The sequence below is a fragment of the Vibrio sp. VGrn 2 genome (genome assembly GCF_009361695.1).
Lineage (GTDB): Bacteria > Pseudomonadota > Gammaproteobacteria > Enterobacterales > Vibrionaceae > Vibrio > Vibrio diabolicus.
This window is the reverse complement of the sequence record NZ_RBWD01000004.1, coordinates 1-57671: the sequence shown is the minus strand read 5'-3', so window position 1 is coordinate 57671 and position 57671 is coordinate 1. Positions and strand designations below refer to the sequence as shown.

45 protein-coding genes and 3 pseudogenes (1 of these 48 running past the window's edge) are annotated in these 57671 nt (G+C 44.9%); 24 read left to right on the top strand and 24 right to left on the bottom strand.

Annotated elements, in window-relative coordinates:
* Positions 1-399, top strand: the 3' portion of a protein-coding gene (gene folA, locus D8S93_RS08770) for a type 3 dihydrofolate reductase (protein WP_005392293.1). Its footprint begins 81 nt before the window's first position; only the last 399 of its 480 coding nucleotides appear in the window; the start codon falls outside the window, past its left edge; the stop codon is at positions 397-399.
* 268 nt (positions 400-667) lie between these two features.
* On the opposite strand, the gene D8S93_RS08765 is transcribed toward folA, so the two are convergent.
* The 6 genes from D8S93_RS08765 to lptD all read right to left on the bottom strand — a co-directional run bounded on the left by D8S93_RS08765 (position 668) and on the right by lptD (position 7429).
* Positions 668-1474, bottom strand: coding sequence for a symmetrical bis(5'-nucleosyl)-tetraphosphatase (locus D8S93_RS08765; RefSeq protein WP_319802973.1), 807 nt, complete (start codon positions 1472-1474; stop codon positions 668-670).
* Between the two features lie 15 nt (positions 1475-1489).
* On the bottom strand, positions 1490-1870 hold the full coding sequence (gene apaG / locus D8S93_RS08760; RefSeq protein WP_005379668.1) for a Co2+/Mg2+ efflux protein ApaG: 381 nt from the start codon (positions 1868-1870) through the stop codon (positions 1490-1492).
* A 75-nt stretch (positions 1871-1945) separates the two neighbouring features.
* Positions 1946-2755 (bottom strand): 16S rRNA (adenine(1518)-N(6)/adenine(1519)-N(6))-dimethyltransferase RsmA, encoded by an 810-nt coding sequence (gene rsmA / locus D8S93_RS08755; RefSeq protein WP_005379669.1) that lies wholly within the window; start codon positions 2753-2755, stop codon positions 1946-1948.
* The gene (pdxA, locus tag D8S93_RS08750; protein WP_005383085.1) at positions 2752-3750 is read right to left on the bottom strand and encodes a 4-hydroxythreonine-4-phosphate dehydrogenase PdxA; all 999 of its coding nucleotides are present in this window, start codon (positions 3748-3750) and stop codon (positions 2752-2754) included. The genes rsmA and pdxA overlap by 4 nt, the downstream gene beginning before the upstream one ends.
* Positions 3740-5023 (bottom strand): peptidylprolyl isomerase SurA, encoded by a 1284-nt coding sequence (gene surA / locus D8S93_RS08745; RefSeq protein ID WP_006742728.1) that lies wholly within the window; start codon positions 5021-5023, stop codon positions 3740-3742. Before surA ends, pdxA begins: the two co-directional genes overlap by 11 nt.
* A gap of 60 nt (positions 5024-5083) precedes the next feature.
* Positions 5084-7429, bottom strand: a complete 2346-nt coding sequence (gene lptD / locus D8S93_RS08740; protein WP_152812824.1) for an LPS assembly protein LptD — start codon at positions 7427-7429, stop codon at positions 5084-5086.
* A gap of 266 nt (positions 7430-7695) precedes the next feature.
* Here lptD and djlA point away from each other — a divergent pair, with 266 nt between their 5' ends.
* A complete protein-coding gene (gene djlA, locus D8S93_RS08735; protein ID WP_005383076.1) occupies positions 7696-8550 on the top strand; it encodes a co-chaperone DjlA in 855 nt (284 codons plus the stop codon).
* Between the two features lie 100 nt (positions 8551-8650).
* On the opposite strand, the gene D8S93_RS08730 is transcribed toward djlA, so the two are convergent.
* The 5 genes from D8S93_RS08730 to leuA form a co-directional block, all read right to left on the bottom strand.
* The gene (locus D8S93_RS08730) at positions 8651-9433 is read right to left on the bottom strand and encodes a DUF547 domain-containing protein (protein WP_046874030.1); all 783 of its coding nucleotides are present in this window, start codon (positions 9431-9433) and stop codon (positions 8651-8653) included.
* Between the two features lie 363 nt (positions 9434-9796).
* Entirely contained in the window at positions 9797-10399 is a 603-nt protein-coding gene (leuD, locus tag D8S93_RS08725) for a 3-isopropylmalate dehydratase small subunit (protein WP_104971226.1), read from the bottom strand.
* 11 nt (positions 10400-10410) lie between these two features.
* A complete protein-coding gene (gene leuC, locus D8S93_RS08720) occupies positions 10411-11811 on the bottom strand; it encodes a 3-isopropylmalate dehydratase large subunit (RefSeq protein WP_039841408.1) in 1401 nt (466 codons plus the stop codon).
* A gap of 110 nt (positions 11812-11921) precedes the next feature.
* The gene (leuB, locus tag D8S93_RS08715) at positions 11922-13013 is read right to left on the bottom strand and encodes a 3-isopropylmalate dehydrogenase (RefSeq protein ID WP_006742732.1); all 1092 of its coding nucleotides are present in this window, start codon (positions 13011-13013) and stop codon (positions 11922-11924) included.
* Positions 13014-13095: 82 nt separating this feature from the next.
* Positions 13096-14643, bottom strand: coding sequence for a 2-isopropylmalate synthase (gene leuA, locus D8S93_RS08710; RefSeq protein ID WP_006742733.1), 1548 nt, complete (start codon positions 14641-14643; stop codon positions 13096-13098).
* Between the two features lie 514 nt (positions 14644-15157).
* On the opposite strand from leuA, the gene D8S93_RS08700 reads away from it, so the two are divergent.
* The 8 genes from D8S93_RS08700 (at position 15158) to D8S93_RS08665 (ending at position 25984) form a co-directional block, all read left to right on the top strand.
* Positions 15158-15955 (top strand): SH3 domain-containing protein, encoded by a 798-nt coding sequence (locus D8S93_RS08700; RefSeq protein ID WP_047009047.1) that lies wholly within the window; start codon positions 15158-15160, stop codon positions 15953-15955.
* Between the two features lie 152 nt (positions 15956-16107).
* On the top strand, positions 16108-16656 hold the full coding sequence (locus tag D8S93_RS08695) for a phosphatase PAP2 family protein (protein WP_152812822.1): 549 nt from the start codon (positions 16108-16110) through the stop codon (positions 16654-16656).
* A 3-nt stretch (positions 16657-16659) separates the two neighbouring features.
* Positions 16660-17706, top strand: coding sequence for an MJ1255/VC2487 family glycosyltransferase (locus tag D8S93_RS08690; RefSeq protein WP_152812820.1), 1047 nt, complete (start codon positions 16660-16662; stop codon positions 17704-17706).
* A gap of 556 nt (positions 17707-18262) precedes the next feature.
* Positions 18263-19222 (top strand): LysR family transcriptional regulator CalR, encoded by a 960-nt coding sequence (calR, locus tag D8S93_RS08685; protein ID WP_005379693.1) that lies wholly within the window; start codon positions 18263-18265, stop codon positions 19220-19222.
* Positions 19223-19515: 293 nt separating this feature from the next.
* Positions 19516-21324, top strand: coding sequence for an AMP-dependent synthetase/ligase (locus tag D8S93_RS08680; RefSeq protein ID WP_124007415.1), 1809 nt, complete (start codon positions 19516-19518; stop codon positions 21322-21324).
* A gap of 449 nt (positions 21325-21773) precedes the next feature.
* Positions 21774-23498 carry an acetolactate synthase 3 large subunit gene (locus D8S93_RS08675; protein WP_005392255.1) on the top strand — a complete coding sequence of 575 codons (1725 nt, stop codon included), beginning with the start codon at positions 21774-21776 and terminating at the stop codon, positions 23496-23498.
* A 1-nt stretch (position 23499) separates the two neighbouring features.
* A complete protein-coding gene (gene ilvN, locus D8S93_RS08670; RefSeq protein WP_005392253.1) occupies positions 23500-23994 on the top strand; it encodes an acetolactate synthase small subunit in 495 nt (164 codons plus the stop codon).
* Positions 23995-24103: 109 nt separating this feature from the next.
* Entirely contained in the window at positions 24104-25984 is a 1881-nt protein-coding gene (locus D8S93_RS08665) for a GGDEF domain-containing protein (protein WP_005392251.1), read from the top strand.
* Between the two features lie 64 nt (positions 25985-26048).
* On the opposite strand, the pseudogene D8S93_RS08660 reads toward D8S93_RS08665, so the two are convergent.
* Together D8S93_RS08660 and pykF are read right to left on the bottom strand one after the other, a co-directional pair.
* Positions 26049-26729: pseudogene (locus D8S93_RS08660) on the bottom strand (GntR family transcriptional regulator).
* Positions 26730-26892: 163 nt separating this feature from the next.
* Positions 26893-28305, bottom strand: coding sequence for a pyruvate kinase PykF (gene pykF, locus D8S93_RS08655; RefSeq protein WP_005392243.1), 1413 nt, complete (start codon positions 28303-28305; stop codon positions 26893-26895).
* Positions 28306-28738: 433 nt separating this feature from the next.
* Here pykF and D8S93_RS08645 point away from each other — a divergent pair, with 433 nt between their 5' ends.
* The 5 genes from D8S93_RS08645 (at position 28739) to D8S93_RS08625 (ending at position 34202) form a co-directional block, all read left to right on the top strand.
* Entirely contained in the window at positions 28739-29500 is a 762-nt protein-coding gene (locus D8S93_RS08645) for a DeoR/GlpR family DNA-binding transcription regulator (RefSeq protein WP_005392240.1), read from the top strand.
* Between the two features lie 114 nt (positions 29501-29614).
* The gene (gene glmS, locus D8S93_RS08640; protein WP_005392238.1) at positions 29615-31447 is read left to right on the top strand and encodes a glutamine--fructose-6-phosphate transaminase (isomerizing); all 1833 of its coding nucleotides are present in this window, start codon (positions 29615-29617) and stop codon (positions 31445-31447) included.
* Positions 31448-31651: 204 nt separating this feature from the next.
* Positions 31652-32029 (top strand): DUF3316 domain-containing protein, encoded by a 378-nt coding sequence (locus D8S93_RS08635; protein ID WP_005496993.1) that lies wholly within the window; start codon positions 31652-31654, stop codon positions 32027-32029.
* Positions 32030-32131: 102 nt separating this feature from the next.
* Positions 32132-32824: a heavy metal response regulator transcription factor gene (locus D8S93_RS08630; RefSeq protein ID WP_005392236.1), complete on the top strand. Its 693-nt coding sequence runs from the start codon at positions 32132-32134 to the stop codon at positions 32822-32824.
* Complete coding sequence (locus tag D8S93_RS08625; protein WP_065274139.1) at positions 32817-34202, top strand: heavy metal sensor histidine kinase; 1386 nt, start codon at positions 32817-32819, stop codon at positions 34200-34202. Before D8S93_RS08630 ends, D8S93_RS08625 begins: the two co-directional genes overlap by 8 nt.
* Positions 34203-34256: 54 nt before the next feature.
* Here the strand turns inward: D8S93_RS08625 and D8S93_RS08620 are convergent, their stop codons facing one another.
* On the bottom strand, positions 34257-35339 hold the full coding sequence (locus tag D8S93_RS08620; protein ID WP_006742744.1) for a glycerol dehydrogenase: 1083 nt from the start codon (positions 35337-35339) through the stop codon (positions 34257-34259).
* Between the two features lie 353 nt (positions 35340-35692).
* Between D8S93_RS08620 and dhaK the strand changes: the two genes are divergently transcribed.
* The 3 genes from dhaK to ptsP are packed head-to-tail and all read left to right on the top strand — an operon-like array spanning position 35693 to position 39803.
* Entirely contained in the window at positions 35693-36751 is a 1059-nt protein-coding gene (gene dhaK / locus D8S93_RS08615) for a dihydroxyacetone kinase subunit DhaK (protein ID WP_005383055.1), read from the top strand.
* A gap of 15 nt (positions 36752-36766) precedes the next feature.
* A complete protein-coding gene (gene dhaL / locus D8S93_RS08610) occupies positions 36767-37402 on the top strand; it encodes a dihydroxyacetone kinase subunit DhaL (protein WP_005379705.1) in 636 nt (211 codons plus the stop codon).
* A gap of 1 nt (position 37403) precedes the next feature.
* Positions 37404-39803: a phosphoenolpyruvate--protein phosphotransferase gene (gene ptsP, locus D8S93_RS08605; protein ID WP_152812818.1), complete on the top strand. Its 2400-nt coding sequence runs from the start codon at positions 37404-37406 to the stop codon at positions 39801-39803.
* 80 nt (positions 39804-39883) lie between these two features.
* On the opposite strand, the gene dhaR is transcribed toward ptsP, so the two are convergent.
* The 6 genes from dhaR to D8S93_RS24830 form a co-directional block, all read right to left on the bottom strand.
* Complete coding sequence (gene dhaR, locus D8S93_RS08600) at positions 39884-41809, bottom strand: dihydroxyacetone kinase operon transcriptional regulator DhaR (RefSeq protein ID WP_152812816.1); 1926 nt, start codon at positions 41807-41809, stop codon at positions 39884-39886.
* A 148-nt stretch (positions 41810-41957) separates the two neighbouring features.
* Positions 41958-42488 (bottom strand): MltR family transcriptional regulator, encoded by a 531-nt coding sequence (locus D8S93_RS08595; RefSeq protein ID WP_012841150.1) that lies wholly within the window; start codon positions 42486-42488, stop codon positions 41958-41960.
* Between the two features lie 57 nt (positions 42489-42545).
* Positions 42546-43694 carry a mannitol-1-phosphate 5-dehydrogenase gene (locus D8S93_RS08590; protein WP_152812814.1) on the bottom strand — a complete coding sequence of 383 codons (1149 nt, stop codon included), beginning with the start codon at positions 43692-43694 and terminating at the stop codon, positions 42546-42548.
* Positions 43695-43806: 112 nt separating this feature from the next.
* Positions 43807-45759, bottom strand: a complete 1953-nt coding sequence (locus D8S93_RS08585; RefSeq protein WP_006742749.1) for a PTS mannitol transporter subunit IICBA — start codon at positions 45757-45759, stop codon at positions 43807-43809.
* Between the two features lie 613 nt (positions 45760-46372).
* Positions 46373-48121 (bottom strand): lysophospholipid acyltransferase family protein, encoded by a 1749-nt coding sequence (locus D8S93_RS08580; RefSeq protein WP_152812812.1) that lies wholly within the window; start codon positions 48119-48121, stop codon positions 46373-46375.
* Between the two features lie 137 nt (positions 48122-48258).
* Positions 48259-48525 carry a hypothetical protein gene (locus D8S93_RS24830; RefSeq protein WP_193621592.1) on the bottom strand — a complete coding sequence of 89 codons (267 nt, stop codon included), beginning with the start codon at positions 48523-48525 and terminating at the stop codon, positions 48259-48261.
* Between the two features lie 163 nt (positions 48526-48688).
* On the opposite strand from D8S93_RS24830, the gene D8S93_RS08570 reads away from it, so the two are divergent.
* The gene (locus tag D8S93_RS08570) at positions 48689-49408 is read left to right on the top strand and encodes an SIMPL domain-containing protein (RefSeq protein ID WP_005392213.1); all 720 of its coding nucleotides are present in this window, start codon (positions 48689-48691) and stop codon (positions 49406-49408) included.
* A gap of 53 nt (positions 49409-49461) precedes the next feature.
* Here D8S93_RS08570 and D8S93_RS08565 read toward each other — a convergent pair whose 3' ends face one another.
* Positions 49462-50511: a DUF4382 domain-containing protein gene (locus D8S93_RS08565; RefSeq protein WP_152812810.1), complete on the bottom strand. Its 1050-nt coding sequence runs from the start codon at positions 50509-50511 to the stop codon at positions 49462-49464.
* A gap of 228 nt (positions 50512-50739) precedes the next feature.
* Between D8S93_RS08565 and D8S93_RS08560 the strand changes: the two genes are divergently transcribed.
* The gene (locus D8S93_RS08560; protein ID WP_152812808.1) at positions 50740-51015 is read left to right on the top strand and encodes a D-fructose-6-phosphate amidotransferase; all 276 of its coding nucleotides are present in this window, start codon (positions 50740-50742) and stop codon (positions 51013-51015) included.
* A gap of 93 nt (positions 51016-51108) precedes the next feature.
* On the opposite strand, the gene D8S93_RS08555 is transcribed toward D8S93_RS08560, so the two are convergent.
* The gene (locus D8S93_RS08555) at positions 51109-51912 is read right to left on the bottom strand and encodes a MetQ/NlpA family ABC transporter substrate-binding protein (RefSeq protein WP_152812806.1); all 804 of its coding nucleotides are present in this window, start codon (positions 51910-51912) and stop codon (positions 51109-51111) included.
* Positions 51913-52428: 516 nt separating this feature from the next.
* Between D8S93_RS08555 and D8S93_RS08550 the strand changes: the two genes are divergently transcribed.
* From D8S93_RS08550 to D8S93_RS08535, 3 genes and pseudogenes are all read left to right on the top strand, one after another.
* Entirely contained in the window at positions 52429-53724 is a 1296-nt protein-coding gene (locus tag D8S93_RS08550) for a tyrosine-type recombinase/integrase (RefSeq protein WP_152812804.1), read from the top strand.
* 345 nt (positions 53725-54069) lie between these two features.
* Positions 54070-54321 (top strand): hypothetical protein, encoded by a 252-nt coding sequence (locus D8S93_RS08545; protein ID WP_140118289.1) that lies wholly within the window; start codon positions 54070-54072, stop codon positions 54319-54321.
* Positions 54322-54714: 393 nt separating this feature from the next.
* Positions 54715-55041, top strand: a pseudogene (locus D8S93_RS08535) (IS66 family transposase); the annotation flags it as partial.
* A 96-nt stretch (positions 55042-55137) separates the two neighbouring features.
* Here D8S93_RS08535 and D8S93_RS08530 read toward each other — a convergent pair.
* Positions 55138-55860: an ATP-dependent Clp protease proteolytic subunit gene (locus D8S93_RS08530; RefSeq protein WP_152812802.1), complete on the bottom strand. Its 723-nt coding sequence runs from the start codon at positions 55858-55860 to the stop codon at positions 55138-55140.
* A gap of 275 nt (positions 55861-56135) precedes the next feature.
* Positions 56136-56304, bottom strand: a pseudogene (locus D8S93_RS25010) (reverse transcriptase N-terminal domain-containing protein); the annotation flags it as partial.
* 328 nt (positions 56305-56632) lie between these two features.
* Between D8S93_RS25010 and D8S93_RS08520 the strand changes: the two are divergent.
* The coding region (locus D8S93_RS08520) for an efflux RND transporter periplasmic adaptor subunit (protein WP_152812800.1) at positions 56633-57671 on the top strand (1039 nt) is incomplete at its 3' end.

The following is a 57671-nucleotide window of genomic DNA, read 5'->3' as shown; positions in this document are numbered from 1 at the left end:
GATTTCGCTTGGTTTAAGCGTTGTACCATGGGAAAACCGGTTGTGATGGGACGCAAAACCTATGAGTCTATTGGTCGCCCTTTACCTGGTCGCTTGAATATTGTTATCAGCCGTGATGAGACACTAAAGATCGAAGGCGTCACTACTGTAACATCGATTGAGCAAGCTTTGGACGTGGCTGGTGACGTGGAAGAAGTGATGATCATTGGTGGTGGTGCGATTTACGCAGCTTGCCTACCGATGGCCAATAAACTGTATGTAACACACATTGAAGCAGCGATTGATGGTGATACTCAGTTTCCAGACTGGGGAGATCAATTTAAGGAAACCTACTCAGAAACGTATCAAGCGGATGAGAAGAACGCCTACAACATGCGCTTTACTGTGTTAGAAAAGTAATTCGAGATTAAAACAGCGTAGTTAATACGGTAATGCCGTTCGTATAACAGCGAGCGGCCATCCCGGCCTGCCATCATCCTGAAAGCGACGGAGGAGCGTGATTCAGGATCTTCTATACGAGTACTTTGTTGTCAAAGGTATCTCTATCTACCCGCAGCGTGCGGATACTAGATTCCTAGTCTCGCTAAGGCTCGCTGGAATGACTCTACAGGAGATGTTAGGTGACAGGCATTCTCCCTACGATGGATTATCGACTATTATTCCATGTTTAACTTAACGCATCCTGAGTAAAGGTTTTCTTATCGTCCCAACGGATCATGGTTAGGCTTCCGCCCCAAACACAGCCAGTATCCAGACCGATGATCTCTTCGTCTACATGGCCTTGTAGTGCAGCCCAGTGACCAAATAACACCGTTTTATTGAGGTGAACGCGCTGAGGTACATCAAACCATGGAATAAGTTCGTTACCGGAAACTTGTTGTGGTGGTAGTTTACAATCCATATCCAAACGACCATCGGGGAAACAAAAGCGCATCCGCGTAAAAGCATTGATAATATAACGGTATCGGTCCAAACCCTGTAGAGAGTCATCCCAGGAATCAGGTTGATTACTGTACATGTTTTTTAAGAGCCAAGGCAGCTCTTCACTTTGGATGATGCGTTCAACTTCGCGGGCACATTTTCTTGCGGTTTTTAGATTCCACTGCGGTGATATCCCAGCGTGACACATCACGAACTCGTCATGCTCGGCCATAAGAGGTTGCTGAGCTAGCCATGCCAATAGATCTTCTTTATCGGGTGCAGTGAAAATAGGCGCGGTTTTATCTTTGTCTTTGACCTTTTTTATCCCGTGAGCAACGGCGAGCAGGTGAAGGTCGTGATTACCAAGCACCACGGTTGCGCTTGTGCCAAGCGACTTCACAAAGCGTAAAGTTTCTAGTGATTTAGGCCCTCTGGCGACCAAATCACCAGCGAGCCAAAGTTGGTCTTTTTTCGCAGAGAAAGAGACTTGTTCTAGTAGTCGCTGCAATTCATCAAAACAGCCTTGAATATCACCAACAATATAGGTAGCCACTGAATCTCCAATTTACTAATTTAAAACATTTGGAACAGCAAGACGAAAGGGTTCAATTTCGGTGATGAACTCCTGCCCTTTTTCATCCAGCATTTTGTAGTGCCCTTGCATAACGCCGACAGGGGTTTCTAACGCGGTTCCGCTACTGTACGTGTATTCATCATTGCTTGGAATAAAAGGTTGTTGACCCACCACACCATCACCTTCAACCGTCATTTGCTTGCCATTCGAGTCTGTGATTAACCAGCGACGGCTCACTAACTGCACGGTTTGTTGGCTAAGGTTTTTGATGGTGATGATATAGGCGAAAACGTAGCGTTGTAGCTCAGGATTGGACTGTTCTTCGATGTATTTGGTGTGAACTTGAATTTTGATGCAAGGTTGAATGACGTCCATGTGCACTCCTCAGAAACGTAATATCCCAATAATAATAAGCCAAACCAGCAAGGGTTTGGCTTATCGTTTGAGTTCTTAGTGCTGCGGGTTATCCGCAAGCCAGTTCGCCATCGCGACGAATTGTTCTAGCGTCAGGTTCTCTGGACGCATGCTTGGATTAACACCTAGCTCTTCTAGTACTTCTGTGCTTAACAACGATTTGTAGCAGTTACGAACTGTTTTACGACGTTGGTTAAAGCCTTCACGACAAACGCGATCCAGCAAACGCAGATCTTTCGCAGGGCATGGCAGCTCTTCATATGGCACTAAACGAACAACGGCAGAGTCCACTTTCGGTGGTGGAACGAATGCCGTTGGCGGCACTTCCAGTACTGGTACCACTTTACAGTAGTACTGAGCCATTACCGTTAAACGGCCGTAAGCTTTGCTGCCAGGACCGGCGGCTAAGCGGTTTACCACTTCTTTTTGCAGCATAAAGTGCATGTCTTGAATGTCTTTATGGAATTCAAAAAGGTGGAACATCAATGGTGTAGAGATGTTGTACGGCAAGTTACCGAAAATGCGTAGCTTGTTGTTTGGCTTCACTAATTGAGTGAAGTCAAAACGCATAGCGTCACCCTCATGGATGGTCAACTTATCCGCCAGTTCAGGGTGAGTACGTAGGCGTTCCGCCAGATCGCGGTCCAGTTCGATGACCGTGAATTTATCCACTTCACGACCTACCGGCTCAGTGATTGCACCAAGACCAGGACCGATTTCAACCAGGTTTTGACCTGGTTTTGGGTTAATCGCTGATACGATTCCATCAATAATGTATGGATCGTTCAGGAAGTTTTGACCAAAACGTTTACGCGCTTTGTGTCCTAAATGGACATCATTTCTCATTGTTTCTTCTCTACCAAATCTATCGCATGCGTGAGCGCTGTTCGGAAACTCCCTGTATCCGCTTGACCTGTCCCTGCCAGATCTAATGCAGTACCGTGATCCACCGATGTTCTAATAAAAGGTAGACCAAGAGTAATGTTTACTGAACGACCAAAGCCTTTGTATTTTAATACTGGCAACACTTGGTCGTGGTACATGCCTAAAACAGCATCAGCATCATTTAAATATTTTTCATTGAAAATGGTATCTGCCGGCAAAGGGCCGATCAGGTTGATACCTTTTTCTTGTCGAATCTTTTCCAGTGTTGGAGTGATGGTTTCGATCTCTTCACGACCTAAGCAGCCATCTTCGCCAGCATGAGGGTTAAGCCCGCAAACGTAGATGTTTGGTTGTGCGATAGCAAACTTTTCTACAAGGTCTTTATGAAGAATATCGATGATTTTTTCTAATCGCTCTTCGGTGACCGCTTTGGACACATAAGCTAAAGGAATATGTGTTGTAACCAGCGCCACGCGTAGCCCTTCCGTTGCTAGCATCATTACGACTAGCGGCGTTTGTGACTTCTCGGCGAAAAACTCAGTATGACCACTGAATGCAACACCTGCGCGATTAATCACCCCCTTATGAACAGGGCCGGTGACAATAGCATCAAATTCATCATTCATACAGCCTAAAGCCGCTCTTTCTAGCGTTTTTAATACATAGTGGCCATTCGCTTCATTGAGCTCGCCTGCGACCGCAGGTTCCGATATTTGGATATGATCAACGATAAGCGTGCCAGCTTTTTGTGCTTTAGGCGCTTCTTCTGGATTGTAATCAGACAGTTGGACTTCGATGCCAAGCTGCTTGGCTCGCTCCGTCAGCATATTCTTATCGGCACAGACGACAATTTGGTGCGCCCAATCTTCTTTCGATAGGGCAAGCACTAAGTCTGGGCCGATACCCGCAGGTTCCCCTGCGGTTACGACAATTCTACGAATTGTATTAGTTGTCATTGTTGTCATCCACGATTTCAACAAACGCACTTGCGCGTAGCTCTTGCATCCATGCGCCCGCTTCTTCATTAAATTTACGGTTAAATAGAATACGGTAAGCCTTATTCTTCATCGCTGAGTCAGTACGGTCAACTTGGCGACGATCCAACACTTCAACGATATGCCAGCCGTGAACGGTTTTGAACGGTTCGCTGATTGAGCCAACAGGCAGAGTTTCTACTTGGTGTTTAAATTCTGGCACGTACAGATCTGGCGTTTGATAACCTAGCTCACCGTCTTGTGCTGCCGAGCCAGGGTCTTGGCTGTATTGCGTTGCCAATTGAGCGAAAGTGGCTTCGCCAGCTTTGATGCGGCGTACAAACTCATTCAGTTGCTTCTTCGCCCCTTCGTCACTCAGAATCACGGTTGGTTTAATCAAAATATGACGCGCATTTACTTCCGTTACCGCAACCGTTTCTAAGCCTTTTACATCTTCAATTTTTAGGATGTGGAAACCGACGCCACTGCGGAATGGGCCAATGATGCTGCCTTTGTTTTGCATTTTGATCTGATCGGCAAAGATGGTTGGCATTTCTTCTTTACGCATCCAGCCCCAGTCGCCACCTTGTAAAGCTTTAGGACCTTTTGAGTAGGTGTAGGCCATCTCCGTAAAGTCTGCACCTTCGTTTAGCTTTTTCGCCAGCGCTTTTGCTTCTGCTTCTACAGCAGACTTTTCTTTGTCATCAGAGAAGCGCAGTTGAATGTGTCCAATTTTGTATTGAACGGTCGCATTGGTTTCTTGTGATAGTTGCTCAGCAAGGCTGTCGACTTCTGCTGGAAGGATATTAATACGGCGACGAACCAGTGCATTACGGGCTTCTGAAGCGGCGATTTCCTTACGGATTTGTTCGCGGAATTCTGGGTAACTCAAGCCTTCACTTTCTACAGAAGCGGCGAGTTGTTCTACAGATTGTTCATTATTACGTGCGATCTCCGCAATCGCTTGGTTTAAGCGGTTATCGTCAATACGCACACCGATACGGTCTGCTTCTTGGCCTTGCAACGTGTCAATAATCAGCTTTTCAACAACTTGTTCTTTTAACACGCTAGCAGAAGGTAAGCTCTTTCCGCTTTGACGTGCGTTGGCTTGCAGCGTTTTCATCGCTGTTTCGATGTCGCTTTGTAGAATTACACCGTCGTTCACGATGACCGCAACCTTATCGATCTCTACTGGTGCTGCAACCGCTCCGCAAGAGAGTAGGGTCGTGAATAAGATTGATTTCCAAATTTTCATTTAAAATTCCGTCAGTATTTTTTGAATAGGCGTCTTATTCATTTAAGACGCCTATTTCGATTAATTGTTCAGATAGAATGGGCGGCCGTACTTAATCGTGTTGTCAGAACCGTCCAGTTCTTTGACTGCAGTATCTTCACGCTGATTGGTCGCAAAGCCTTGAATACCGAAGTTAACGCTAAAGTTATTTTCGTATTCAGGTGATGCGCCAGTGCTGCCGATAGTTTGGTTTTCCCAACCAAGCAATTGGTTGGCGTAAGTCACACCAATGTACCAACAGTCAGACTGGTAACGCAGGCTCGCTAGCCATTCTAGGTCCGCATTTTCATTTAGGTCGTAGTAGTATTGACCACTTGCAGACCAGTTCGGGTTGAACTCGTAGGCCGCTACAATACCTGCTTGTGAAATGCCTTTACGAGTAATTGTGTCTAGGTTTTCGAGAATGATCGTATCTTCGATGTATTCACGCGTGACGTAACGATAGTTACCCTGAATAAAGCCACCGTTAAATTGGTACTCTAAGGTACTGTTCGCCAACTGCATGGAGCTCAAATCGATATCGTATTGAATTCCACCGTGATAGAACAAGTAATCGTTGTAGTTGAAATCAGCTTCAATCGCCCATGATGAGTAGTTGGTGGTCTCATCCGGAAGATTTGGGCTGTTGCTCAGTTTGGTCTTTTTATCGAAGTAGTAAATCTGACCAAATGAAACGTTAAGACGCTCTTTATAGTCATCATCAAAGAAGCGCGTACTTGCACCGTAGCTTAACTGGTTCGCAGAGGCGATTTTATCAATGCCACTGTACTTACGACTGCGGAATAGCCCGTAGTAGTCGGTTTGTAGCAAGGTGGTATCGTAGTTGTAGATATTGGTTTGATCTTCTTCAGGTACGTACAAGTACTGTAGCTGAGGTTCCAGTGTTTGTGTGTAGCCCTTGATCCAGCTCGTGTCTCGCTCTAAGTAAAGTTGCGCATGCGTACGGAACTCGGGGATAACACGAGACACTTCGTCATCTAACTGGTTTTGCAAGTTGACATCTGTCAGACCCGTTAAGTCTTGAGAGTAGTACGTGGAAAGCACGCGAGCTTCCGTTGTCCACGTTGCCCATGAATTTGAAAGCGGCAATGTAAGTCCTGGCTCAATATGAACACGGGTCGCATTTGGTCGCGCAGCATCACTCGTATCAAAGCGGCTGACTTGGCTCTTCACGTCAAAGTTGAGGTAATCTCCCCACAATGGCGTGTAGTAGTTCAAGTCTAACTGAGGAAGCAGGCGATAAGGGCGGTTCTCTTCTTTCAATAAGATTTGGAAGTCGCGAACGGTTAACGAGGCATCCCAGAAATCAGAACGATATTGTACTTGTCCTTCTTGAACCAGTTGACCATCTTCACGGTTACCAATATCGGAGTCGAGATCGAGGAAGTAGTCAATATCACTCACTTTTGAGTAATCGACTTTGACTATCCACTGTTTATTGATAATACCGTCGTGTTTAACTTGGTAGCCCCAACGAGACTCGTCTTGATATTTGCGATCGCTATTGAGGTATTCGCCTTTGATTTCACCATTCCCCCAACCATCGGTTAGGTAGCGGAAATCAGTATCGAGTTTTGTTCCACGCTGCTGCATATAGAGCGTGGTGAGCGTCATGTCATATTGAGGCGCGATGTTCCAATAGAATGGCACCTCTACTTCCATACCATCGCTAGAACCATACGATAAAGAGGGGAAGAGGAAACCCGTTTTACGCGTATCTCCAATTGGCATGGTTAGATACGGCACATAGAAAACAGGAACGTCTAACACTTCAAATCGAGGATGGTGCAGAGTCGCCGTCTCTTCATCTTGGTCAACGTCAATACCTGATGCCACTAAACGCCATGAATTGTCGCCTTGAGGACATGATGTAATTGAACCATCTTCGAGTTCATAAACCGACTGACCTGTACGCGCGATGTATGCTGCTGTGCCTCGACCTTGTTGGCAAAGGAACTGATAATCGGTGTTCTCCAGTGAAAACGTGTCTTGGTTGATGTCATTAGTAACACGATCAGATCGAGCTTTGACTTGGCCGTCATTGAAAGTCACGTTGCCTTCGGCAACCACGACGTTGTCTTGTTGGTGCAGCGTTACGCTATCTGCGGTGATTTTCTTCTGGCCTTGGGTGACTTGTACATTACCTGAGTACTGAGCTTTGTCACCATTGATGGCTTGCAGGGTGTCAGCTTCTACCACTACTGGGGTATTAAGAGCGTCCTCCTCGCCACTGGTATCGACCAAACATTGATCTGTGGCGGGCATTTCCTGCACACTATCATGGATATTCGCTTCAGCTTGAGTGGTGGGTACAAACAAGGCGGTGCTGATAGAGGCCGCTAAACATGTGCGGGAGAAATGTTGCATTGAATTGAACTTTCCTGTGTCACTACTACTCGATGGCTATAGGGCTTGTTGTACCCTAGCGTAATAGCCAAATGAATCAACTATAGTCGCATTTATCCCAGCGTATTGATTCACTGTGGCATAATGACGACAAAATAGCTGCAAAGATAAGCAGGCGAAATGGCCTAGCCGAAATAAAACTAATTCCATTATCATAAAGGAAATCGTTGCATCCGGCACTATAAGACCGCCGTCGTCGATAAAAATTCATTGATAGAGAACACATAATGCATATTTTTGGCAAAATTCTGGGTGCCTTTTTTGGCTTGTTACTTGGCGGGCCGCTAGGTTTACTCTTTGGCTTATTTATTGGCCATCAATTCGATAAAGCACGTCGCTTGAGTCAAGCCGGGTTCTCTACTGGCGGCTTTGGAAAAGGGCCGAGCCAAGCTCAGCGCCAAGAAGAATTTTTTAAAGCGGCGTTTGCGGTAATGGGACATGTGGCAAAAGCGAAAGGCCAAGTCACCAAAGAGGAAATCCAACTTGCTTCTGCCATGATGGACCGCATGAATTTGCATGGCGAACAGCGCCGCGCTGCGCAAGATGCGTTTCGTGAAGGTAAAGACAGTGACTTTCCGTTAGAAGACGTTCTTGTTCGTGTGAAAATTTCGACAGCAGGCCGTTTTGACTTGTTGCAATTTTTCCTTGAACTACAAATCTCGGCGGCCTTTGCTGACGGCTCGATTCATCCTAGTGAACGAAATGTGTTACACAAAATAGCACGTGGTTTGGGTTTCTCTTCTGAGCAGCTAGAGCGTCGCTTGCAAATGCAAGAAGCCGCATTCCGTTTCCAAAGCCAGGGTGGTTTTCATGGTCAGCATCAAGGCCAATCTTCTGGTGGTAGCTGGCAACAAGCTTCACAAGCGGATCAACTGGCTGACGCGTACAAAATTCTGGATGTGTCTTCAGATGCCGACAGTAAAACCGTCAAGCGTGCTTATCGTAAACTGATGAACGAGCATCACCCAGACAAATTGATGGCTAAAGGTCTACCACCAGAGATGATGAACGTAGCGAAAGAAAAATCTCAAGAGATTCAAAACGCTTACGATCTGATTAAAAAGGTCAAAGGCTTTAAGTGATTTTGTCAAAATCTAGAAAGTAAAAAGGGCACTTGGTGCCCTTTTTAGCTTTTGGGTTACGGGTGACCAAAAGCGTTGCAAGCTGAACGGTGGCGATAAATTAGTCAGTTTGATTCAAACTCCAATCGTATTCGTACTTCACTTTTCCAGAGAAGTCTTTGTACTGTGGCGCGTACTTCGCGATGTGGTTGAAGACTTGTTTTTCTCCACCAAAGTCCGCTGCAAACCAATCATAAATGGAAGACAGCTGTGCCGTGTTTCCTTGAATGGATACGCCTTTGTTGCTGTTAATAAACGTTCTGGCAGCACTTTCAAGTAAGGCTTCAGTGTTTTCGGCAGTGAATGCTTGAGCTTGTAGGTTAGGGCATCCCAAACTTGCACAATTTACGGCGTAGTGCGTTCTTGGGTCATTCCAAATTGGACGCAAAATTCGATGTTCAATATCGTTTAAAGTTAGATCCTTCCCGTTGACCACGACCACATCGTCTCCCCAAGGCCCAAAGCTAAATAAACCACCTAGCTTGGTGATGGATTCGACGGGATAGTTATCCAAAATAAGATCTACCGTGATGGCGTTGTAAAGGTTCACCCAATAGGCGTATTGCTCTGCTTGGTTGTACTGCAATGGATCGAGTTTTACCAGTCGTCGGATGTACTGCTTTAACTTCGCTTTGTCGGAAGCCGTGACTTTGCTATAGCGGAACAAAGTATTCTCACCTTGTTCAACCAAGTAATTGTCTAACAGTTGTTGCCATTCCTGGTGCGAAATGTGTGTTTGGTTGGCCTGATTCGATTGTTGCCAATACGGCCACAAGTCAGATTTAGGAGCAGCGAACGCTGAGAAAGAAACCAGAGCACACAATAGCAATAACAGACGCTTCATAGAGATACCTTTGAATGAGATATTGTTGATAGTGTAGACCTGTTGAGTGCTTGTTTTCTTTCAGTAATCAGTAATCAGTAATCAGTAATCAGTTATCTGTTGCCTTTATTCTCCGTCATTCCGAGGAGCATAAGCGACAGCAGGAATCTAATCCCCACAAACGCTTGAGTAAAGAAAGTATGAATCTGCACAGTACATTCTGGCAGTCGATCCTGAATCACGCTCCTTCGCCGCTGTTCAGGATGACGAATTTCAACAGAGGCGTTCGGTATTTCGTAAGTAAAGTGCTATAAAATCAGTCACTTAAAACATTAAAAGGGCCAACAATTGCCAGCCCTTGATTTGTGTATTTACTAATGCGTTTTAACGCAAGAAGCTTGGGATATTCGCTTCGTATTCCGCAATTTTGTCCTCGTGTTGAAGCGTTAGCCCAATATTGTCTAAACCATTTAACAAACAGTGACGACGGAACTCATCAATTTCAAAGCTGTACTCTTTGCCGTTGGCACGAACCACATTCGCTTCTAGGTCGACCTCGACTTCTGCGCCTTCGTTGGCCTCAACGAACTGGAAGATTTCATCCACTTCTTGCTCAGTCAAACGAACTGGCACCATTTGGTTGTTGATCGAGTTGCCGTAAAAAATATCGGCAAAGCTAGGTGCGATCATCGCTTTTATGCCGTAATCCGCTAGCGCCCACGGTGCGTGTTCGCGAGATGAGCCACAACCGAAGTTTTCACGTGCCAGCAAGATGGAAGCGCCCTGGTAGCGTGGGGCGTTCATCACGAACTCTGGATTTGGCTGTTCGCCAGCATCATCTAGAAAGCGCCAGTCATGGAACAAGTGTTTACCAAAGCCTAGGCGAGACACCTTTTGTAGGAACTGTTTTGGAATGATGGCATCAGTATCAACGTTCGCTGCATCTAGAGGAACAACTAAGCCTGTATGTTGTTTAAAGCCTGACATTTGTTTGCTCCTTAGTCTAGTTCACGAATATCTACAAAGTGACCAGCAATTGCTGCTGCCGCTGCCATCGCAGGGCTCACTAGGTGGGTACGGCCATCACGACCTTGGCGGCCTTCAAAGTTACGGTTTGAAGTAGACGCACAACGTTCATGTGGACCCAAACGGTCGTTGTTCATTGCTAGACACATCGAGCAACCTGGTAGGCGCCACTCAAAGCCCGCCTCTTTAAAGATGACATCTAGGCCTTCTGCTTCCGCTTGCGCTTTTACTTGCTCAGAGCCAGGAACGATAAGCGCTTGAACGTGAGACGCGACTTTGCGACCTTTCGCGACTTCCGCCGCTGCGCGCATGTCTTCGATACGTGAGTTAGTACAAGAGCCAACGAAGACTTTATCGACGTTGTAATCAGACAATGACTTGCCTGCTTCTAGACCCATGTAAGCCAGAGCTTTTTCTGCCGATGCTTTTTCTACTGGGTCAGCAAAGCTTTCTGGTGCTGGGATCGGTTGGTCTACCGCGATAACCTGGCCTGGGTTAGTACCCCAAGTGACTTGTGGTTTGATATCCGCTGCGTTTAGTGTCACGACAGCATCAAACTGGGCATCATCGTCAGTTTTTAATGTCTTCCAATATTCTACAGCGGCATCAAAATCCGCACCTTGAGGTGAGAACTTACGGCCTTTGATGTATTCGAATGTAGTTTCATCTGGCGCAATCAAACCGGCTTTTGCACCTAACTCAATCGCCATATTACATACGGTCATGCGACCTTCCATTGAAAGGTCTGTGATCGCTTCACCACAGAATTCAACTACGTAACCGGTACCGCCTGCTGCTGTCGTTTCACCGATGATTGCTAGCACAATGTCTTTCGCAGTAATGCCCGGAGCTACTTTGCCTTTCACTTCGATCTTCATCGTTTTAGCGCGCGCTTGTTTTAGCGTTTGAGTTGCTAATACGTGCTCAACTTCAGAGGTACCAATACCAAATGCTAGCGAGCCAAATGCACCGTGTGTAGCCGTGTGCGAGTCACCACAAACAATCGTCATGCCCGGTAGGGTAATACCAAGCTCTGGGCCCATAACGTGCACAATACCTTGGTATTTATGGTTGATGTCGTAAAGCGTAACGCCAAACTCTTCACAGTTTTTTGATAGCGTTTCCATCTGGATACGCGCCATCTCACCGGATGCGTTGATATCTTTGGTGGTTGTCGAAACGTTGTGGTCCATGGTGGCAAAAGTTTTGCTGACCTGACGCACTTTGCGACCTTTTTCACGCAAGCCATCAAAAGCCTGCGGAGAGGTCACTTCATGTACCAAGTGACGGTCGATGTACAAGATAGGGTTTTCCCCTTCTGCTGCGACGGCAACGTGTGCGTCGTAGACTTTTTCGTATAGTGTTTTGCCCATTGTTTGCTTCCTTTCCTCGTTATCCTTGTTGCTTTGTTTTAGCACCAATGACTTAGAGGTAAGTCATTGGTGGATAGAGGATTTAGTATTTATTATGAATCTGTTCTGTATTACGAGTTTAAGATGTACTCAGCGATCTTATCGCCCATCTCTGATGTTGTAAGTGCCGGGTTGTTGCCTGCAAGGTCGCCTGTTAGCTCGCCAGCTGAAAGTGCTTTCGACACCGCTGCTTCGATGTCTTGTGCTGCGGCTTCTTCGCCAAGGCTATAACGTAACATCAGTGCCGCAGATAGGATTTGCGCCACTGGGTTAGCGATGTTCTTACCTGCGATATCTGGTGCACTGCCGCCTGCTGGCTCGTACAGACCGAACTTACTTTCGTTAAGGCTCGCTGAAGGCAACATACCCATAGAGCCAGTGATCATCGCGCACTCATCAGAAATGATGTCGCCGAAGATGTTTGAACATAGCATTACGTCGAACTGTGCTGGGTCTTTGATAAGCTGCATGGTTGCGTTATCAATGTACATGTGTGACAGCTCGACATCTGGGTAATCTTTCGCGATTTCTTCGACCACTTCACGCCATAGGATTGAACTTTGTAGAACGTTCGCTTTGTCGATTGAGCAAACTTTCTTGCGACGTAGACGAGCAGACTCAAAGGCGATTTTTGCAATACGTTCGATCTCAAAGCGGTGGTACACCTCAGTATCAAACGCTTTTTCTGTCGCGCCTTCGCCTTCACGGCCTTTTGGTTGACCGAAATAGATCCCGCCTGTCAGTTCACGGACCACGACGATATCAAAGCCACGGCCTGAAATGTCTGCACGTAGTGGTGAGAAGGCTTCCAGACCTGCGTGGATTTGCGCTGGGCGTAGGTTACAAAACAGTTGGAAGTGTTTACGTAGCGGAAGTAGGGCGCCACGTTCTGGTTGGTCGTTGGGTGGCAAGTGCTCCCACTTCGGGCCGCCAACCGAGCCAAATAGTACTGCATCAGACTCTTCACACGCTTTTACTGTGCTTTCTGGAAGTGGAGAGCCGTGATTATCGATCGCGATGCCGCCTACATCATGCTCGTCACGCTCAAACGCAATACCGTGCTTCTTTTCGATAGCATCCAATACCTTGTGTGCTTGCGCCATTACTTCCGGGCCGATGCCGTCACCGGGTAGGACGGCAATTTTGTATGATTTGTCTGTCATGTTAATCCTTTAAGTTTTCTAATTTTGAGCTTAATTATTTCAACGAGCGTGTTCTTTCCTGAGCCATGCAGCTCGGTTGTTATTACACAGTCGCAATCTTTTTCTGCTTCATTTCTTCGATTTTGTCTGCACGGTGGATGCTATTAATAACGTGCAATAGTGCTTGGCCGGAAGCTTCAACGATATCGGTGGAAACGCCTGTACCGTGGTATTTACGACCTTTGTAGTTGGCAATGATGTCAGCTTGACCCAAACCATCTTCACCTTCGCCTTTCGCGGTTAGGTCGAATTTATCCAGTACGATGTCGTAGCCTGTCACGCGGTAGATACATTGGTATAGCGCATCAACTGGGCCATTACCGACTGCCGCTTCACACATTTCTTCATCGCCACATTGCATTTTGATGCTGGTGGTGGCCATTACGCTGCCCGATTGCACGCTTAGGTAGTTCAGTTTGTAGAAGTCATCTTCTTCACGCAGGTTCGAGAAGTGCATTAGGGCCTCTAGATCGTAATCGAACACTTGGCCTTTGCGGTCGGCAAGTTTCAAGAAGTCCGCGTATAGAGCGTCTAGGTTGTACTCGTCCTCGTTGTATCCCATGGTGTCCATGTGGCTCTTCACGGCTGCGCGACCACTACGGCTGGTTAGGTTTAGTGCTTGGTTTTTAAGGCCAATCGACTCAGGGGTCATGATTTCGTAGGTATTCTTATTCTTTAACATGCCATCCTGGTGGATACCTGAAGAGTGACTAAAGGCATTCGCGCCCACAATCGCTTTGTTGCTCTGAATTGGCATGTTGCATAATTGGCTCACCAATTTACTGGTGCGGTGAATTTCATCATGTTTGATGCCAGTGTGAACACCCAAGAACTCTTGACGTGTCTTGATGATCATTGCGATCTCTTCAAGTGAACAGTTTCCCGCTCGCTCACCAATGCCATTGATGGTGCCTTCTATCTGACGTGCGCCGGCTTGAACGGCGGCAATAGAGTTGGCAACTGACATCCCCAAGTCGTCGTGACAGTGAACGGAGATGATCGCTTTATCAATGTTTGGAACGCGGTTGAAAAGGGTTTGAATAATGCCACCAAACTCGCTTGGTACTGTGTAGCCAACGGTATCTGGAATGTTGATTGTGCTCGCACCTGCATTGATGGCAGCTTCTACCATGCGACATAGGTTGTCGATAGGAGTACGCCCTGCATCTTCACAAGAAAACTCGACATCATCGGTGTAGTTACGCGCATGTTTAACGGCGTTGACCGCCATTTCAAGTACATCGTCGTAGCTGCGGCGTAGTTTGTCTTCTACGTGAATGGTGGAAGTGGCTAAAAACGTGTGAATACGGAATTGGTCGGCCACTTTTAATGCTTCAGCGGCGGCATCAATATCTTTCGCAACGGCACGCGAAAGGGCACAAACTCGACTGTTTTTGATGTTTTTTGCAATGGTTTGTACCGACTCGAAATCACCAGGTGAAGAGATTGGGAAGCCAGCTTCGATAACATCAACGCCGAGTCTTTCCAGCGCATAGGCAATTTGCAGTTTTTCTTTAACCGTCAAGCTTGCTGACAACGCTTGCTCGCCATCACGCAATGTGGTGTCGAATATAATGACCTGATCGTTCATGTTTGCTTCCTTCCTGATTTCTGCACTTTACGTGCAAGTTAATCGTTTACTTCCAGTATTTAGATATAAAAAAACCCGCATTCTCATGCGGGTTCTTAGAAATTGGTGTGGTTATTTTTCTTCCACAGCCTACCCGCGCGAACTGGTCACGATCAGGAGGAGGCTAAGCAGAATAGAAAAATGAGCTGACATAGTTGTTAAGCTTTCCACATAATTAAGTTAACAAATTAGTACCGCACTCCATGGAGCGCGTCAACCCTAAAGTCGATTTTTTATTCATATCGGATGAGTCTTTTCATTTGCTCGAGAAAAATGATGCGCTAAGTGAAACAGCATGGTGCGATAGAAACGTGCTAGAAGAGGCAAGTTCTCATCAAGTTTGCGACGTTTCATTACCAAAACAAACATTGGGATTGCGACTTGTCACACAAAGGCCCGAATTGTTTGGCAAAAGTTTTGAATGACCATTTATAGTAGTGCAGTTGCACTAGGTAAAAAGAAGGGTTAAGGAATAATGAGGTTAGCAAAACAATTTGGACGTTCAGCCGCAGTATTTACTCTGGTCAGCTTATCGGGTTGTCAGCTGTTTCAATCTCAAACCTATATGGCAGAGATTTCCCCTGTTGCTATTAATGATCACTCTCAGAGTGTCATGGTGATTAATGATCAAATGGATCGATTCTTGAGCTACGAGGGACGCGAGTCGTTTTTGAATCAAATGCTCGTTGCTCTTGAGTCGGACAGTCGAGATAAATTTAAAGGCAAAGATCCGGAAACCTATTCGTGGTGGAAGATCCGAGTGCAACCTAGTGAGAAACAACAAGCGGAAGTCTTCCGACCAACAGCTGACGGTGTGGATACCTCAAACCCAGTTGAGTTTATGGATGTCTCCTATCGCTCTAAGACCACATTAAACTTGCGATCCAAGCCGAGCCTAGAAGGAGAAAAGCTTGGCGTGTTATCGAAAGGGGAAGTTTTTAATGTGTTGGCAAAAGTGGTGGATCAACCTTGGTTTCTTGTTGAACAGAAAGGCGTGATAAAAGGTTACGTCCATAAGGATTATGCGCGCAGCAATGTGGTAAATCGTGACATTCTTTCTACACAGCCTAATCCTCTTTTAGAGTCTGCTTCGAGCACAACTGAGCAAACGGGCATAGAGCATGAACTGTCAGGAAATTACACTTGCCGCTCCCTTAGCTACGAGTTGACAAAAGATGGCGACATGACGATGGGCTCTTTGCGCGCCTGTCGTAAGAAGAGAAAAGTCTGGTATATCGATACGCCTCAACCGCAGCAAGCAAACCCTTCTTAAGCGTTCTCTCCTATGATTGTGCTCAATAGATAGATTATTGGGCACACCCTAATTTGGCATTTGTCATTAATTGTCCAAACTCCCGTCATGCAGTTGTCACCTAAACCTCCTACTTTTCACACAACGGCGTTGTCAAAGTAAGGAAAGGCCACATGCGAACCATAGAGACAATTACACAGCCAATTGCAACCATTGCTAAGTTTGATTTAGCGCTCTCTAGTGTTTGTCTTAAGCACCGTTTTAATCAGCAAGTTGCCAACATCAGTAAAGGAGTCTCCCACAGTGGTGACGGACATCTGTACTTGGTGCTAGGTTTATTAGCTTGGTATTTAGATAAAGAGCAGGGAGTTTGGTTTTTACTGGCGGGTTTACTTGCTTTTGCCATCGAGTTGCCAATTTATTGGACGCTGAAAAACAGTTTTAAGCGTCGTCGCCCTGAAGAACTCAGTGCACTCCTTCCTGCTTTTATTACCCCATCTGATCGCTACAGTCTTCCTTCAGGACACACTGCCGCTGCGTTTGTCATGGCGACGCTGATTGATCATTTCTATCCGAGCCTAGGCGTTGCTGCATTCTTTTGGGCAAGTTTAATCGGAACCGCGCGAATCTTATTGGGTGTGCACTTTTTTACCGATGTCATCATTGGTGCACTGCTTGGCAGTCTTTGTGGTGGATTAGCGATTGAGATGTTGGGAGGCTAATTGATGAAAATCTTATACGGTGTTCAAGGTACAGGAAACGGACATATTGCGCGTGCGAGGGCGATGAGTCATGCGTTTAAAGAGCACGATGTTGAGGTCGATTTTTTGTTTTCTGGACGAGCGCCTGAAAAGTACTTTTCAATGGAAGCGTTTGGTGATTATCAGACTCGCCGAGGCTTCACCTTTATCACTGAAAAAGGTTCAGTGAACTATGCGAAAACAGCATTGAGTAACAATTTGGTGCAATTTTGCAAAGAAGTTAAACAGCTTGATTTGTCGTCCTATGATCTCGTGCTCAATGATTTCGAGCCTGTTACGGCATGGGCGGCAAAACAACAAAATAAGCCGTCGATTGGTATCAGTCACCAAAATGCTTTCCGTTATCCAGTGCCGTTAAAGGGAGCGAGTTGGTTAGACAAATCCGTCATTGAATACTTTGCGCCTTCTCAACACCCCCTTGGTTTGCATTGGCATCATTTTGACCAGCCTTTGTTGCCGCCAATTGTACATACCGTCGATAGCCAAGCAGAAAATGACGATTTTGTTTTGGTTTACCTACCGTTCGAATCCATTGAAGACATCTCGGATTTACTGTTCCATTTTAACCAGCAAGCGTTCATCTGTTATCACCCCGATGTGATCGAATGTGAGCAGGTGGAAAACATAGAATTACGCCCTTTATGCCACAGCAACTTTCAGCATCATTTGCATCGCTGTAGTGGTGTCATTGCCAATGGTGGATTCGAGCTCCCTTCGGAAGCTCTGTCTCTAGGGAAAAAATTATTGCTTAAGCCACTCGCAGGTCAGTTTGAGCAACAAAGCAATGTCGCGACCTTAGAAGACTTAGGACTTGCGATGTCGATGGAGAGCTTAGACATTTCCGCAGTACGCCAGTGGCTAAAGGAGCAGCAAGCCGAAAGTGTGAAATATCCAGATGTTGCTCAGGCCATTGTCCATTGGGTATTGCAAGGCGCGTGGGATTCACAAGCGGAGTTATCCAAACAGTTGTGGGAGCAAGTTGATTTCCCAAGTTACGTGTCGAACATTTAAGTACGTTGTTCTAAGTATATTGTTCCTTCCTATTTTTGACACGATTTTGTTGCAGCCTTTCAATCTAGAAGGCTGCATTTTTATTCTTTCTCTTTCATTTCTATTCAATGTGTATTTGCTGATAATTTGACTGATAAGTGCAAGTTTCACTCAGAGATATAGTCGTCATCTGTTGGTTTGCTCTCGACTAATAACTGAGATAAATGCATGCGTGTGGTGACCATCCGTCTCATCAATTTGCTAAATACTTCCTCAAAGAATGCGCTTTTACGTGTTTTATAGTTTTTTATGTTTTTGTCAAGTTGTTGTTATTTAAGGGATAAATACCTAATTGGCTAAAATTTACTGATTAAATATCAATCTAGTTGCGAAACCGCAATCGATTAGTTGATAGTACAGTTCGAGCCGGAAGTATCCGGACGGCAAATATAATAAAAAGTTAGGTTATCTATTCGTAAAATGATTCGAATCCAGCCGCCGTCTTTTGTGCGAGATGGGATTCTATTCGTTATGAATTTAATGAACAAAGTTGACGATTACAAAAGAGGCGCACTCAATGTTAGAGAAGAAAGATGCGATGAGCGCAATTGCTAGCTACCGTATGGAAAGCACTTTGCGTGGTGTAGATTTAAACCTACTGACTGTATTTGATGCTGTGATGCAAGAGCAAAATATTACTCGTGCAGCACATAACTTAGGCATGTCTCAGCCGGCAGTAAGTAATGCCGTGGCACGTCTAAAAGTGATGTTTAACGACGAGCTGTTTATGCGTCAGGGCCGTGGTATTCAGCCAACGCAACGCGCTCGTCAGTTGTTTGGCCCAATTCGCCAAGCATTACAGCTGATTCGTAATGAACTTCCTAGCTCCGTATTCCAACCAGAATCTTCGACTCGCTTATTTAAGTTGGCGATTTGCAGCCCTTGTGACATGCGTTTTGCTCCGAAGATCATGGCAAAAGTGAATCAACAAGCACCAAACGTTCAGCTTCACCTAGATGCAGAATTTGACCGTCTTTTGTCTGAGCGTATGCGCTATCAAGAAATTGATTTCGTGATCGATTATGCTCGCTTTGATGAGCAAGGTTTCTCAAGTACTGAAATTTTCAAAGATGAATTAGTGGTTATCGCGTCAAAAACACACCCACGCATTCAAGGTGGTGTAACGGCCGAGCAACTGCTTAACGAAAAACATGCGAAGTTATCGAAAGTGCACGGTCAACGTAGCTTCTCAGAACAAGCATATCGTGAACTGGATTGCCAAGCCGCGTACGAAGGCTCTAGTCTAAGCAACCTGCTATATGTGGTGGGTCAATCTGAGCTTGTGACTATCGCGCCACGTTGGATGGCAGAAAATGCGGTAAACAGCGATCAGCTGCAAATTCTAGACTTCCCATTTGCAAATAAGGAAATCAGCGGCTTCTTAAGTTGGCATGAATCAAGTGAAAAAGATAAAGGCCACATTTGGCTGCGCGATCAACTGATGATCACTTGTGGTGAAGTGGTTGCAGCGAAATAAGATGACGTTTGGTCTTATCGGTTAAGACCATATTGGTAATCATCAATTTTTACAATTCATTGGTCCCCGAGAGATTTTGTCTCTCGGGGCTTTTTGTTTTAGCAATCAACAATCGAAACAGTAAGTTAAATAGAGTAATCATTCAGCAGTTTTGGATATGTTCGCGACGTATAAGTGATAGTTGTCTCTTATTAGTGATAAGTTTGATACTGGTCAGTTGCGTTTTAGCAAGCCGTGAGTACACTTGTTCGCTCAATTAGCTTACGCCTGTAAGCCAAAAGGTAAGTAAAAGAATGGCCAAGTTAGATTTTCATATCGTTAAACGTATTCGTGAACAAATTGCGAACGGTGGTACACGCGTTGCACTCAAGCATAAAGTGGGTGAGGAATGGCAAGGTATTACGTGGACGCAATTTGGTCAGCAAGTTGATGCTTTATCACTTGCACTTTTGGCTCAGGGATTAGGAGTCCAGGATAAAATCGGCATTTTCTCGAACAACATGCCGCAATGGACGATTGCTGATATTGCAGCGCTACAACTACGCGGCGTAACAGTACCTATTTACCCAACCAATACCGCCGCTCAGTCGGCGTACATCATTGACAACGCAGACGTCAAAGTGCTGTTTGTTGGTGAGCAGCCACAATTTGACGCAGCAGTGAGCATTTTCGACCAGTGCGAGCAGTTAGAGCTCATTGTTGCCATGTCTGATGATATCGAACTTGGCGAGCATGATTTCGTTATCTCTTGGCAAGCATTTGTCGCCAAAGGCGATACCACATACCAAGTTGAATTAGACGCACGTTTAGAGCAAGCAAAGGAAGATGATCTACTTACGCTGATCTACACCTCGGGCACAACAGGCCAACCAAAGGGTGTCATGTTGGACTACGCAAACATTGCGGCGCAATTGGAAGGGCACGATCAACGTTTGAGCCTTTCTCAAAGTGATGTGTCATTGTGTTTCCTTCCGCTGTCACACGTATTTGAACGCGCTTGGACCTTTTATGTGTTGTACAAAGGGGCGACCAACTGCTATTTGCAAGACACCATGCAGGTACGTGATGCACTGAGCCAAGTGCAACCTACCGTGATGTGTGCCGTGCCGCGTTTCTATGAGAAGATCTTCTCTGCGATTCACGAGAAAGTGTCTCGCGCGCCAATTCATCGCAAGATCATGTTTACTTGGGCTGTGAACATGGGCGCAAAAATGGCCGCTTGTCATCAAGAAAAACGTCAGCCATCGCTCATGCTGCGCAAGTCATATGCCCTGGCGGATAAATTGGTTCTGAGCAAGCTGCGTGCGTTACTTGGTGGACAAATCAACTTTATGCCGTGTGGCGGTGCAAAGTTAGATGAAACCATAGGCCGATTCTTCCACGCGATTGGTATCAATGTGAAGTTAGGTTACGGCATGACTGAAACCACGGCGACAGTATCGTGTTGGGATGATAAGTGCTTTAATCCAGACTCTATTGGTATGTCGATGCCTGGCGCGCAAGTGAAGATCGGTGAGAACAACGAGATTCTCGTGCGTGGTCCAATGGTGATGCGTGGCTATTACAAAATGCCAGAAGAGACCGAAAAGACCTTTGACGAGCACGGTTTCCTAAAAACTGGCGATGCGGGTTACATTGATGAAAATGGCAACCTGTTCATCACTGATCGTATCAAAGAGTTGATGAAAACTTCAGGTGGTAAATACATCGCTCCACAAATGATTGAAGGTGCGATTGGTAAAGACCACTTTATCGAGCAAATCGCGGTTATCGCGGACACGCGTAAGTTTGTCTCGGCGCTGATTGTGCCGTGTTTTGATTCTCTTGAAGAGTATGCGAAAGAGCTGAATATCAAGTATCACGATCGCGTTGAATTGATTAAGCATCACCAAGTGGTCGAAATGCTTGAAAAGCGTGTTAACGATCTCCAAAAAGAGTTGGCAAAGTTTGAACAGGTGAAGAAGTTTAAACTGTTACCAAGAGCTTTCTCTATGGATGATGGTGAGTTAACGCCAACTCAAAAACTGCGTCGTAAAGTCATCAATGACAAATACCAAGATGAAATTGAAGAAATGTATAAGGAAAAGTCGGATAAAAAGTAACTTAAGCTGACTTAGATTTTATATTGATGAAAATATCCCCAGTGATGTGATTGCGCATTACTGGGGATTTTTGTTTGTGTTGATTCTTTCTATTTTGCGCACCAAATACAGCTATTTAGCACCCTATACTTAAAAGGTTCTGAAATAATGTTCTTTTTTTGAACGTTAAATTTTTAGGTTGTACTGTGAAATGAGGTATGTGTGGCTGCTATTCCTACTAACATTCTAATTACTAGCATCTTGTTTAAAAAGTAGACCAATCTCTCATTAGACCCGTTGATAATAAAACGTTACATTTGTTGGGTAACCTTGCGGGATGTTATGACGAACGCAAGACATAGCCGAAAACGTGGAAGTATTTCGATTAGGCTACGAATAAGACCTAGACTATGTAAAACCAGACCAATCCGTTGACCTTACGGTGAGGAAACTGGCTAAGGAGAGCAATTATGACAGCAATGTTGTCAGGCGCAGAGATGGTGGTTCAATCTCTGATAGAAGAGCACGTAGAGCAGATCTTTGGCTACCCAGGTGGCTCTGTTTTGGATATCTACGATGCACTGCATGCCAAAACCGATCAAATCAAACACGTACTTGTAAGGCATGAGCAAGCCGCCACTCATATGGCAGATGGTTACGCTCGCGCTACCGGTAAACCGGGTGTCGTACTGGTATGTTCAGGTCCGGGCGCGACCAATACCATTACTGGTATTGCCACGGCTTATATGGATTCCATCCCAATGATCGTTATCTCGGGTAACGTACCTAATAGCCTAATTGGTAATGATGCTTTCCAAGAATGTGACATCGTTGGTGTCTCTCGCCCAGTGGTCAAACACAGCTTTTTAGTGAAAAAAGCGGAAGATATTCCTGAAACGATCAAGAAAGCGTTTTATATCGCGACCACAGGTCGACCTGGTCCAGTAGTGATTGACTTGCCGAAAGATGTAATGAATCCGCAAATCAAACTGCCTTACCAATACCCAGAAACGCTTTCAATGCGTTCTTACAAGCCGACGACGTCGGGTCATAAAGGCCAGATTAAAAAAGCGCTTAAATCGCTGTTAGAAGCGAAAAAACCAGTGCTTTATATCGGTGGTGGTGCTGTGATTTCTGGCGCTCATGAACATATTTTAGAGCTCTCCGACAAGCTGAACCTTCCAGTAGTCAGTACGTTGATGGGACTAGGCGCATTCCCTGGAACGCACAAAAACTCACTGGGCATGCTGGGTATGCACGGTACTTACGAAGCCAATATGGCGATGCATGAAGCGGATCTCATTTTTGGTATCGGTGTGCGTTTTGATGATCGCACGACGAACAACCTTGAAAAATACTGCCCAAACGCAAAAGTCATGCATATTGATATCGATCCATCATCGATCTCGAAAAACGTGAAGGTGGATTTACCTATCGTCGGCTCTGCGGAAAAAGTGCTTACAACCATGCTTGGCCTGCTGGCAGAGCAAGAAGGTGGGAACGATGAAGATGCCATCACCGCATGGTGGGATGACATTCAAGTGTGGCGTGACCGCAACTGTTTGGCTTATGAGAAGTCACCAGAGCGAATTAAGCCACAGCAAGTGATTGAAACCTTGCACAAGCTGACCAATGGTGATGCGTATGTTGCTTCTGATGTGGGTCAGCACCAGATGTTTGCAGCACTTTACTACCCATTTAACAAACCACGCCGTTGGATCAACTCGGGTGGATTGGGCACTATGGGATTTGGCCTTCCGGCTGGTATGGGTGTTAAGTTTGCCATGCCACAAGAAGAAGTCGTGGTTGTTACGGGCGATGGCAGTATTCAAATGAATATCCAAGAGCTTTCGACAGCCATGCAATACGACATTCCAGTGAAGATCATCAACCTAAACAACCGCTTCTTAGGCATGGTAAAACAGTGGCAAGACATTATTTATCAAGGTCGTCACTCTAATTCTTACATGAGTTCTGTTCCTGATTTTGCAGCGATTGCAGAAGCTTATGGTCACGTCGGTATTCGTATCGAAACGCCTGATCAGCTCGAAGAAGGGCTACAAAAAGCGTTGGATATGAAAGATCGTCTGGTGTTTGTGGACATCAACGTAGACGAAACCGAACACGTATACCCGATGCAAATCAAAGGTGAGGGTATGGATAAAATGTGGCTAAGCAAAACGGAGAGAACTTAATATGAGACACATTATTTCACTGCTATTGGAAAACCAACCGGGTGCGTTGTCTCGTGTTGTTGGTTTGTTCTCTCAACGTGGTTACAACATTGAATCTTTGACGGTATCACCGACAGATGATGAAACGCTGTCGCGAATGAACATTACCACGACGTCTGATGAGATGCAGTTGGAGCAAATTCAGAAGCAGTTACACAAATTGATCGATGTGCTGAAAGTACAAGAAGTCACCGAGTACGAGCACATCGAACGTGAACTGATGATGGTGAAAGTGAAAGCCAGCGGTTTTGCGCGAGCAGAAGTGAAACGGACGGCAGACATCTTCCGTGGCCAGATCGTGGATGTCACTGCTGCTCAGTACACGGTACAACTTGCGGGCACGAGTGAAAAGTTGGATGCTTTCATTCAAGCGATATCTGAAGTAACTGAAGTCGTCGAAGTTGCTCGTAGTGGGGTAGTGGGTATTGCCCGAGGTGAGCGCGCACTCAAACCGTAATTGTCTAATTGCATATATAAAAGCCACTTAATCTAAGTGGCTTTTTGTTTAGAAAATAACAATTAATGATATAATTGTCGTTTTAGTAAGCATTATAGGCAGTAGACGCGTGAAAATACCTAAGCGAGTCGGCACATTGTTGGCGACAGCACTATTTTTTAGTGCGCTCACTGCAGTTTACTATTATCAGAAATATCTGACGTTATTAGAGAGTAACGTTGAGAATACCGCTCAAGAAGCATTACACCAACTGGCTTATACTGGTCGCGAATACAACAATATTCAGGATCAAATTGAGACGATCAGCGATCTTCTCGGTCACAGCCAAAGTCTTTACGACTATCTACGTCAGCCGAACCGAGTCAACCTTTCTATCTTAGAAGATATGTGGATCTCGGTTGCGATCAACCAAAAGCTATATAAACAAATTCGTTTTCTTGATATTACCGGTCAGGAAAAAGCACGGATTAATTACGATTTCAAAACGGGTATCGCTGCACCCGCCCTCAAATTACATGACAAGTCAGAGCGGGATTATTTTCATTACGCGCAAGGTTTAGGTAATGATGAAATTGCGTCGTGGGGGATTGAGCTGGAGCGGGAAAATGGTGAGCTTGTTTACCCTTATAGCCCTTCATTGCGTATTCTGATGCCGATTTCTCTCAATGGGAAACGCGAAGGGTATCTTGTTCTTAATGTTGATATTGAGTATTTATCTTCTCGACTCAACTACTCACCGGTGCGGGATTTTCATATTGAGTTAATTAAAAGTGATGGCTTTTATATCGCGAGTCCTAAGTCATCACGCTTGTACGGCAATATTATCCCAGCTCGTTCTCAATTTAATTTTGGCCGGATGTACCCCAACATTTGGCGCACGATGATCTCAGAAGTTTCGGGCTATGAGTACAACGGCTCGAATTTGATTGCGTATAGCACGATCCAATTTGTTTCTAGTGAACCACTTCATCTGGTTATTGATCTTACCAATGAGCAATTACTATCTCGATCTCAGCGAGATATTGATGACTTAATCCAAGAAGCGTTTTTTGTATTAAGTTTGGTGTTTGGTTTTACTTTACCAACGACCGCGCTAGCCCTGCACTATCGACGTCATAGTATGGAATCGAAGTTAGCTCGGGCTGCACTTGATGGCATGACTGCGGTGATGATCTCAGATGCGTCGCATCGAATCATTATGGTGAACCAAGAATTTGAAAACATGATGGGCTATTCAACCAAGCATACTCAAGGCTGGAATGCGCATAATCTAATTTTCTTACCGGAAGATCTCGAGTCGACCCTCAATATTTGGAATAAGCTTGCGAACGAGCACGTTTGGGAAGGTGAGGTTCGTTGTCGAACCAAGTTTAATCACGTATTTACCGCCATTATGCGCATTCAGGCAAACTTAACCAAGTCAGGTAAAGTAAGCTATTACATCACGTCGCTGGTGGATATATCCGAGCAAAAAGAGCTGGAAGAAAAGCTACGCAACCTCAGTGAAAAAGATGGTTTGACGGGCTTGTGGAACCGCCGAAAATTTGAAGAGCAATTAGCGCAATATGCCGGGATTATTGAGCGTTATCCTGACAGTCCCCCAGCGTGTTTGGCGTTGTTTGATATTGACCACTTTAAGCGCATTAACGATGAACTTGGGCACGATGAAGGGGACAAAGTGATTTGCAGTGTCGCTGAGACTCTTCTTAAAGAGGTGCGCAGTACTGACTTTGTGTCTCGCGTCGGTGGTGAGGAGTTTGCGGTGATCATGCCGCATACCACACTCGAAGAAGCAGAAGTTGTATTGAACCGGTTACGTGTGGCGGTTCAACTGCGCAGTGATAGAGCTATTACCGTTAGCGCCGGGTATAGTGATTTAACTTCTGATCGCACGCGCACTTATAAATGTGCTGATATTGCCTTGTATGAATCCAAAAGTGCAGGGCGTAACTGCGTATCGCTATGCCATAGTTTCGATGATATTGCTTAGCTCTTTTTCAAAAACAAAAAATCGGGGATAGACCCCGATTTTTATGCTTATTTTAGCCTCTGCGTTATTCGCTAGCCAGTATGCGATATTGGTTGTCGATGGCCGCTTCGATACACTGCATTGACTGTCTCAAATAACGCTCTAGGTAACCTAAAGCATCCTGGCTCTTTTTATCTAACGACGTCTTCATCAGCATTTCTTGCTCATCGATATTACAGTGCCCTGGGTTTCCAGTACCTAACATTTGCATAGCAAAATATTGGTAACGCTTAATTTGCGTGAGTAGATCACGGAAAAAAACAAACATATTGGCAGATCCAGCGCCTTCAAACAGCGCAGTAAGAAACTGATTATGGCGTTCTTCCCATTCCTTCCAGCAAAAGCTTTAACCAGATTTAGAGCGGGATAATTTGTGATAAGCGGTTAGGACGTCCAGTTCCCAATTTTCATCGCCAATCACAATTGCTTTATTTAGTAGGCATGCAGAGACCATTTGTAGGCTCTCGTACAAGTCATTCAACTCATCTTTACATACAGGTGCAACCCAGCAGCCTTTTTGCGGCTCGAGTTTGACGTATTTGCTCCACGATAACTGCACCAAAGCTTCGCGAATGGGTGACGCTCCTACGTTGTACTTCTCTTTGAGTTCCGCAACCACGAGTTTTTGACCCGGTTTAAGCACGCCATCGAGAATATCCTGACGGATCATTTTTGATACTTTGTCGGTAAGAGTGGGACTGGACACATACACCTCATAGAAATTTTAATCGTGACGACAAAATTAAACAGTACGCAATTCTGCGCATGGTGAATGATACAGTTAGGCTATTATTAGAGCAAGAAAGCCATATAAAAAAAGAGGGCATAAGCCCTCTTTATCAATCAACTGAAGTATGAAAAGTTCAGTCTTATAGTACGTGTACAGAAGCTGTGTTCGTAGTGCCTGAAGCGACTAGAGCACCAGAAACCATCACTACGATGTCACCTTTGTTACCTAGACCAGATTCTAGAGCAAGCTCTTTACCTGCTACGTAGAATGCGTCAGTGCTTTCGATAGAATCAACAACAACTGGCGTCACACCTTTAGTTAGAACAAGTTGTGCTGCTGTTTTCTTGTTTGTTGTTAGTGCTAGGATGTTTGCAGTTGGGAAGTATTTACGTACTGAACGTGCAGATTTACCACCTTCAGTTGCAACAACGATAAGTGGAGCAGCTAGTTTCTCAGCTGTGTCTACTGCGCCTTTACATACTGCTTCAGTGATGCGTAGACGTGGGCTGTCTAGACGAGAACCTAGCTCAGCTTTTAGCGCTGAATCAGTACGGTTCGCGATTTGGGCCATGATAGTTACCGCTTCAACAGGGTACTTACCTTTAGCCGTTTCACCAGAAAGCATTACTGCGTCAGTACCGTCCATTACCGCGTTAGCAACGTCGCCTGCTTCCGCACGAGTAGGACGTGGGTTGTTGATCATAGAATCAAGCATTTGAGTTGCAGTGATAACCATCTTACGTGCACGGTTACACTTCTCGATCATCATTTTCTGAGCGAAGATTACTTCTTCAGCTGGGATTTCAACACCTAGGTCACCACGAGCAACCATGATGCCGTCAGAAAGCTCTAGGATCTCGTCGAAGTTATCAACACCTTCTTGGTTTTCGATCTTAGAGATGATGTGGATGTTCTCGCCGCCGTTTGCCGCTAGAACTTCACGGATTTCTTGAACGTCAGAAGCTTTACGGATGAAAGAAGCAGCTACGAAGTCAACGCCTTGCTCACAACCGAATTTAAGGTCGTTCTTATCTTTTTCAGATAGAGCAGGTAGGTTTACAGAAACGCCAGGAAGGTTAACACCTTTGTTCTCGCCTAGTGCACCATTGTTAAGTACTTTACATTTAACTTCTGTTTCAGTCTTAGAGATAACTTCCATCTCGATTAGACCGTCGTCGACTAGGATAGTGTTACCTACGTTTAGGTCTGCTGCGAAACCTGCGTAAGTTACTGCAACTTTATCTTTGTTACCTACAACTGAAGTGTCAGTTGTGAAAGTGAATTCTTGACCAGCTACTAGATCAACGTCGTTACCGCCTTCTAGCTTAATAGTGCGGATTTCTGGACCTTTAGTATCTAGAAGAATTGCTAGTGGTTTACCAGTAGCTTCCATTACTTTACGGAAGTTCGCGATACGAGTGCCGTGTTCTTCGTAGTCACCGTGAGAGAAGTTAAGACGCATTACGTTCATGCCTGCGTTTACTAGCTCAGTTAGCTTCTCTACAGATTCAGTTTTAGGGCCAATCGTACATACGATTTTGGTCTTTTTCATGGAAGATACTCTCCGGTAAGTATAGTTACAATTTGAAAGTCGGTTGTTTACTCTGAAGTTAGGACGTTATTGATGACATTTAGTGCCTGTCACCCACCGATTTTTCGCCTCATTATCAGTACTTCAGATTCTGAAAGTCTTTCACCAAGTTTAGTCATTTTATGACTAAAAGATCGGCGATTTTGGTTACCTTTTTGTGACTAATCCCACTTTATATGCAGAAAGTTGCAAAAAAATAGCCTTCAATTCTGTAATTTTTTTTCTTTTCGGTGGCGAATTCTACCACTGAATGAATCCAATATCACTGTTTAAGAATTGTCTTAGGACAAGGTTTTATCGAGAAATATTAATTTTTTGGATCGAAATAAATGGACTTAAAAGTTTCGGTTTGACTATAATAAGTTTCACATCGAAACTTAAATTCAAAACGTAAATGTCGAAACGAAACACTCAACTAAGAAGACACGCCATTTCTAACTTGGTTTCTGAGCTAGGAGAAGTCAGCGTTGACGAACTCGCTCAGAAATTCGAAACCTCAGAGGTCACGATTAGAAAGGATTTAGCTTCTTTAGAGAAAAATGGCCAACTTCTACGCCGCTACGGCGGTGCGATTGCTATCCCAACCGAAGTCATTCACGAAGAATTGAGCGCTAATGTTTCGACTCGAAAGCTAAACTTGGCAAAAGCAGCGGCATCACTGATTCGAGACCATAATCGCATAGTGATCGACAGTGGCAGTACTACGGCTGCGTTGATTCAACAGTTGAATGACAAACGTGGCTTAGTTGTCATGACCAACTCGTTGCATGTTGCTAACGCCCTTAATGAATTAGAGAGCGAACCAACACTGCTGATGACTGGCGGGACTTGGGATACGCACTCAGAATCTTTTCAAGGCAAAGTAGCCGAATCTGTATTACGAGCTTACGATTTTGACCAGCTATTTATCGGTGCGGATGGCATCGATCTCGAACGCGGCACCACAACGTTTAATGAATTGGTTGGTTTGAGTAAGGTGATGGCGGAAGTGTCGCGCGAAGTGATCGTCATGATCGAATCGGAAAAAATCGGTCGTAAGATCCCGAATTTAGAGCTCGCTTGGCATCAAATTGATGTGCTAGTGACGGATGCTGATATTCAGCAAGAACACAAAATACAGATTGAACAACATGGCGTGAAAGTCATTTGCGCCTAATCTAATAATGTAATCAGTTTCATATTTCACTTCCCTCTGAATACAGGCCTTTGCTTGCTGCCTCTATCTGAAACATGGCTAGGGAAGAACAAAACTACAAACGGAGATAAACACATGTGTGGAATCGTAGGTGCAGTAGCACAACGAGATGTTGCAGAAATTTTGGTTGAAGGTCTACGCCGCTTAGAGTACCGCGGTTACGACTCAGCTGGCGTTGCTGTTGTTGATGGCGAGTCAAACCTAACGCGCGTTCGTCGCTTGGGTAAAGTGCAAGAATTGGCTGATGCAGTAGAAGAAGCAAAAGTGATCGGCGGAACGGGTATTGCACACACTCGCTGGGCGACGCACGGTGAACCATCTGAAGTTAATGCACACCCACATATGTCCGGCGATATTGCTGTTGTACATAACGGTATTATCGAAAACCACGAAGAGCTTCGTGAATTGCTTCAATCTCGTGGTTACGTGTTTGAATCTCAAACGGATACAGAAGTTATCGCACACATGGTTGAGTGGGAACTTCGCACTTCAGAAACGCTACTAGAAGCAGTACAAAAAACAGCAAAACAACTTGAAGGCGCATACGGCACGGTAGCGTTGGATCGCAAAGATCCTTCACGCATCGTAGTAGCGCGTTCAGGCAGCCCGATCGTGATCGGTTTTGGTGTAGGTGAAAACTTCCTAGCGTCTGACCAACTTGCATTACTTAACGTTACGCGCCGTTTCATGTACCTAGAAGAAGGTGATGTGGCAGAAATCACTCGCCGTGAGGTTACTGTCTTTGACGCAACGGGCGAGCTGGTTGAGCGTGAAATCGTAGAATCTAACGCAGAACATGATGCTGGCGATAAAGGCCAATACCGCCACTTCATGCAAAAAGAAATCTATGAGCAACCTAAAGCGTTGATCAACACAATGGAAGGCCGTATCACGGCAGACTCTGTTGTAACTGATGCGATCGGTGTGCATGCGGCTGACATTCTAAGCAAAGTAGAACACGTACAAATCGTTGCGTGTGGTACGTCTTACAACGCAGGTATGACAGCGCGTTACTGGTTTGAAGACATTGCTGGCGTGAGCTGTGACGTAGAAATCGCCTCTGAATTCCGTTACCGCAAGTTTGTGACTCGTCCAAACAGCCTATTGATCACGTTGTCTCAGTCTGGTGAAACCGCCGATACGCTAGCAGCACTTCGTCTTGCGAAAGAAAAAGGTTACATGGCGGCGATGACCATTTGTAACGTAGCAGGTTCTTCTTTGGTTCGTGAATCAGATTTTGCGTTCATGACTCGCGCTGGTGTTGAAATCGGTGTCGCTTCAACCAAAGCGTTCACGACTCAGCTTTCTGCACTATTGATGCTGGTTACGGCGTTAGGTAAAGAGCAAGGTCGCGTCAGCAAAGAGAAAGAAAAAGAGATTGTTGAAGCGCTACACGCACTTCCTAAGCAAATCAACGCGGCACTTTCTTTCGAGAAAGACATTGAAGCACTAGCGACGGATTTCGCAGACAAGCACCACACACTGTTCCTAGGTCGTGGTGAATTCTATCCAATCGCGATGGAAGCGTCTCTAAAATTGAAAGAGATCTCTTACATCCACGCAGAAGCTTACGCGGCGGGTGAACTGAAACATGGTCCTCTAGCGCTGATTGATGCTGACATGCCTGTTGTTGTGGTTGCACCAAGCAACGATCTTCTAGAGAAGCTAAAATCAAACGTTGAAGAAGTGCGTGCACGTGGCGGCCTTCTATACGTATTCGCAGATGCAGACGCAGGCTTCGAAGGTGATGAAACAATGAAGATCATCACGATGCCTCACGTTAGTGAAATCACGGCGGCGATCTACTACACCATCCCAATGCAGTTGCTGTCTTACTACGTAGCACTGATCAAAGGTACGGACGTAGACCAACCACGTAACCTAGCGAAAGCGGTAACGGTTGAGTAATTACGCTTAACAGCAAAAATCCTAAGCGGCACATGCGAGAGTATGTGTCGTTTTTTTTGTTTTGTTCTAAGCGTGATGGAGCGCTCAAGCGCTTTCGCCAGTAAGTTGCTTTCATGACAAAAATGTCATGTTGTTGAAAGGGTGGTGTCAGAGGCGGTGTTCAATAATGACCTCATTGAAAACAAGCACTCAAAGGTTAACAACATGAACGCAATCAAAACTGCTCTTTTTGTAACGGTAATGGCAATGACTAGCGCATCTGCATTCGCTCAACCACTTTTCACTGGTGGCAACTACGTGAGCCGCGAAGAGATGAAAACCATCTCAGTTACCCCGACAGCAACGTCAGATGAGGCTTATCAACAGGCTCTGTCTGAACTCAATTCACTTAAAACCATGACGGCTCGTGAACTGAATAAAGAGCTCAATATCCTGACGTTTAATGTGAAGTCTCGTAGTACGCATTTAAAAGATGGTGGCTTCGTGACCGTGCAAGAACGCATGAATGAAGATGGTCAGTTGGAATATTTGGGTAAAGTGAATGTCAAAGTGCATTATGCCGAACGCGATAACAATCGATAATGGTTTACCAATGGGAAAGAGTATGGTGTGGTTCACATCATGCTCTTTTTCGAGCTTTATACTGGGTTCTCATCCTCCCGCTAACACACTAGGTAAGTGAACTTGAAAATATTGATCGTCGAAGATGAGCACAAAGCCGGAGAATATCTGCAAAAAGGTTTGATTGAATCTGGGTATGTGGTGGATTTAGTACATGATGGGGTCGATGGGCTGTATCACGCTACCAGTGAAGAATATGACTTAATCCTCCTCGACATTATGTTGCCTAAACTCGATGGTTGGCAGGTGCTTAATACATTGCGCAGTAGTGGGATTCACACCCCAGTGATCATGCTGACAGCGAAGGAGCAAGTGGAAGATCGCGTGCGCGGTTTTGAGCTGGGTGCCAATGACTATGTCGTAAAACCTTACGCGTTTGCGGAGCTACTGGCGCGTATTCAAAACGTATTTCGTCATCATATTTCCGCGCAAGTGGTCGCATCGCCGCAAACATTACGTGTGGCAGATTTAGAACTTGATATGATCAAACGCGTTGCCACGCGCGCGGGGCAGTCGATGTCGCTTACCGCCAAAGAATATGCCCTGCTTGAGTTGTTGATGCGCAAAACTGGCCAAGTGCTTTCACGTACCACTATTGCGTCGTTAGTGTGGGATATGAACTTTGACAGCGATACCAATGTGATTGATGTGGCGGTCAAACGTCTGCGTAGCAAAGTGGACAAACCGTTCGATAAACCACTGATTCACACTGTCAGAGGGATGGGCTACAAACTCGAAGAGAGTTGTGATGCCTAAGTTTTCGCTGCCTTTTTCCATGAAAAATAAGCTCGTGCTGATGTTTGTTAGCATGACGTTCGTGACCTATTTTTCTTTGGCTTTCATCCTACAGTACGCCATTGAGCGCCACTTTTATTCGCAAGATTTCAGCTATATTTCCAGTAAGTTCAATGCCATTGAGAACGAGTTAAAACGCTCGCCAGAGGATGTGTTCAAGCAAGCGAATAACAGTACGCTCTATATGTGGGTGTTTGAAGGCAAGCAGAACGTGTATCAGAATTCGAGCCTGACGATTCCTCAGAACCGAGCCTACAGCATTAGCTCACCTCAGGTCTTAAATCACGAGCGCGCCATCGAATGGAGTGAGGACTCGCTGAATATTCGCGCGTTTGCGTTTCAAGCTGGGGAGTATCAGGTGGTGCTCGGCATGAGTATCAATCACCATATTTTGTTTTTGGATAAGCTCGACTGGATTTTGTTTTGGGCGCTCGGTTTGGCGTTTGTGATTTCTTCAGCGTTGAGCGGTTGGATGGTAAAACGTGGGTTGAAGCCGATTGTGGGATTGAATCAGCACATTCAACAGATATCACCAGAGCAAATGGGCATTCGTCTCGACCCCGATTCGTTGCCAATAGAACTGCGCGAGTTAGCCAACAAACACAACGCGATGCTCGATAGGCTGCAAACTGGTTTTCGCCGCTTGAGCGAGTTTTCTTCTGATATAGCACATGAGTTAAAAACGCCACTCACCAACATTACCACGCAAAATCAGGTCATTTTAGGTGCGTGTCGAACGCCTGAAGAGTATCAGGATGCGATTGCCTCAACGTTGGAAGAACTCAACCGCATCACGAAAACCATCAACGATTTGCTCTACATTGCCAAGGCCGAAAACAAGCTCATTCATCGCCATGACGAAGTGTTTGCGGTGCAGGAGGAAATCGACCGTTTGGTCGCGTATTTTGAAATATTGGCCGAAGATGCCGATGTGCAAATCGTGAGCTCAGGCGACGGTCAGCTCTATATGGACAAAAACATGTTTGAGCGTGCAGTGGGCAATTTGCTCTCCAACGCGATTCGTCATGCGTATGCTGATTCAACCATTGTGATTGACGTTCAAGAGGTTGATGAACAGGTTACGATATCGGTCAGCAACCAAGGTGACACCATTGCCGAGCAAAACTTACCGTACCTTTTCGACCGGTTTTATCGCGCAGATAAATCTCGCCAACATGTAGGTAGCGTAGGTGCAGGGCTAGGTTTGTCGATTACCCAATCTATCGTGCAAGCGTATGAAGGACAGATAAAAGTAACATCAGATAAAGACAAGACGCGGTTTGTTATGATGTTGCCATCGGCAGGTGTCAATGGAAGTGATAAGTCAGTTGAAGCATAAAAGGCAAACCTTGGCTTGCCTTTTGAGACTCAAACTCGTTTGAAGTTATTTGGGTTATTGGCCCAGTTGATGAGCGGTTAGAATAGCAGAGTAGACATTTTCTGCCGTCACTGGGAATGGCATATTGTGGATGGTTTCTCCCTCGGCCGTTGAAGCTTCGGCGACCTCGCGCAACTTATCGTGATTAAGCTCTTTAACGCCCATATCAAATAAGTTGGTTGGTAGACCTACAGATCGGCAGAAGGCGAGAACCGTATTAATCTCTTCCATCGCTGCGTTTTCTAACACCAATTGAACAAGTGTGCCGAACGCGACTTTCTCACCATGATAAAGATGATGACACTCTTCGAGCTTGGTTAGGCCGTTATGAATAGCGTGAGCGCCTGCTAGGCCACTGCTTTCAAAACCGATACCGCTTAGGTATGTATTGGCTTCAATAATATTTTCTACCGCTTTGGTGCTCACACCATTTTCTACCGCAGCTTTTGCTTTTACACCATCTTCAAGCAAGGTTTCATAACAGAGCTTCGCAAGAGCTTGCGCTGAACGCGTCGCTAAACCACCTGCCATTGTTGCCTTACCAGAGGTCATGTTGGCACGAGCTTCAAAGTAGGTGGAGAGCGCATCGCCCATCCCCGATACCAGTAGGCGAACTGGGGCTTTTGCGATGACTGATGTATCCATGATGACCATGTCTGGGTTTTTAGGGATCATCAAGTATTCCGCAAATTCACCTTCTGGTGTGTATATCACCGCAAGAGCTGATGTCGGCGCATCAGTCGAGGCAATCGTAGGAACCACCACGACAGGAATTTTGGTGTAAAACGCAACGGCCTTTGCTGTATCTAACGTTTTACCGCCACCAATACCGACAATGACATCGTGTTTTTGAGTGGCACAAATGTCCGTGATGCGTTCAATCTCAACGCGCGAACATTCGCCACCAAAAATGTTCATAGTGAGTGGAAGCTTTTCGTCAGCAAAGCTTTGTTTGACGTCATCACCAACCAGGTTAGTCACGAACTCATCGGCAATGACTAACGGACGTTCACCTAATGTTTTCACATAGTGAGCGATAGATGTAAGTACTTGTTCACCTTGGACGTATTTGCTTGGGCTGATAATAATTTTGTCCATAATTCAAACCTTTAACCTTTTTTATGTGTGTTTTGGACTGCAATGAAAGTCCATTGTAGCGATAAGGTTTATATTAGGTTTGGTGAGGTAAGTGGTGAAGGATATCTCTGGTTTTGTTCCATGCTTTTATGACCTCTGTGTCAAACCGACTGTCAGAAGTAATAAGCATTAGTATGCTTTATGGCGCCGATCACTATTCAAGCAAATTCGTCGTTTTTCGTTTCATATTGAAACGAAAATACCGAAGTCGTTGTTTCAATATGAAACGGATTGATTTTTGTTGAGCACGCTTTTTCTCTGTTTAAGATGAATTCATACCCTACATAAAAATATAAATGGAATGAGATAGAACGATGAAAAAGTTAATTAACCAAGTCGATGATGTTGTATTGCAGCAAATGGAAGGCCTGGCATTGTCCCGCCCTGAGCTAAAAGCTAACTACGAACCTCGTTACATGTGGCATGAGGAAACGCCGGGGCAAGTGGCATTGGTTTCTGGTGGTGGCTGTGGTCATGAACCTTTGCACGCAGGTTTTATTGGTAAAGGCATGCTGACAGGCGCCTGCCCAGGAGAGGTATTTACTTCACCTACGCCTGATCAAATGTACGAATGTGGCAACCAAGTGAATACTGGTGAGGGCGTGCTGTTTATCATTAAAAACTACACTGGCGACGTGTTGAACTTTGAAACTGCCGTGGAGCTCCTTCATACCGATGGCATCAAAGTTGGGTCGGTGTTGGTGGATGACGATGTTGCAGTCAAAGACAGCCTGTATACCGCTGGTCGCCGTGGCGTCGCTGGAACGGTATTGGTTGAGAAGTTAGTTGGGGCTGCCGCGAACAAAGGTTATTCGTTGGAGCAATGTGAAGCACTGGCTCGTCGCGTTAATAATCACTGTCGTTCATTTGGCGTGGCGCTTAATGCTTGTGTTGTGCCAGCGGCGGGTAAACCATCTTTTGTTCTGGAAGATGATGAAGTGGAGTTTGGTGTTGGTATCCATGGTGAACCAGGTATCAAGCGAGTGAAATACACCGACGTCGATACGTTAGTGGATGAAATGTTTGCTGAAGTTGCTGAAAACACACCTTATCAGCGCACTTTGCGTATTTGGAATCGTGACGAAGGTGAATGGGATGAAGTGGAATCCAGCATTGAGCCTTTTGCTGCTGAACACGACTACATTGTGATGGTGAATGGTATGGGCGGTACGCCAACTTCAGAGCTTTACGGAGTTTACCGCCGTCTTGCTCATAACTGTGAGCAAGCAGGGTTCCGTATCGTGCGTAATATGGTTGGTAACTTCTGTACATCACTCGATATGGAAGGCGTTTCAATTACGTTGCTGAAGGCAGATAAAGAGATGTTGGAGCTGTTTGATGCTCCTGTCGATACGGCCGCGATCAAGTGGTAACAAGGGGGAGCAAACATGCAAATTGAAAAACAACATATCGTTCACTGGTTAGAGCTATGTGCAAAAACGTATCAAGAGAATCAAGATTTTCTGACCGACCTTGATCGTGATATTGGTGACGCAGACCACGGTCTCAATATGAACCGTGGCTTTAAAAAAGTCGCGGAAAAACTGCCGCAATTTGCGGACCAAAATATCGGCAGCATTCTCAAGAATACGGGCATGACCTTGCTTTCTAGTGTCGGTGGGGCAAGTGGCCCGCTGTATGGCACGCTGTTTATTCGCACGGCTGCCGCTGTCGGAACCCGAGAGCAACTAACGTTTGAAGAGTTGGTCGATGCACTAAAAAGCGGTGTGGATGGCGTGGTGTCTCGTGGTAAAGCGGAACTGGGTGATAAAACCATGTGTGATGTTTGGTTACCCGTTTTAGTTAGCGTGAAGGCATCGTTAGAAAATGGTATGAGCGCTGACCATTTATTGAATGAAATGGTTGAGCTAGCAGAAACGAATGCGGTTGCCACGATTGAAATGTTGGCGAAAAAAGGGCGAGCAAGTTATTTAGGTGAACGCAGTATTGGTCATCAAGACCCTGGCGCAACCTCTTCTTTGTTAATGATTAAAGCGCTACAGCAGGCAATAGCAGGTAATTAAGATGGTGGGAATTGTTGTTGTATCTCATAGTCGTCGCCTTGCTGAAGGGGTGGCCGAACTTGCCACCCAAATGACGCAAGGCAAAGCCAAGCTTGCGATTGCCGCGGGGATTGATGATCCAGAGAACCCGATCGGAACCGATGCCATAGCCGTGATGGAAGCGATTGAGCAGGTACAAGATCAACAAGGGGTTGTTGTATTGATGGATCTTGGCAGCGCGTTGCTTAGCACGGAAATGGCTCTGGATCTGATTGATGATCATGTGAGGGAAAATGTCACCCTTATCTCGGCCCCTATTGTTGAAGGAACCATGGCGGCGTCGGTGGCTGCTGCCGCCGGATTACCTTTATCGACGGTAGTCGAAGAGGCACAGAATGCGTTAAGCGTAAAACGAGAGCACCTTGGTGATCAGCCACTAACATCCGCTGAGATAGCGCCAGTATCAGAGAACTTTGAGCAAGAGCGGACATTTGATTGGGTAGTGCAAAATCCGCATGGATTACATGCTCGTCCCGCTGCGGCCATTGTTGGTGCACTCGCGCCTTTTGACTGCCAATTATGGTTGAAAAAAGGCGAGCGCCGTGTGAACGCGAAAAGCTTAAACAGCATTGCGAAACTTGGTGTTCGTAGCCAAGAGACGATCACGCTGTGCGCACTCGGCTCTCAATCCAGTGAAGCAATCAAGGCATTTGAAGCCTTAGCTAGTGAGCACTTCGGAGAAAAAGAGACGGTTGAGCAAGGCATTATTGAATCTGAAGAGAGCACGGATACTTTGCTCGATGACATGGTCCCAAATCAGATTGAAGGTGCTGTTGTTGGTATTCGAGTCAATGACGGTATCGCTACTGCTCCAGTTGTCCTTTTTACTCATGAAATGCCAGCAGTGCCTGAACGTGATTTCCAAAGTGAACAAGATGAAATTGAACGGGTTAAGCGTGCGATAGGCGTGGTTGTTCAACATTTGCAGGAGCAAGCGAAGCAGCCGAAAGGGGAAATATTTTCTGCTCATAGCATGATGCTCAGTGACCCAGAATTATGGGCATCGGTCGAGTCGCGAATTCAAACGGGCATGATAGCCGAGCAAGCTTGGATAGAATCACTGCAAACGCTAGCCGACGAGTTTCGCCAGGCTGAAAGTCAGTACATGCGGGAACGCGAAGCTGATGTGCATGATATCGCACGCCAGGTTATGGTTGAAATGACAGGTGTAACGCCTAATGCCATCGACATTCAGGAACCGAGTATTTTGTTGGCCCGCGACCTGATGCCTTCTGATGTGGCCGGGCTTAATAAATCGAAAGTGCTTGGTATCTGTTTGAGTGAAGGAGGGAAAACCTCTCACAGTGCGATTCTTGCTCGTGCGATGGGGATTCCTGCCATCGTTAAAGCTCAGGGCTGTCTTGATGCTGTGCGTGCTGGGCAAGTGGTGACTATTGATGGCTTTCGAGGGCATTTATGGTTCTCTCCTTCAGATGCCATACAACAGGAATTAGAAGCGCAACAAATTGAGTGGCAAAGCACCCGACAAAGTGCGCTAGCGAGTGCTCAGCAAGCCGCAGTCACCTGTGATGGTGTCCATATTCCAGTATTCGCCAATATTGGTGGACCGAAAGATATTGGTGATGCACTAACATCAGGAGCTGAGGGCGTTGGTCTATTCCGGACTGAGTTTCTATTTCAAAACAGTGATGAGTTGCCGACTGAGGAAGCGCAATATCAAGTGTATCGTGATATTGCTGCCGCACTTGGCGATAAGCCACTTACGATTCGTAGTCTAGATGTTGGCGGTGATAAGCCTTTAGCCGCTTACCCTATGCCATCGGAAGATAATCCATTTTTAGGTTTGAGAGGGGTGCGGTTGTGCCTTCAACATGAGTCATTGTTTACCGCCCAACTTCGAGCCATTCTGAGAGCTTTTCACGAGCAACCGAATATTCAATTGATGATACCGATGGTGGCTCAGGTTGAAGAAGTGAGAAAAGTAAAAGCGCTGTTGGCACATCAAGCAACCCAACTCGGCTTGGATGCGACTCATTTGCCTGTTGGTATTATGATTGAGGTACCCGCCGCGGTATTAAATGCAGATGCGTTAGCCCAAGAAGTCGACTTTTTCTCTATTGGCACCAATGATTTGACTCAATATGTTATGGCAGCTGATCGAGGCAACGCCGCCGTTGCCGAATTGGTGAACTACTTTGAACCATCGGTACTAAAAGCCATTGAACTCACGTGTGCAGCAGGCGATCGCGCGGGCATACCGGTCAGTATGTGTGGTGAGATGGCTGGCGATCCAAATGCTACAGAAACATTGCTTCGCGTGGGGTTACGAAAATTCAGCGCCAGTTCTAGTCTGCTACCGGGACTAAAAGCGCAGATTCGTCAGTTGTCTGTTGATGTTTAATCGATACCTTATCGTTAGTACATGTGTACCGGCGTGCTTACGCCGGTTTTACTTTTGTTATAGGAACGCCACTTCTTGGCTTAATACAGCTTCATTTGCTCCTGCAGCCCAAACTTATTAATTTTTCTCCATAAGGTCGTGCGGCCAATTTGCAATGCTTTCGCCATATCATGCATTTTGCCATCACACTGATTCCAAGCCTGAACGATAGCTCTTCTCTCGGCTTCTTCTAACGTGATTACTGGCGTATTTTCTGCGGTATGGCGAGAATTCAGTTTAATGTCTTCAGGAATATCGTTCAGCTTGATTAAGTTGGAACTGCGGTTCAGCAAAATTCGCTCAGTTCGGTTTCTTAATTCAGAGTTGTTGCCTGACCAACGAAAATTCATCAACGCTTCCAGTGCGACTGGCTCTATCGAGATCGTCACATTGTGGCGGCGTTCATAATGGCTGATAAGCTGCTGGACGAGAAATTCAATGTCTTCTTTACGCTTTCGTAGTGGCGGAATATGCAGCTCGTTCGAGGAGATTTCATAATAAAGTTGCCGACCAAATGAGCGCTGAGTGACATACTCGCTGATCTCTGAAGCGGTGCTCGTAATAAGTTGAAAGTCTACGGGGATCAATCGCAAACTGTCGCTGCGGCTGACGAGCCCAGTTTTTAACAACTTAAGTAACACGGCTTGTAAATCGGGTGACAGATATTCCACCTTCTCTAAAAAGAGCGTACCGCCATGGGCGAGTTCAAACTTAGAAGGCATGCCTTGTCCTTCGTCGTAGCCTAGGGTTTCTTTGACGAGTTGCTCTGTATTGATAGAGCGACAGTTGAGCGTAATGAATGGCCCTTCTTTGTAGGTGCTTTCGTTATGAATCGCCATGGCGAGAGTGGCTTTTCCTACACCTTCTTCACCTGTAATTAGAATCGGTGATTTGGACTTTATGGCCCGTTTTGCCACGGTAATGACATGCTTCATTTTTCGTGAAATAACAGGCAAAGTACTGAACGTATAGCGCGCACTGCCACCTATTTGTTGTTGAGCAAGTTCGCGAATTTTATCGATAGGGTGCAAAAACAATAAGTGTGTGCCGTCGTTGAGTGGACGCAAGGTAATGATTGCCTCAACAAACTCTCCACGAACCTCTACCGTTGTGAGTTTTCGGTTGATGCTTGCACCCGACTCAATACTATTGAGGACATTTGGCGGGAAGCGTAAAACAGAAAAGACTTCTTTATCCAAGACCTGACTGGCTTCAATGTTTAACAAGCGCTCTGATTGATGATTTACCATCGTGATACGGCTTTCTTCATCCCAGGCCAGAAGGCCATCATCCATGCATTCTAACGTTGCGTTGTGCGCACAAGTGAGGCGGTTAATGTTTTCTTGTTCCGACTGAATATGGATTTGCAAACTGACTTCTTTCGCGCTCGACGCGATGATGACCAAGTTTTCTTTCTTATAGCTCTCTGCTTTTTTGAGAAGGCATGTTGTGCCGCGTAACTTGCCAAATTGGTCGAAAACAGGTGCTGCTACAGAGGCATAAGAATGTAAGTGGCGATTGAAATGTTCTGCTGCGAATACTTCACACGGGATATGAGTACTAATACAAAGATTGACCGCATTTGTGCCAATTTTTCCTTCAGATAGAAAACAGCCTTGTTTAATGCCGAGTACCTGCATCTCTTGTTGCATTGAGTCATGTCCCACAACGGAAAGAACGCAGCCGTTGCCGTCAGTCACCATCAATAGCAGGTCTTCGTCTCCTAGCATGTCGTAAGTGTCTTCAAGTACGGTCGTGGCGCATTCGATGAGGTGCTCGTTGCGTTTCATCAGAGATGAGAAGGTAAAGCCAGAGGCAATATGTGGTTTTGACCAGGTATAAGGGCTGCATTGCTTTATGCAACGCTCCCACGACTCAAGTACGGAACTGCGGGAAAATTCTGGAGATACCCAATGGTGTTTCTGGAAAAACGCCCATTTGGTTTTAGTGTCTTCGATTGAAAGCATGCCATACCGTTTCAATACCAGCGATAGATTGGTCTGATATTACAGAGACATACGAATATGGACTGTGATGGCTTTCACGCACGTCATACAGAAAGGATACGCAAAGAAAAGAGGCTAGTAGAGAAGGCGTTCCTTGCCGGAGGTTGGGTTAAAAAGGGCTGTCTTTGCCCAGTTCGTTACAGATCTCGACAATGGCGAGCGAGAGACCTGATTTTATTATTTGTTGCTGGCGTTGAAGTTGGAGTTGATAAAACTCAAGGTCGATGTCGTCATCAGGTTCGTTGACTTCTAATTGCACCATGCCCATTTTCTTTACCAGGTGCAGCTTTTTGATTGGCTCTAGAATATTTGGATCAGTGAACTCGTAGTCGGATGCATCGCTATTGAGTCGGTTTTTAAGCTTAATGATGTCTTCAATATCATGATAAATATCGTCTGGGAGGACGCCTAAGCCAAATAGGAGTTTCAAACGAACAGAGAGATCGCCCAGCGGTCCGGAGTCTTGCAGTAGGGGACCAACAACCGATTGCACGGCGAAGTTATCTTTACGAAAGATCCTTTGTATTAGCCCGTCGATGGAATCGTTGAACACATCGACTGCTGCAATAAAAAAGCCTCGTACCGATGGCGCGCTGTTTAATCGTTCAATGATCTCGGTTTCGTTGATGTTATCTGCCATATACTGAGTAACTGTTTAAAATTATATTTATGGGGAGCAGAGCTCCCCTTGATTCGATTAAAGCTGGTGGTAAATCACTTCGATTTGAGCCACTTCAACACTGTCTTCAGCCAGGCCAGTGTAGGTTGCTAGCGTTTTTGTCACGCCAACCTCTTTTAATGAGGTCTGTAGCTCAACCGCTTGCGGATCGGTGTCGTTGGTGTATTTCAACGCCGCCGCGATCCCTTTCAAAAGTGTTTGATTTTCAGTGCCATACTCGATTGTACCGAGTAATGGCTTCACTAATCTATCATTTGCACCCAATTTACGGATTGGCTGGCGTCCAACGCGATCCACTTCATCCACTAAATATGGGTTGGCGAAGCGTCCTAGAATCTTTTCGATGTAGGCATTGTGCATCTCACGGTCGAAGCCGTAACGTTTGATCAGCACTTCACCACTTTCGTGCATTGCTTGTTTTACTTCGGCATGAATGCTTGGGTCTTCAATTGCTTCACGAATGGTACGGTGCCCTTTCAAACAACCTAAATAAGCGGTAATGCAGTGACCTGTGTTTAGGGTGAACAGCTTACGTTCGACAAAGGCCATTAGGTTGTTGGTTTTTTCCATGCCAGCAATATTTGGGATGTCGCCTTTGAACTGTTGCTCATCCACAATCCATTCACTAAAGCTTTCTACCGTAACTTCTAGTGGATCATCGTTGGCGGCTTCTGCTGGTGGCACGATGCGGTCTACCGCTGAATCAACAAAGCCAACCAACTCGTCTGCCTTTGCGTGCAGTGATTCATCCAAGTGTTTGTACACCTCACCTTTTAGGTGTGTGGTACCACGCACCATATTTTCACAGGCGATGATGTTAAGTGGCGCGTCATTGCCTGCTTCAAAACGTTTGGCGATGCCTTTCGCGATGGTTTTCGCGATGATATCCAATACGTTTGGACCGACCGCTGTGGTAACTAAATCGGTTTTGACTATGCGATCAATCACGTCATCACTGGCTGAGTTTACCGCTGTGACGTGGGTAACGGTGTCGATTTGACACTCAGTACCGACCACTTTCACTTTGTATTCTTGTTTGTGGCTGAGCTGGTCTACCAACGGCGCATCAACGTCAGCGAAAGTGACCTCGACTTCTGCGTCTGCTAAGAGTTTACCGATGAAACCACGACCGATGTTACCTGCACCAAAATGAACTGCGTTTTTCATAATTCTTACCTACCAATATCTGAAAATGTTGAGTTACGAAACTAGGGTGAGGCCAACCGCATAGGGGGTGACAGCTGACCTCGTTTGCCTCAGGAGCAAATTAAAGGAGTAATTAAGCCGCTTGTTGACCGCCAAGGATGTTCAGAATCTCTTCCACATCGTTGGTGCTGGTTAGCTTCTCAATTGCTTCCGGCTCATCGAGCGCGTTCGTAATGGTGGTGATCACCTGGATGTGCTCATCGTTCTTAGCGGCAATGCCGATAACCAGTTTCGCGACATCGTCGTCATCTTCAGTAAATTGGATACCCGATGGGTATTGGCAGATTACAATGCCTGTTTTCTTCACGCGGTCTTTCGCTTCTACGGTGCCATGAGGAACCGCGATAGACTCGCCAAGGTAAGTTGGAACCAACGCTTCACGCTCAAACATCGCGTCTACGTATTCTGGTTCTGCGTAGCCAAGTTCAACCAATTTGTTGCCTGCAAAGCGAATGGCTTCTTCTTTGTTGGCTGCTTTCAAACCTAGGTGAATGTTCTCACGCTGGATTTGGAAAACCGATGGCTGCTGTGGCTCAAAGCAGTCGTCGTTCGCCGCCATGACTGACACTTTCACCATTTGGTCGTCATTGGCTGCGGATTGGTTTTGTGCTGCCAGTAACTTGGTGACTAGCTGGTTATACATTTCGCTGTCTAGGAAGTTCGTCAATGAAATGTGGTGTGCGTTTGGAGCATGCTTACGTGCACGATCCGTTAAGTCTTTATGAGTAATCACGATATCTGCACTCTCTGGTAAGCTGTTAATGGCAAGGTTGGTTACGTGGATGTTCAGACCTGCGTCTTGAACCTTTTTGCGTAGCATGCTCGCGCCCATTGCGCTAGAGCCCATGCCCGCATCACAAGCGACAATGATGCTTTGTACTGTCGCTAGGTCTACGTCACCTTTGCTTTGGCTGTTTACCACCGCATCGTTTTTAGATGCAGATTTCATGTCTTTCATTTGTGATGTTGCTTTTTCTAGTGCTGCTTCATCACCGTCTTCTTCTGTTGACGTTTGTGTCTTCATTAGCAGTGCTGCTACGGCGAATGACACACCTGTTGCGGCTGCGATAGACGCTAGAACACCAACGATTGAACCTTTCTGAGTCATCAACAAGATTGCAAAGATTGAACCTGGTGATGCTGGAGAAACGATACCTGCGTTAAACATAGTTAGAACGAATACGCCAGTCATACCGCCTGCGATAGCCGCAAGGATTAGGCGAGGGTTCATTAGGATGTATGGGAAGTAAATCTCGTGGATACCGCCGAAGAAGTGGATGATTGATGCACCACCTGCCGTTTGACGAGCCGTACCTTTACCAAACACCATGTAAGCTAACAGGATACCTAGACCAGGACCTGGGTTCGCTTCGATCAAGAAGAAGATCGATTGACCAGTTTCAGACGCTTGCTGAATACCCAGTGGAGAGAAGATGCCGTGGTTGATTGCGTTGTTTAGGAACAGGATCTTCGCTGGCTCAACAAAAATAGAAGTCAGTGGCAGAAGGTGCGCTGAAACAAGGAAGTTTACGCCTGCTGCCAATGCGCCTGAAAGCACTTTGACAAATGGACCGATAAGGAAGAAAGCCAAAATGGCGCACAGCATACCAATGATGCCCGCAGAGAAGTTGTTCACCAACATCTCGAAGCCGCTTTTTACTTTACCGTCGATGTAGTTATCGAATTTTTTGATTGCCCAGCCGCCCATTGGGCCGACCATCATTGCACCCATAAACATTGGGATGTCGGTACCGACAATCACACCCATGGTAGTGATTGCACCAACGACCGCGCCGCGATCGCCGCCCACTAATTTACCACCGGTGTAACCGATCAGTAGTGGCAGCAAGTAAGTGATCATAGGACCAACCATGGAAGCTAACGTCTCATTTGGTAGCCATCCGGTTGGGATAAATAGAGCAGTGATAAAGCCCCACGCGATAAACGCGCCGATGTTAGGCATTACCATGTTTGACAGAAAACGACCAAAATTTTGTATCTTGATCTTGGCATCTGGTGATATCATAACAATTCCCCGTTCGATGTTCTGATGAATATGTTGTCGTAAACGGTTCGCCAAAACCGCTTGTTTGATTGCTTAGTACCCAATCAATTTACCACACATTTTCCAATTGGAACTGACGACGGGTTTTTCGTGATCAACCCCCGCATTTCTTCGGATGAAAAGCATTTTTTAAGTGATGATGATCAATTAATTGATATGTAACTTAATAACAAAAAATGACTTTCAAATCTGTCAATAAAAATATTAGTGATCAATTCGATCTTCTGACAAATATAAAATCAAAATTCATTGTGATTAAGATCACCTTTAATTTCTTTTTCAATTCAAATTAAATGCTCGAGATGATCAATATCACATTTTGTTTGACGTCAGGTTTGATTAAAAATGTGATCTATGACCATTTTGAGGTTTTGTGAAAGTTTATAACGTGAACGTTTGTGCGATGTTGGCGTTTTGTGGATTAAAGCTTGAGATGACTGGCCTTTTTGCGATGAGTTTAACTAAACACTTTGTTTTTAATGTCTTATGGGTAAATAACGCATCACGCTGCTCGCGTTGTGTTGTTTAGAGCGATTTTGAGCAGCGCGATACCTCCTACGTTTGTAGACGACGGTTAATTGTTCATAGCTAAATACTCGCGCGCGTTTCCACTGCCCATGTAACGTGCAAGCGTTTTCTCAGGCACATCGCGTAAATCCACCATAATCAATCCATCCAGTGCGTTGTTAAACGCCGGATCGACGTTAAAACACACCAACTTACCATTCAAACTCAAATATTGGCGCAGTAATACCGGAACGCCTTTGCCTTCGTCAATTCGAGCGATCACGCGAGATAGCAACTGTAAATCTCCCAATGCGGTTAGCATGCTGGTATTCCAGTTTAAGTTGGTTTCTGGCAGTGGGTTTGACGGAGTGACGTATTCGGCGCAGTCGTTGTCGTAGTGGTGTAGGGTCATCGATTGTGCCAGCAACTGACGCGCGGTATGGCTGTAATCGTTGCTGATGCTCACTGGGCCAAATAAGTGCGTGTATTCGGGATGTTGATGGACAAAAGTCGCTATGCCTTTCCAGAGTAAGAGTAGGGCACTCATGCTTTTTTGATATTGCTCGGCAATCACAGAACGACCCATTTCAATCGACTTACCCATTTGATCGAGAAAGCGTTGGTCATAGTTGAACAAGGTGCGCGAATACAATCCTTCTACGCCATATTTCGCCAATAATTGATCAACTAATCCAAGACGGTAAGCACCTACCATGCATTGGTTCTCACGATCCCACACAAATAGGTGCAGGTAATCATGATCGAAATGATCGATGTCTATCGCTTGCCCGGTCCCTTCGCCAACTTGACGGAAATTATGTTCTCGCAAGCGGCCAATTTCATGCAGGAGAGATGGGATCTGCTGCGCGCTGGCGCAATATACGTCGAACTCGCCACTTTGAAGCAATTGGGTTTCTGTCGGTAAGCTGTGCAGCTCTTCAAGCAATTGGCCTATGGGTAACCCTGCTGCAATAGGTAAGAGATCATTGTCTGAGACCGTTTGCTGAGTGGCACTTACATCGCGGTTAAGCAGGTAGGTGTTAAGCCTCAGATAATTGACGATCTGATCATCATTGAGGTTATTGAGTTCTTTAAACTTGATTGCTTGCCCAAAGGACAACTCAATGGTTTTTGCGCTCTTGTTGAGCAGCTCTCTTCCCAACATCAAGGTGCGTAAAAGAGGGTGGATTTTACCTGCCATGTAGAAGCGTTTTGAGTTCTGCCCACGAATGAAGACGGGAACAGTGGCGGCTTTGTTCTTACGAATTAACGCACTGACACTGCGGCTCCATTCTTTGTCTTCTAAACGCTGTTGTTTGGCATCCACCAACTGCGACACTTCACCCGCAGGGAAAACCAATAACAAGCCGCCATTCGCAAGGTGTTTGTTGGCTGCTCTGAGGGCCTTCATATTCGATTTGACGGCGTCTTTGCCTTCGAATACGTCGACACCAATAAAAAGTTGGTCGAGCTCTGGTACGGTTTTTAGGTACTGATTCGCTAAAATTTGGATATCGTCTCGTATCATCAATAGTAGCTCGGCGAGAATCACGCCTTCAACACAACCGAGAGGGTGATTCGCCACAATGACGGTTGCGCCTTGCTTTGGCACTGCGTCGAGCGAACCATGGGCAATGCGATAGTCGATCCCCAAAATATCCAGCGTAAATCGCAAGAAAGTTTTGGTATCCGCATTCACGGGGCGTTGGGCGTAGAATTTATCGAGCTGACTTAAACCTGTTGCCCATTCTGCAACGTTTTCACCAATGCCAAACGGCGTTTTACGAGGGAGACGAAAAGGGGTCGAACTATCCATATTTACCTCAGCGTACAAGTGGCTGATCGGATAGTAGAAATTACAGATGACAGTTCAGAGGCAAATCCATGAGCCTTTGGTGACAAACTGGTGAAGCTTTGTTGACCAAAGGCGAAGAGGATAGGACAGCTTTAGCGTTATGTTTTGTCGCCAGCAAACATCAGGATACTCAGAGAGTTGAGCGTTTCACTGAGACTTTCTAGTGAGCTCAAGACCTGTTTGGTCGGCTCATTATCTAGCAGAATTCGACCATCAAAGCTTTTCCCTTCGCATTGATCTTCATCGCATATACCCGCTTGGGGGGCTTGTGTTGAGTTGTCATCCATTACTAAGTCGTCAATACTCAAACAAGCCGTTGAGACAAATAATCCGCTCAGAACTACCAGCCATTTTATTTTCAACATAATCTTAAAAACCACAATAAAACACTGTTCAATTGTAATTTATTCTATTCACCATTTCGAACGACATGACAAAAACTTGGCTTTAGGTCGCCATTTTCTGGCCATAGTTGAGCTATGTTATCGATACGACGAATTGTTACTTTTGGCGAAATTAGGAGGATGAATGGAGAAGATTTCCAATAAAGCGTCAATATGGCTCGGGCTGTGTCTGATAATTGGTTTAGGAGTATTGGGCTTTTTTATTCAGCAAACGGCAGTCAAATACAAAGCCTATGAACGAGTGGTAACGGTGAAGGGATTGTCTGAACGAGAGTACTCTGCCGATACAGTGATCTGGCCAATTCAGTTCACCTTAGCGAGTAATGATATGGGGGCTATGTTTGATGACATCGATCAGCAAACGCGTTTGATTCTGGATTTCTTAAGTGCCAAAGGGCTCCCTGAAACGAGCGTTTCCCTTTCTTCTCCTGCTGTCATTGACCGAAAAGCACAGCAATACGGGAGTGAGCAAGATATCGAGTTTCGTTATTTAGCCTCGCGGACCGTTACGGTTTATAGTCAAAGTGTCGATGTGGTTCGAGCGGCAATTAATGAGATTGGTGAGCTAGGAAAACAAGGCGTACTGCTGAATCAGGACCCGTACGCGAACCGCATTGAGTACAGCTTTACTAAGCTAAATGATGTAAAGCCAGACATGATTGAAGAGGCGACCAAAAACGCCCGCGAAGTGGCGCAAAAGTTTGCCAAAGACTCACAGAGTTCACTGGGTAAGATCAAACGTGCCACGCAAGGGCAGTTCTCGATTTATGACCGAGATAGCAACACGCCTTACATTAAGAAAGTACGAGTGGTCTCAACCGTTCAGTATTACTTATCGGATTAAAATAATAGTCAAAAAGCCGCTCTTCGTGTGAGCGGCTTTCGATAAGACGAGAGCTATAGGATAGGATTAATATCTTGCTCTGTATGCTCACCTTCGACCACATCAACAGGTGTGTAATGTTGATAAATCAGGAAGCCATCTTCTGATGTTTCATGGTTATCTGGTGTATCAACATACGCGGTACAGGTGTACCCAATACTGTAGGTGCCTGAGCCAATGTAACCAAACTCGTAGCTGTAGGTTGTATTACCTTCTTCGTCTTGCGATTCATTCACGTTAGCTACTGCAACTGGCACTTGGAGTGGTTCCATCGCGCCCATATCGCCCATGGTTGAGCGATCCATCGAACCTGCGTAAAGATAGACTGAGTGAACGGCAGGAACGTCATTTATTGCATTTGATGCTGCACTGTCTGCTTCACACGCTTGATACTGAATTTCACTGACTTCACCACCGATATGACCTGATTCTGATGCGTTTACTAAGCTTACCGCATTAGAGTTCATGTTCATGTAATCTTTGCCCGTTGGATCTGCCAGACCTTTACGCAAATCAAACTCGACAACATAGCTATTATGACCAGTATGAACTTTTACATACTGACCTTTTTGCGAAAACTTCAAGCGACCTTGATCGCTCGTATCTGGTTTAAAACCAAAACAGCTGCCTCGGCTAGGCACAACTAAGCCTTTGATGTTGCCGTCTGTCTTCTCTACGTATGACAGCGTTGTATCGTTTAATTGTTTGCCGTCTTTAGCGTACACACACATAGCATAATCACCAGGAGCGATGTCTTGCTCGCTAATGATCGTTTTAGCGTTACTTCCCTGATATTCCATTAGATCAACTTGGTGTAGTGTTCCATTGTCACTAACATCTAACAGAATATGTTCTCCAGTTTGTTCGCCAGTTTCTGGGTCAAATGGTACAAGGACAACATCTTTAAACGCTAAGACGACTTTGTTGGCATCGTCGACAGGCGCATCGGAAACGCTGAGAGAAAAAGTGGCTGCTTCTGTATCGGATGAAGAGTCGTCGCTACCACAGCCCGTCAATAAAAGACCGCCTGAGATGGCAAGTAAAGGGTAGGTATATTTTTTCATTATGACCTCTTGTTTACACTGCTGATAAATGTAAAGGCTAGTCTCAAAGTCGAGAAATGATGTCATTGTATTGTGATAGAGAGGTCAATCTTCAATGGCGCTATATACAAGTCCTTTTTTATAAAACTAAGTTCTTAACTGTGATGAGGGGAGTTTGATGATAGTCAAGCTGGCTTGTTTCTTATGAGCGTAAGTTAGTATGACTTATTGCTAGAAGGAATTAGTATCATGGCATACAAGCACTTTATTAGAGAACTACTGGGTTTAGCGATTGTTGTCTCTGTCGTCTTTGGCGTATTAGGCGTGATGTTAGAGCTCTTTGCACTGACGGCACTTTGGGAGCATCAGCAAACGATAGCCGATGTTTTCTTCCATGAATCTCTCTACTTCATCGTATTTTTAATCCCACCATACTTCCTCTGGAAGTTGATTAACCGCCCTGAATTGCTTTCTGCGGACCAAGCTTATTTAGCAATGAGATTAGAGGCTGAAAGTCGACAATGAGTCGATTTAGTGAGTAATGAAAAGAAGAGGCTATGAGAAACATCAGCCTCTTTCCTATCTGATTAGTGAGCAAAGTATTCGTTGCTTTATTGATTAAAAAGCTGCTTCTATTGTGCCTTTGAACGTACGATCGAGGTAATCACGAATTGCTTGAGATTGGTAAATAGAAACGAACTTTTTATACGCTTCATTATTTTTGTCTGCGTCACGAGTAGCGATGACCATGACGGCCAGCGGTGCGTCTTTTGCTTCAAGATAGATACTTTGTTTCTTCGGGTCTAAACCAGAAGACATTACGTAGTTCATTGTGATCGCAGCCGCGTCTACATCATCCAATGTTCGTGGTAACTGGGCGGCATCTACCTCGACAAATTCAAACGACTTTGCATTTTTTGTAATATCAGTTAGGGCGGCTTTGTGTCCAACTCCTTGTTTAAGCTCAATTAAACCTGCGTCGGCGAGTAGCAATAGACCACGACCACCATTAGTTGGATCGTTTGGAATTGCTATGCGTGCATTGTTTGGAAGCTCTTGCAATGAGCGATACTTGTTAGAATAAAGTCCCATGCGCATCAGAATGGATTGACCAATCGACACTAATTGGGCGTCATGACTATTGTTGAAGTTGTCTAAAAATGGTTGGTGCTGATAGCTGTTAATGTCGATGCTACCATCGCTAAGCGCGGCATTGGGTGTCACGTAATCAGAAAACTCGATGACTTCTACATTCAAGCCTTGCTTCGCAGCTTCCTTCGCTACTGCTTCAACTACTTGAGCATGAGGCCCTACGGTTGCTCCCACTTTAATGACAGAGTCATCTTTTTCTCCACAAGCGCTTAAGCCAACTACTGCCGTGAGAACCAAAGCTAGTTTCTTTTGGTGACGAATACTTTTCATTGTAACTCCATTTTTATTTTAGACGTCCATACGTTTACATGTCCATCCTATCAGAAGTCGAAAAAGGGTCAATGGTTTAAATAGCGAGCAGACATTTTGTTTCCACGACTATATAGAAAACTTGGTAATAAGCGAAAAGAAAGAGAGGGTAGAATCGAGGAAGATGATAAGTTTGAAGTTGTTGAGGATATGAGCAACGAATTACTACACCCACAACTGTACCCAAAGTCAGCAGACACAAAAAAGCGTAGTAGGTACTAACCTGCTACGCCTTTCGAAATTTGGTGGCCCCTCGCAGACTTGAACTGCGGACCAATCGATTATGAGTCGTGATAATATTTGTTTTATCAAATTCCATGTTATCTCAAATTGTATTTAAATTATTGATAATTGATGGGTTATTTAGCTTGCCTTATCTTGTGATATCTCACAAACTGTCATTAAGAGACCTCCTAACTACACCCACAACTACACCCAATTTAACTCTGGGTGTAGTTGCGCAACAAAGGAACTGTTATGGCAATTACGCAAAAAGAAATTGTGGGTTTAAAGCCTAAAAGTAATGCGTATTACGTTTGGGATGATGACCGAACTAAAGGCGCTGGACGTCTTGGAGTGAAAGTGTTTGCTAGTGGAAATAAAGGGTTTGTCTTTCGCTACTACCGCGAGGGTAAACGCCTCTTTATTCAGTTAGGGCGATTTCCGGCGCTCAGTCTTGTTGATGCGCGGAAGGAGGCGCATAAACTGGGCTTAATGTTAAAGCAGGGACTCGATCCTAAATTTGAATTAGCCAACGCAGAGAAAAAGCGTGAAGTAGCTCGAATAGAGGAGGAGAGCAAGGGAAGCTTAGAGTTGCTGTTTCAAAGTTATGTAAACCAAATGAAAAAAGAGGGGAAGCGGACTTATCAAAACGTTTATCGGTCACTGGAGAAAGAGGTTTATCCATTTATCTCCAAAGAAACAAAGGCTTGTGATGTGACGACGTCTAATATCGTTACGATATTAGCTCACATGATACAACGTGGTGCCGCTACACAAAGCAATCGAGTCAGAAGCTACCTTCATGCCGCATTTAATTATGGCCTTTCACATGACAATGATCCTGCGAATTACTTGAGAGACGCTAAGTTTGGTCTCGTCTTTAATCCAGTATCTTCTATACCAAAACAAAAAGATGCAGAACGAGTAGGGGAGCGCTATCTAACGTTCACGGAATTACATCAGTTTATGCATGATATTGAGTTTGATATAGAAGGAGTTCGATCCTCAGAAATGATGCGATGCCTTATTCTTCTTTGTATTCATACTGGTGGACAAAGACCTTATGAGATTGCAGCATCAAAATGGACGGCAATCAATTGGGATGAACGAACGTTACTTGTCACTCCGGACCTTTCGAAAAACAAGCGTAGCCACTTGGTCCCTTTAACTGAATCAGCGATGTCTATCTTAGAAAGGCTCAGAGAAAGCAACTCAGCTAGTCCATTTATTTTCCCGCATCATAAAGATGACAATGACCACGTTCGCTTAGATTCATTGAGCCAAGTCATTGCTCGTTATAGAGATGATCACCCGCAATTTGAGTATTTTATCCCTAGGGATTTACGTCGAACCTGTAAAACATTGATGGGAGAGATTGGGGTAAGTAAGGCATTGAGAGACAGGCTACAAAACCATGCTCTAAACGACGTTAGCTCAAAACATTACGATAGATACGAATATTTGGCTGAGAAGCGTTATGCTTTGGAGTTATGGGAAAGCAAGTTATCTAGAGCAGAGGAAACAGATTCAAACGTGGTTAGTCTTTGGTGAAGTGGGATTGATGTTCGCACTGCGAACGCTGCATTATTTTGTTTCTTTTTATTGATGTATCGTAGAGTTGTAAATAACGTCTTACGATTTCATGCTCAATTGATTCTCACTCGATTATGTCCAGAAGTTTCACAGTTGGCACTTCGTAACTCAGAAGTGCTCCATTAACACTCTGTGTAAGGGCTTTTGCAATACTAAAAGTTATCCGTTCTTCGCATATTGTTCGCTATTAATCTCCGTGATGTATTACGGGGTTGCTTTCTCCTAAATTCATGATATTAATATTTTAAAGGTAGATTAATTATCTATAGTTTCTTTGGGTTAATATTAGACTTAAGGTATATTATGAATATAAACTTTTACAAGTTAGATGAGGGTTTACAGAATGAATGGGATACTACTTTAAGCGAACCTTTGCTAATAATGACGAAAGCAGAAAGCAAAGATATTCCGTCTGTTGGTGAGTTTATGGTGCTCCCTGTAGGTGCTGTCTTATATAAGGTAAATAAAATAATAAGGAAGGTTGATGAAGTTACGAAAGGCCACTTTGTAACTTTGGACATAGATGTAGTGTTAACGCCTACACTTATCGACTAAGCTGTTAAGTTATATTGAATATAAGGATCGCCATGTGCATATTTTGGGGTGTTCCGTTTAGTAACCAATATCCAGCACGGTTGTCGCAGGAAAGACTAACCTATTCGCTAATCTTTCTATCGATCAATTATTAGGAATTGGGCAGTAAAACTTGGATTGAATACGGACCATAATGGTGCTCATTGGTAAGCGCGTCATAAACCCTGCATTATCATCTAGCACAAATAATAAGTTCAAGCCTCAAACCATAAATACGACTAATCAAGAGTGGCAGTGCTTATCGAGGAATCCGAATCGAGTTCATGTCTACATTGGCATTTTTTGAGCTGGATATTCCCCAAGGAACGCCAGCAACCTACCTGGTTGAACTTATTGACTTGCTCTCATGAACCCCATTCTGAGCGTCAAGTGCACACCATGCCGATACTGGAGGAGTTAGACGAACGGATGACGATCCTGCAATTGATAAGCTCTAGTCTATTAGGTAAGGCGATTAAGTATACGCTTGTGCAATGGCCGAAGCTTATTCGCTACATCAATGATGGCCACTTACCAATAGAATATAATCCTGCTGAGCACGCAATTAAACCACTGGTCATTGGTAGAATAATTGGCTGTTCTCGAAAACTTAAATGGTAATGATGCGAGCGCGATGCTTTACAGTATCGTCGATACAGAAGTCTTATCCTTTACGGCTATATGGTCAAGTGCATGAAGTAATTAGCGAAAGCTGATCCTGGTATCAATGCATCCCTACCTTGGAACTTCAAACACTATATGGGCACCCCGTGGTATCATGGAGTGCATACAGAAGTTTTATTCGACTTCTACTACGAAAATTTGCCCAAACTGTTTGAGTTGTTCGAGTTTCCAAGGTGGCTGTTTAACGAAAACGTTTTTCACTCCAAGTTTAGAATAATCGTTTGGATTATAGGTCCAACCTGAATAGTCCGAATCGGAAAAGCTATCGTAGCGAGGAGATTGTCCAAGGGTTGTTATTTCTTGTTTTACTTTGATTTTTTTGAAGAACGAATCTTCTTTTTCCTTAGTTTTGTCAATATACGTTTGCATTTCATGTAAGACTTTTTGAATTTCTTTTTCCCTTTGTCTTTTAGGTAAGTCCTGAAATGACATCTCAATTTCTGATGTATCAAACTCCTGACTGCTTAAGCCTCCGTGAAAACCGATAATTGCTTTGTTTGATATATATTTGTTCTTGCCTGCGGTAAATACGTAGTTTGCACAAGAGGAAAGGCAATAGTCATTTACTTCAATATCTATTTTATTTGCAAAAATCCATTCACCTAATGCCATTCCCAGCTCCACATCGCCGCCATCACTCGAGATCACAAGATTGGTTGGCTTCACTGTCGCATTGGCATAGATTTCTACTATAGCGTTGTTTGCTTCGGAGCTTAACGTGCCAGTGTAATGAATCGAGTTTCCTATAAGTGTAACGTTGGTTGTTTCTGAGCTGTGTACTGGTGTCCCCGACAGTAATAGAAAAGGGAACACTATTTTTGTTAACTTAATAGACATAAATTTACCTGATTAATGAACCGCCTTAATAGACATGTTTATTTGCGTCTGGTTCCTTATGTGTAAAATATTTTATAAACATAAACATAAACATAAACATAAACATAAACATAAACATAAACATAAACTTATAACCTAAGGGAATGAATTGCGAGTAGATACTCTTTTTGTGTTTAATCGCAGGTGTTATACAGCAGTGTTTAGATGTGTAGTGGTATTTAATAGGGAGGGAAATGAAAGGTTTCGCTCTTAGATTGTCATCGTTCTCCACAGAGCTCCCTAGAAATGTGTAATATTAGTTTTATACGGCGCGCATTTGTATTCCAGATTACACCATCTATTCCTGGCGTTTTACTACCTTTATTTTGTGACACTCGCTTAACAGCAAGAAGTTTTGCTGAAGCGAGAATGAGTTAGTATCCATGCAACGCTTTCTCCACCTCCTATATCTGTACCGCTGTCGGTCGCAAAGGCTTTAGCAGATAACGATATAGGCGTATCACGTTCTTTATGTCTCGCAATGTCAGGTAAGATGCCCACTATTATAATGTGGAGAGCATTTCGATCACGAAAGAATACGCACAAACTTCTTCTACTCAATACCAGTACCCATGTTCATGTTGTTAATTTTTATTTGCTCTCACTTTCTGCAATTCTGATGGGCTAGCATGGGGCGACTTGGTTTTACTTTAATAACCGTGTCTTGTGCATTATCATCGAAATACAATAGTTGTAGTTGTGTATCCAATTAATTGAATAAAAAGGTTATGATATGCTCTTTCAATCAAAAATTCCGACCAAGTTAAAGCGCACTGTTTTAAGCAGTATGATTGCTTCCAGCTTCTTTTTGACCGGTTGCAGTGAACCAGCGAGGACACAGGCAGAAAATCCGGTAATTAAACCCGCTCTTGTAGAAGTGGTTGCACCGCAGCGTGCCTCTGATTTGGTGTTTAATGGCGTCGTTAGGGCATCTCAACGTGCTGATCTGGCATTTCGCATTAGTGGTCTATTGACAAATATTAAAGTCAATGAGGGTGACAGTGTCAAAAAGGGTGAGTTATTGGCGACTCTAGATGATAGGGATGCAAAAAATGCCCTAGCTTCGGCCACGTTAGAGTTAAAAAACACCAGACAAGAATACGAACGCGCAAAAGCCATTTTTGAGAAAACACAAGCGATATCAAAAGCGGAACTTGATTCCATAACAACACGCTACAACCTTGCTAAAAACAGAGTTCAAGAAGCGCAGCGTAAGGTTGAGTATACGCAAATATTTGCTCCTTTTGATGGCGTGATTGGCGATAAGAAGATTGAAAACTTCGGGCAAATTCAAGCGAATCAGCCACTATTTACTCTTCAGGATGTCTCCGAACTTGAAGTCGTTATTGATATTCCTCATAAAGTTATGTTGTCTGGTGTAAGAAACACGCGAGCCATTGCTGAGCTTGCCGCTGTTCCAGAGCAGCAGTTTGACTTGTCTTTACGCACATACTCGACTCAAGCAGACGCTAACACCCAAACCTATTCGGTCGTGTTAGGATTTGATGATCTCAAAGGGTATCGTGTATTGCCGGGTATGTCGGTTCGAGTATTTCCCGCTACTAATGAGTCGCAAAGTGGTGAAAGTTTAGTGACGATACCGTTAACCGCATTGGTTCCTGACAACCAAGGTAAGCAGTTTGTTTGGATCGTAACCAGTGATAATCGTGTTAAGAAACGTTTTGTCGATGTGGGGACCGTGTATAAAGATCGCGTGGTCATCAAAGATGGCCTTAAACAAGGTGAGCAAGTCCTAATCGCAGGTGTATCGT

Bases quoted from the DNA above. Each gene is read 5' to 3' on its own strand.
- D8S93_RS08680 (WP_124007415.1), top strand. From the start codon at position 19,516: ATGGCCAAGTTAGATTTTCATATCGTTAAACGTATTCGTGAACAAATT.
- dhaR (WP_152812816.1), bottom strand. From the start codon at position 41,809: ATGCTTTCAATCGAAGACACTAAAACCAAATGGGCGTTTTTCCAGAAA.
- D8S93_RS08595 (WP_012841150.1), bottom strand. From the start codon at position 42,488: ATGGCAGATAACATCAACGAAACCGAGATCATTGAACGATTAAACAGC.
- pdxA (WP_005383085.1), bottom strand. From the start codon at position 3,750: ATGACAACTAATACAATTCGTAGAATTGTCGTAACCGCAGGGGAACCT.
- leuC (WP_039841408.1), bottom strand. From the start codon at position 11,811: ATGGGCAAAACACTATACGAAAAAGTCTACGACGCACACGTTGCCGTC.
- djlA (WP_005383076.1), top strand. From the start codon at position 7,696: ATGCATATTTTTGGCAAAATTCTGGGTGCCTTTTTTGGCTTGTTACTT.
- D8S93_RS08550 (WP_152812804.1), top strand. From the start codon at position 52,429: ATGGCAATTACGCAAAAAGAAATTGTGGGTTTAAAGCCTAAAAGTAAT.
- surA (WP_006742728.1), bottom strand. From the start codon at position 5,023: ATGAAAATTTGGAAATCAATCTTATTCACGACCCTACTCTCTTGCGGA.
- D8S93_RS08635 (WP_005496993.1), top strand. From the start codon at position 31,652: ATGAACGCAATCAAAACTGCTCTTTTTGTAACGGTAATGGCAATGACT.
- D8S93_RS08530 (WP_152812802.1), bottom strand. From the start codon at position 55,860: ATGTCTATTAAGTTAACAAAAATAGTGTTCCCTTTTCTATTACTGTCG.
- D8S93_RS08570 (WP_005392213.1), top strand. From the start codon at position 48,689: ATGGAGAAGATTTCCAATAAAGCGTCAATATGGCTCGGGCTGTGTCTG.
- rsmA (WP_005379669.1), bottom strand. From the start codon at position 2,755: ATGAGAAATGATGTCCATTTAGGACACAAAGCGCGTAAACGTTTTGGT.
- D8S93_RS08675 (WP_005392255.1), top strand. From the start codon at position 21,774: ATGACAGCAATGTTGTCAGGCGCAGAGATGGTGGTTCAATCTCTGATA.
- D8S93_RS08620 (WP_006742744.1), bottom strand. From the start codon at position 35,339: ATGGACAAAATTATTATCAGCCCAAGCAAATACGTCCAAGGTGAACAA.
- D8S93_RS08590 (WP_152812814.1), bottom strand. From the start codon at position 43,694: ATGAAAAACGCAGTTCATTTTGGTGCAGGTAACATCGGTCGTGGTTTC.
- calR (WP_005379693.1), top strand. From the start codon at position 18,263: ATGTTAGAGAAGAAAGATGCGATGAGCGCAATTGCTAGCTACCGTATG.
- D8S93_RS08690 (WP_152812820.1), top strand. From the start codon at position 16,660: ATGAAAATCTTATACGGTGTTCAAGGTACAGGAAACGGACATATTGCG.
- pykF (WP_005392243.1), bottom strand. From the start codon at position 28,305: ATGAAAAAGACCAAAATCGTATGTACGATTGGCCCTAAAACTGAATCT.
- ilvN (WP_005392253.1), top strand. From the start codon at position 23,500: ATGAGACACATTATTTCACTGCTATTGGAAAACCAACCGGGTGCGTTG.
- glmS (WP_005392238.1), top strand. From the start codon at position 29,615: ATGTGTGGAATCGTAGGTGCAGTAGCACAACGAGATGTTGCAGAAATT.
- leuA (WP_006742733.1), bottom strand. From the start codon at position 14,643: ATGAACGATCAGGTCATTATATTCGACACCACATTGCGTGATGGCGAG.
- D8S93_RS08560 (WP_152812808.1), top strand. From the start codon at position 50,740: ATGGCATACAAGCACTTTATTAGAGAACTACTGGGTTTAGCGATTGTT.
- lptD (WP_152812824.1), bottom strand. From the start codon at position 7,429: ATGCAACATTTCTCCCGCACATGTTTAGCGGCCTCTATCAGCACCGCC.
- D8S93_RS08700 (WP_047009047.1), top strand. From the start codon at position 15,158: ATGAGGTTAGCAAAACAATTTGGACGTTCAGCCGCAGTATTTACTCTG.
- apaG (WP_005379668.1), bottom strand. From the start codon at position 1,870: ATGGACGTCATTCAACCTTGCATCAAAATTCAAGTTCACACCAAATAC.
- D8S93_RS24830 (WP_193621592.1), bottom strand. From the start codon at position 48,525: ATGTTGAAAATAAAATGGCTGGTAGTTCTGAGCGGATTATTTGTCTCA.
- D8S93_RS08545 (WP_140118289.1), top strand. From the start codon at position 54,070: ATGAATATAAACTTTTACAAGTTAGATGAGGGTTTACAGAATGAATGG.
- D8S93_RS08565 (WP_152812810.1), bottom strand. From the start codon at position 50,511: ATGAAAAAATATACCTACCCTTTACTTGCCATCTCAGGCGGTCTTTTA.
- dhaK (WP_005383055.1), top strand. From the start codon at position 35,693: ATGAAAAAGTTAATTAACCAAGTCGATGATGTTGTATTGCAGCAAATG.
- D8S93_RS08730 (WP_046874030.1), bottom strand. From the start codon at position 9,433: ATGAAGCGTCTGTTATTGCTATTGTGTGCTCTGGTTTCTTTCTCAGCG.
- leuB (WP_006742732.1), bottom strand. From the start codon at position 13,013: ATGACAGACAAATCATACAAAATTGCCGTCCTACCCGGTGACGGCATC.
- dhaL (WP_005379705.1), top strand. From the start codon at position 36,767: ATGCAAATTGAAAAACAACATATCGTTCACTGGTTAGAGCTATGTGCA.
- D8S93_RS08580 (WP_152812812.1), bottom strand. From the start codon at position 48,121: ATGGATAGTTCGACCCCTTTTCGTCTCCCTCGTAAAACGCCGTTTGGC.
- D8S93_RS08645 (WP_005392240.1), top strand. From the start codon at position 28,739: ATGTCGAAACGAAACACTCAACTAAGAAGACACGCCATTTCTAACTTG.
- leuD (WP_104971226.1), bottom strand. From the start codon at position 10,399: ATGTCAGGCTTTAAACAACATACAGGCTTAGTTGTTCCTCTAGATGCA.
- D8S93_RS08695 (WP_152812822.1), top strand. From the start codon at position 16,108: ATGCGAACCATAGAGACAATTACACAGCCAATTGCAACCATTGCTAAG.
- D8S93_RS08585 (WP_006742749.1), bottom strand. From the start codon at position 45,759: ATGATATCACCAGATGCCAAGATCAAGATACAAAATTTTGGTCGTTTT.
- D8S93_RS08555 (WP_152812806.1), bottom strand. From the start codon at position 51,912: ATGAAAAGTATTCGTCACCAAAAGAAACTAGCTTTGGTTCTCACGGCA.
- D8S93_RS08625 (WP_065274139.1), top strand. From the start codon at position 32,817: ATGCCTAAGTTTTCGCTGCCTTTTTCCATGAAAAATAAGCTCGTGCTG.
- ptsP (WP_152812818.1), top strand. From the start codon at position 37,404: ATGGTGGGAATTGTTGTTGTATCTCATAGTCGTCGCCTTGCTGAAGGG.